The sequence below is a fragment of the Novosphingobium sp. genome (assembly GCF_040398825.1).
GTDB lineage: Bacteria > Pseudomonadota > Alphaproteobacteria > Sphingomonadales > Sphingomonadaceae > Novosphingobium.
On record NZ_JBBATI010000022.1, the window covers coordinates 1 to 57671 of the forward strand.

A 57671-nucleotide genomic window follows, 5' to 3' on the forward strand; every position below is an offset into this window, starting at 1 on the left:
AGGGGAATTCCATGACTGTCAACATCAAGAACTGGCAGGAACTGAAGAAGCCCAATACCCTCGAGGTCAAGCCCGGCAACGATCCGCAGCGCCGCGCGACCTTTACCGCCGAACCGCTGGAGCGCGGTTTTGGCCTGACACTGGGCAATGCGCTGCGCCGCGTGCTGCTGTCTTCGCTGCAAGGCGCGGCAGTGACATCGATCCGCATCGAAAACGTGCTGCACGAATTCTCGTCTTTGGCGGGCGTGCGTGAAGACGTCACCGACATCGTGCTGAACGTCAAACAGATCGCGCTGCGCATGCAGGGCGAAGGGCCAAAGCGCCTGCAGCTGTCGGCGACCGGCCCGGGCGAAGTGCGCGCCGGCGACATTGCCGTGACCGGCGATATCGAAGTGCTGAACAAGGACCTGGTGATCTGTCACCTGGACGAAGGCGCGACGTTCAACATGGAACTGACCGCCGACACCGGCAAGGGCTATGTCCCGGCCGTGTCGAACCGGCCGATTGATGCGCCGATCGGGCTGATCCCGATCGATTCGCTCTATTCGCCAGTGCGTCAGGTTTCGTACAAGATCGACGCTGCGCGCATCGGGCAGGAGCTTGACTATGACAAGCTGAACCTGGTGGTCGAAACCGACGGTACGGTCACACCCGAAGACGCCGTGGCCTATGCCGCGCGCATCCTGCAGGATCAGCTGTCGCTGTTCGTGCACTTTGACGACCAGTTGCCCACCGGCCATGTCACCACCGTGACCGGCATGACCAGCCATGCGCCAGAGGAAAGCGACGCCAACCAGCTCAACCGTTACCTGCTGAAAAAGGTCGACGAGCTGGAACTGTCGGTGCGTTCGGCCAATTGTCTGAAGAACGACAACATCATCTATATCGGCGATCTGGTTCAGAAGACCGAGGCGGAAATGTTGCGTACGCCGAACTTCGGCCGCAAGTCGCTCAACGAAATCAAGGAAGTGCTGTCGTCGATGGGGCTGCGGCTGGGGATGGACATCCCTGGCTGGCCGCCGGAAAACATCGAGGAAATGGCCAAGAAGCTTGAGCAGGAGCTTTTGGGCTGACGCCCGAAAGTTCCCGCTTTCCACCGGGGGCAACGGCGACCCCGCCCAAAAAACGGCCAGCTCTGGGTTACCTGATACGGACCCTTAACGAACGGAATGAACCATGCGTCACAGGTTAGGCCAGCGCAAGCTGGGTCGTACATCGGCACACCGTATCGCCATGCTGCGCAATATGGCGGCATCGCTGATCAAGCACGAACAGATCACCACCACGCTGCCCAAGGCCAAGGAACTGCGTCCTTACCTCGAAAAGCTGATCACGCTGGGCAAGCACGGTGGACTGTCGAACCGCCGCCTGGCGCATGCGCGCCTGTTGGACGACACGCAGGAAAAGAAACTGTTTGAAGTTCTGGCCGCGCGTTACGCGGGCCGGGATGGTGGCTATACCCGCATCATCAAGGCCGGCTATCGCGCGTCTGACGCCGCGCCGATGGCCGTTATCGAACTGGTTGACCGCGATGTCTCGGCCAAGGGCCTTGATTCCGGCCCGGTCCAGAACGCCGATGCGGACGAGTTCGAAGCCGCCTGATCGCCAGATCAGACGTGTTTCGTTAGGGGGCGGTGCCGACGGGCGCCGCCCTTTTGCGTTTGCCTGATCGGGCTGCACGCGGGCCCTTGCCTTTCGCGGCCACGCCCTCCTATCACTTGCCCAGTTCATGCAGGAGGCTGTCAAAATGGTGAAGCGGCGGGATTTTTTGCGCAGTGGTGTCGCGCTGACGGCCATCGTCCTTGCCCCGATAACCGCCGCTGCCACAGGATCACCCATGACCGACCCCGCGCATTTCCCGCCGCTGCTGCCCTATCCGCCATCACCGCAAGTGCCGCTGGTGGAACACGTGTTTGGCGAGACGGTGTCCGATCCGTGGCGGTGGCTGGAGGCCGATGTGCGCCACGATGACAAAGTGGCGCAATGGGTGGCGGGGCAAAGCGCCTTTGCCGAAAACTACTTATCCGCGCTGCCCGAACGCGCCACACTGGCCGCGCGCATGCAGCGGTTGAGCAATTACGAACGCTATGGCGTGCCGGTGCAGCGCGGGCACAGCCTGTTTTACCGCTGGAACGCCGGGTTGATGAACCAGGCGCAATTGCTGGTGGCCGATGCCGCCGCCCCGGTCGGCCCACAGGGGCGCGTGCTGCTCGATCCCCAAAGCTGGTCGGCCGATGGCGCGACCGCGCTCGACGCGTGGGCGCCGTCGGACGATGGCAGTCTGGTCGCCTACACCGTACAGGATGGCGGATCGGACTGGCGCAGCGTGCGCGTGGTGCGGGTGGCCGATGGCACGGTGCTGCCCGATACGCTGAAATGGGTGAAATTTTCCGATCTGGCGTGGATCGGCAATGATACGCTGGTCTATTCGCGGTTTGCCGATCCTGGCAAGGATGCGGCGTTTCAGGCGCTGAATTACAACCAGACGGTGTGGCTGCACCGCCTGGGCACGTCGCAAAGCGCTGATGTGCAGGTCTATGCGACCCCCGCCACGCCCAAGCGGGGCCATGGCGCGAGCACCAGCAGCGATGGGCGCTGGCTGGTGATTGCATCGACCGATGGTACCGATCCGGTCAATGCGGTGCATGTGGCCGCGATCGATCAGGCGCGCATCGGCACCGTGCAGCCGCTGGTGGCCGATCTGACTGCGCAATGGACATTCATCGACGCCGTGGGCGACAGCCTGTGGTTCATTTCCGGCGAAGCGGCGCCGCGCCGCAAGGTGGTGCGGGTCGATCTGGCGCGCGATGGTGGCACCCCGCCAAAGTTCACCACCGTGGTGCCCGAACACGCCGATACGCTGGCCTGGGCGGGCATGGTCGGTGGGCGGCTGGTGCTGGGCTATCTGCATGACGCGCATTCGCGCGTGGTGCACACCGCGCTGGATGGTTCGGGCGCGCAGGACATCGATCTGCCGGGGCTGGGTTCGGTTGAGGGGATCAGCGGCCGGGCGTCCGACGCACAGGGGCATATGGCGTTCGCCAGCTTTACCACCCCGGCGACGGTGCTGCGGTTTGACGCTGCCACTGGCCGTGCCACGCCGTGGCGCGCGCTAAAGCTGACCTTTGATCCCGCCGCTTATCGCGTGGAACTGGTGTTCGCCCCGTCGCGCGATGGCACGCGTGTGCCGCTGTTCGTGGTGCGCCGTGCCGATGCGACCGGGCCGGTGCCGACGCTGCTGTATGGCTATGGCGGTTTCAACGTGTCGATGTCCCCGTGGTTTTCGCCGACCACGATGGCCTGGCTGGAAAGCGGCGGCGCCTATGCGCTGGCGATCCTGCGCGGGGGCGGCGAGTATGGCGATGCCTGGCACGATGCCGGGCGGCTGACGCACAAGCAGAACGTGTTTGATGATTTCATCGCGGCCGGCGAATGGCTAATCGGCCATGGTGTGTGCCCAAAGAATGGCCTGGCGATCCAGGGCCATTCCAACGGCGGGTTGCTGGTCGGCGCGGTGGTCAACCAGCGGCCCGATCTGTTTGCCGCCGCCAACGCCGGCGTCGGCGTGATGGACATGCTGCGGTTTGATCGGTTTACCGCCGGGCGTTATTGGGTCGATGACTATGGCCATCCCGACATTGAGGCGGATTGGCGCGTGCTGCGCGCCTATTCACCCTATCACAACATCCGCGGCGGCGTGGCCTATCCGGCAGTGCTGGTGACCACCGCCGATACCGATGATCGCGTGGTGCCGGGGCACAGTTTCAAATATGCCGCCGCGTTGCAAACCGCCGATACCGGGCCAAAACCGCACCTCATCCGCATCGAAACCCGCGCCGGCCATGGCAGCGGCAAACCGCTGGACAAACAGATTGCAGAAGAGGCCGATGTGCAGGCGTTTCTGGCGCACTGGACCGGTTTGCAACCTCGCGCGTAGCAACCGCACACGCGCGATTTCCTGTCGTCGCATGTGGTCGGGCGTGCTATCCAACGTTAAGATAAAAATATGCAGCGGGAACGGATCGGCCTGAAACGGGTGGTGCACGGCATCATCCTTGGTCTTGCACTTTACGCCAGCCTGGTGCCAGTCCGAGCGGACGCCGGCACGGGCAAGGGCGACACAATCGACACCGGGGCGGGCGCTGCGTCGGCCGCATTGCCGGTGCGCACAATCGCGCCTGTAACCGCCGCGCCCGTATCGAACCCCGCACTGATGCTGCCGCAATCGCACTACCCCGCCTCTCCGCGCGGGCCAGTCAGCGATCGGATGTTTGGCGAAGCGGTGCCCGATCCGTGGCGCTGGCTGGAGGCTGATCCGCGCCGCGACCCCGCCGTGGCCGCGTGGGTCATGCGCCAGGACGGGCTGGCGCGTGCCTATCTGGCCGCGCTGCCCGGGCGCGACCGCTTTGCGCAAAGCCTGCGCCGGCTGTATGATTATCCGCGTTACAGCCTGCCGCGAAAAGCGGGGCGGCGCTATTTCATCATGCGCAACAGCGGTCTTATGAACCAGTCGGTGCTGACCGTGCGCGATGGCCTGGCCGGCACCGACCGCGTGCTGGTGGACCCCAACCAGGCCGACGATGCGAAAGGTGGGGCCTATGCCATCGACGGCTGGGTGCCATCGCGCAGCGGGCGTTATCTGGCCTTGTCCGAACAGCGCGCGGGCAGCGACTGGCGCACGATCCGCGTGGTGGATGCCAACAGTGGGCAACGTCTGGACGACCGGCTGGATTGGGCCAACGACACGCTGATCGCCTGGTGGGGCGACAAGGGCTTTTTCTATTCGCGCTATCCTGCGCCGCGCGCCGATGATGCATTTCGTGCGCCGCTGCATGACAAGGCGTTGTGGTTCCACCGTGTCGGCACGCCGCAGTCGGCCGATCAACCGGTCTACGCCACTCCTGATCAGCCGACCTGGGGGCACAAGGCGCAGGTCACCTCTGACGGGCGCTGGGTGGTGATCAGCACCGATGCCGGATCGGCGCCGGCCCGCGCGATCCACCTGATCGATCTGCGCGCAGCGCATGGTGAAGGCCCGTGGGTGGTGCGTCCGCTGGTGCCCGAACTGACGCATGACTGGAAACTGGTTGATGGCACGGGTGACCAATTGTGGTTCATCACCAATGCCGGCGCGCCCAATTATCAGCTGGTGCAGATCGAACCGGCGGCACGCGATGCCCGGGATGTGCGCGCGCAGGCAAAAGTGGTGATCGGCGAACAGCACGGCACGCTGGAGGCGGGGCGCATTGTCGGAGACCGGTTGATCCTGTCCTATCTCGACGGCGGGCAACGGCTGGCGATGGTGACCGATCTTGACGGCCGGCCGGCGCGTGCGATTACCGTGGGCGGCAATGGCGCGGCCACCGGGTTTGACGGCAAACCCGGTGACCCCGAAACATTTTATCAGTTTTCCAGCTATAATCAGCCGCCGACGATCTTTCGCATGGATCTGCGCAATGGCCGGGCGACACCGTTTGCCACGCCTGCGGTACCGTTCGACCCGGCCGACTATGTGGTAGAGGAACGGCAATATCCGTCACGCGATGGCACCATGGTGCCGCTGACGGTGGTGCGCAAACGGACACTGGCGCGCGGCGGCATCGCGGCACCGACGCTGCTGTATGGCTATGGCGGGTTCGCGATTGCGCTCAGCCCCAGCTATTCGCCGTGGCGCATGGCCTGGTTGCAGGCAGGTGGCGTGCTGGCGGTGGCGGCAGTGCGCGGCGGCGGGGAACTGGGCCCGGCATGGTACGAGGCGGGGCGGGGGGCCCACAAACAGACCAGCTTTGACGATTTCATCGCCGCGGGTGACTATCTGCTCCACAGCGGCATTGCCCGGCCGGGCAGCCTGGCCGCGCAGGGCGGATCGAACGGCGGGATGATGGTGGCGGCGGTGATCAACCAGCGGCCCGATCTGTTTGTCGCGGCCAATCCCGATGTCGGCGTGATGGACATGTTGCGGTTCGACCGGTTTACGCAAGGGCGATCATGGATCAGCGATTATGGTGATCCGGCGCGCGAAGCAGACTGGCGCACGCTGCGCGCCTATTCCCCCTATCACAACATTCGTGACGGGGCGGATTATCCGGCGATTCTGGTGACCACCGCCGATACCGATGACCGGGTGGTGCCGGCGCACAGCTTTAAATACGTGGCTGCGCTGCAGGCTGCCGCGATTGGTGACCGGCCGCGCGTGCTGCGCGTGGAAAGCGACGCCGGGCACGGCACCGGTCGCCCGCTGGACAAGCTGATCGCCAGCGGCGCCGATGCGCTGGCTTTTCTGGCCGCGTGGACCGGGCTGGACCCGCCGCCGTCGTGATCGTGCGCGACCGGGCGTGATCTGGGTGCTTGCGGCAAAGCGGCAGGTTGCCTATCGCAGCGGTATTCCACATCCGTAAAGGACAGGCGGCGATGACCACATTTGACGATCGCGAGCGTGCCGAAGAAGCCCGTTTTGCCCATGATGCAGAGGTGTTGTTCCGCATCCAGGCCCGCCGCAACAAACTGTTGGGGCAATGGGCGGCCGCGCGCATGGGGCTGGATGCGGCCGAAACCGAATCCTATGCCCGCGCGGTGGTGCAGGCCGAATTTGAAGAAAGCGGCGATGAAGACGTCATTCGCAAAGTGCTGGGCGATCTGCTGATGGCCGGGCTCGATGTTGCAGAGGCCGACGTGCGCGAAGCGCTGGCCGCCAAAGCGATTGAGGCACGCCGCCAGTTGCTGGGTGAATTGTGATGGGTGAACGCTGATGCCAATGACCGCCGATGATATTGCGAAAATGATCCGCGCCGCGCTGCCCGATGCCGAGGTGACGATTACCGACCTGGCCGGTGATGGTGACCACTATGCCGCGCACGTGGTGTCTGACACCTTTCGCGGGATGGGCCGCGTGGCCCAGCACAAGGCGGTCTATGCCGCGCTGGGCGGGCGTATGGGCGGGGTGCTGCACGCCTTGCAATTGACCACCGCCGTGCCCATTTCCGCGCCCTGATCCGACCGCTTTACCGACTTTGCAAAGGACCTGCACGACCATGTCTGACACCACTGACACCAATACCCGCATTGCCGGAATCGTTCATGCCAACGACGTGGTACTGTTCATGAAGGGCACGCCGCTGTTTCCGCAGTGCGGCTTTTCCAGCCGGGCGATTGCCATTCTGGAACGGCTGGGCGTGGCCTATGCCACTGTCGATGTGTTGCAGGACATGGAAATCCGTTCCGGGATCAAGGAATATTCCGAATGGCCGACCGTCCCGCAGCTGTATGTAAAGGGCGAATTTATCGGCGGGTCGGACATCATGATGGAAATGTACGAAGCCGGTGAACTTGCCCAGCTGGTCACCGACGCCGGCGTCGCCCGCGCCTGATCCCGGATATGCAGCGCGCGCCGCGCGCGCGTTGCACGGCATGTGACTGACCTGGCAAATGCCTGCCGCGTGCGGCCACTTGGTGCCAGCCTGCCAAAACCGAAAACGCGGCCCTCGCTATGGCGGGGGCCGCGTTTTGCATGGGGGGACATGCGGATTGGGGACATTTGTTTGCCGCGGGGACGGCGGGATCGGGGCAAGAGGCGGAGCCTGGGGATACTCGGGGACTGGCTCCGCCTCTTCACGTTGGGGCGTCTTGGGGACATACAGGGTAATGCATGACCCGTGCCAAACTGCCTTACTGGCCGAAATCCTTGATGTTCGGGGCTGGTCGGGGCGACTGTGCAGGGGCAGGTGTAAACTTCGCCGACAGCGCTGCCGGCGGGCCGGCCGCGCCTGTCAGCAATCCCCCCTTGGCAAGATCGCCCGCGCGCCCCATCGTGCGCAGGACGCGCATTGACATGGATGATACGATGGATCGGGATGAGGATATACCGCCGACACGGCCGGCCGCGACGGTCGTGGTGTTCCGCCACGATCCCGGTGGCGGCCCGGCGCAGCTGCTGTTGCTGGAACGGTCGGGGACAATGGTCTTTGCCGGCGGCGCCACGGTGTTTCCCGGTGGTACGGTCGATCCGGCCGATCACGTGCTGGCGGCGCAAGTGCCCGGCGCGGCACAGCTCGACCCCGACGATGCTGCCGCACGGGTGGCCGCGCTACGCGAAACGCTGGAAGAAGCCGGGCTGGTGGTCGGTGTAAAGGGAACCGTCACTGCCGCCAGCGCGATGGCGGCACGCCAACGCCTGCTGGATGGCGCTGATCTTGGTACGGTGCTGGCGGAACAGGGCTGGGAGATCGATTTCGACAGCCTGATCCCGTTTGCGCGGTGGTGGCCCCGGCATCGCACGATGCGGGTTTATGACACGCGGTTCTATCTGGCCGACCTTGGCACCGGCGCGCTGGACCTGGTGGCCGACGCGACCGAAACCCGGCACCTGTTCTGGGCCAGCGCACAAGAGGCGTTAAAGCTTGCCGATGACGGGAAAATCAAGGTGATCTTTCCCACCCGCCGCAATCTGGAACGGCTGGCGCAGTGGCCCGATTTTGCCGGGGTGCGCGACCATGCGCTGGCGACACCGATCGTGACGGTTACGCCGTGGGTTGAACAGCGCGATGGCGTGACCTGGCTGGCGATTCCCGCCAATGCGGGTTACCCGGTCGATGGTGAACCGCTGGAAGGTGCGACCCGGGGATAATTGGCTCGATAATGAAGCGATCCGGACGGCAGCCGTGTGGCGCGCCGTCGGGGGCAATCACGTAAGTTCCCTTATCGGTCGGGTGGCAGGGGCTTAAGCGGTCACCGCCTATTGCGGGGGGCGACTTTCAGGTGATGCCATGCCCTTGCGCCAATACCGCTTTTTTCCAGATACCGACCCTGCGGACGACGGCGACGCCGGCGGACCGCCGCGGGTTTTGCCGCGTCTGGCGGGTGATCATGACGACTTTGTCGCCTCACCCGTCCACGAACTGCAGGAAAACCTGTGGGCGTTTACCGATACCGTGCCCGAAGCGGACCTTCAGCTCTATCCCGGCTGGGTCCGGCTGGCGGTTCCGGTGGTCAGCTCGGCGGCGCTGTGGGCGCTGATCTTCTGGGTGGTCAGCCTGGTGCGTCACGGCTGATGCCGTGAACGGGGCGGGCGCAATGCGCTGCAACCAGCGGCTGGCCTGGGCTTTATCAAACCGTCCCGGGTCTATCCCCGACTGACCGAGCGGGCGTCGGTCTGCATCTTCCTCTGGCCGGACCGCGCTGCTGCGTCCGGCGGAACCAGAGGGAGATACCCGTTGCGCCCGCGACTGCCGATATCTGACGCAGCCAGTCCGCTTTCACCGGTCTCGCACCCTGCCACCGCCGTGGCTCATGCGGATGGCCTGCCGGCCGAGGCACGGCTGAACACACCCCGGCCACTGGCACCCCGCGCGATGGCCGCACCGATGGGCGCGCATATCGCGCTGCCGGTCGGGGCGATGCCCGCGCCGGCAGCGCCGGCACAGGGCACGGCGGTATTCGCGCCAGACCGCGCCCCGGATCGCGGCCACGCCGAACCGCACGGCGGTGCCGGTGACCGGATCGATGCCGACGACCGGATGGGCGATGTTGTGCTCCGCCTGCTGGACGTAGTTGGCGCGCTGTGTGCGCTGGTGCTGGCCAGTCCGGTCATGCTGCTGGTGGCACTGGCGGTATGGCTGACCAGCCCGGGCCCGGTGCTGTTCGCCCAGCGCCGAATCGGCCGGCATGGCCAGGCGTTTTTCTGCCTGAAATTCCGCACCATGACGGTTGATGCCGATGCGCAATTGCGCGCCTTGCTCGATTCCGATGCGGCCGCGCGCGCCGAATGGCAGCGCACGCAGAAACTGCGTCTTGATCCGCGGGTCAGCCCGATCGGGCGGTTTTTGCGCCGCACCAGCCTTGATGAATTGCCGCAACTTTTCAACGTTCTGGCCGGATCGATGAGCCTGGTTGGCCCGCGCCCGATCGTCGAAGCGGAAATTGCGCGCTATGGCCGCCACTTTGCGGTCTATTGCCAAGTGCGGCCAGGGTTGACCGGATTGTGGCAGGTGCAGCGCGATGGCAGCACGTCCTATCGCCGGCGGGTCGCGTTCGACGTGGCGTTTGCGCGCGCGCGCTCACCACGGCTGTATCTGCTGATCATTGCGCGCACGGTGCCCGCGGTGCTGACCGGACGGGGCGCATGGTAACGGCGTGATGCCGTGGCGTTTCCGCCCGGCCATGGCTGTTCCGGCCGCTGCATTGTGGCCCGCAGTATCTTTGCACGGCGCTGGCCAGTTGCTGGCGCGTGGTCAGATTACAACAGGAACAGCGCGAGCCCCATCCAGAATACCTGGCTGATGGCCATGCCGATGATCAGGCCGCGCGCGGCGTCCAGACCACTGCTGTCATGGGTATTGTAGAATTGCTCGGGCGCATTATCGCGCCAAATGACTCTTTCCATCCTGCGATCCCGCTTTGCCCCGCGCCTTGATCAACGCGGGATTTAGGCAAAACATGCGGCGTTTTTTGCGCTTTCCCGGCACTTGTCCGTTCCGTCGCTGCCGTCTTATGTTTTTGTGGTCTGACCATCGGCCAGCACACCTTTTCACACATCAACGGTTGAACCCTGTGCTACAGGTTAAACCGAAATAAAGGGTTAAGCAGGCTTTTGCTGTTTTGCAATCCGGTTGCAGAATTATGTCGGTATTATGACGAAAATGGTGGCGATCGTGGCTGGCGACTGCCCGGGGTGGCCATTTCGGCGGTTTTTCGCCAGGGTGACGCGTTTGCCAGTGACGCCACCGGCGCCGATTTCCGACACCGCTGCATCCTGACGCGGGCCTCCGATCGCAGTTCATGCCTCGTAAAGCTGATCTCTGGCTTCCATGGCAACCGATACACACAACAATCAATACCAACACGGTGAGGGGCCAGACGATGAACAACCGGTCACAGCATGCAGGCCTGACTGCGGCGACCACGGCCGCAGGCGTTGCCGCGATGATGATCATGGCCCCGGGCGCCGCGCTGGCCGATTCGCCGGCGTCAACGTCAGCGTCAACGTCGTCACAGGGCGAACTTGCCGTCACCATCTACAACAACGATCTTGCCCTGGTGCAGGATGTGCGGCGGCTTGATCCGGGGCATGGTCTGGTCGATCTGGCGTTTCCCGATGTGTCGGCGGCGATCCAGCCCGAAACGGTGACGCTGACAGTGCCTGGTGCCACCATCCTGGAACAGAATTTCGATTATGACCTGCTGTCCCCGGCACGGCTGCTGGACAAGACCGTGGGCCAGTCGGTCACGCTGATGCACACCAATCCCGTGACCGGCGCCGACAGCGGTGAACCGGCACGCGTGCTGGCCAACAACGGCGGCACATTGCTGCAAGTGGGCGATCATATCGAAGTGCTGTCGGATATCGGCCACGCGCGACTGGTGTTTCCCGGCCTGCCGCCGGGGCTGATGGCGCGCCCGACGCTGTCGGTGCGGCTGGATTCGGCGCAAGCAGGCGCGCGCCCGGTCACACTCAGCTATCTGACGCACGGTTTTTCGTGGAAGGCCGACTATGTCGCGCTGTTCGACCAAAGCGGCAGCAAGGACGGGGCGGGCAAGATTGACGTGCAGGGCTGGATCACGCTCAACAACACCACCGGCACCGCTTTCACCAATGCGCATGTGTTGTTGGTGGCGGGCGAAGTGGCCAATTCACTGGGCGGCGGCGATGGCGGATTTACCGGACCACGCCGGTTTGGCGGCCGCCCGGGATTTCAGGCGCCACAACCGATGGAGCAGCCCGGAACCGAATCAAGCGGCCGCGAACGGCTGGGTGATTTCTATGTCTATCCGATTACCGGCCGCACCACGCTGGCCAATGCCCAGCAGAAACAGGTGTCGTTCCTGGATGTTAAAAGCGCGCCGGCGCGAAAAATCTATGCGTATCGCAACGATTGGCTGGGCAATGCCGATGCGCCGCAAAGCGCGATGTCGGTGCTGCGGTTTTCCACCGGCGGCAAGGACGGGCTGGGCGATGCGCTGCCGGCTGGGATGGTGCGCGTCTATATGCGCGACGCGCGCGGGCAGCCGCAGTTCATTGGCGAACAGCCGATCAGCCACACGCCAAAGGGTTCGACACTGGCGCTGCCGACGGGCCAGGCGTTTGATGTGAAAGTGCAACCGACACTGGTCAAACGCGCAAAGATCGACCTGGGCGAATGGGACCGGTCCAGCCGTTACCGCGTTACCGTGGATGGCCAGCCGGCAAAAGTGGTGACCGTCGACAGCGCGGTCACCCACTGGCAGACCACCATGCAGTACCGCGTGACCAATGCCACGCCCGATCCGGTCACGGTGGAACTGACGCAGTCCGGGCTGGACAACGGGTGGAACGACACGCGCGTGCCGAACGAAACCGTGCCCGGGGTGCAGCGCAGCCTGAACGACCGGGTGTGGCAGGTGGCGGTGCCCGCGCAGGGTGAAACCGTGCTGACCGTCACCTTTGACACCCGCAACTGAGCCGGCGCGGCCCCATGGGCAGAACCGCCACCGCCATCGCGCGTTGTCTGATGCTGGCGCCGTTGCTGCTGCTGGCGGGGCCGGAACTGCACGCCGCGCCCCCGGCAGAGGCGGTCGTGGCCGCGTCTGCGCCGATCGAGACCAGTGTTACCATCTATCGCAGCGCGGGTGACGGCCTTGATACACGCACGCTGGCGTCGCGGCTTGATGGCTATGCCCTGATCAGCGAAACGCGGGAGGTTGATTTGCCCGCGGGGCCTGCCGTGGTGCGCTTTGCCGGGGTGGCGGCCGGCATGCTGGCGGAAAGCGTGGTGATTTCGGGTCTGCCCGGCGGGGTGCGCGAAAAGAACCTGGATGCGCAATTGCTGTCGCCGCGGCACCTGTATGCCGGTTGGTTCGGGCGGCCGGTCACGCTGCGCCGCACTGGCGCGGATGGCACAGTGCACAGCGAACCGGCGGTGGTGCGGTCGGCGCCCGATGGTGCGGCGATCGTCGAAACCGCGCACGGGTTTGAAGCGCTGACGTGCGGGCCGTTCAACGACCAGCTGGTCTATCCCGGGGTGCCCGACGGGCTGTTTGCCACGCCGACGCTGTCGATTGCGACCGATGCGCCCGCGCCGGTGCATGTGCGGCTGCGGCTGGCCTATCTGGCGTGGGATTATGACTGGCGCGCCGATTATGTGCTGAAACTGGCGCCCGATCTGCGCCACGGGGTGTTGAACGCATGGGTGACGCTGGCCAGCGCCGATGTCACCAGCTTTCCCGCTACCGCGGCGGCGGTGGTGGCCGGGCACCCGGAATTTTCCGAAGCCCGCGACGAGGCCGATGATGCCGATGCCGAAACGCTGACCTATCAGTGTTTTCCACGCGCCACCCAGGCGTTGCCAACACCGCCGATGGTCGCCCCGCCCGCGCCGGTGATGATGGAAATGGCGATGGCCGCACCGCCCCCGATGCTCATGAAAACGATGAACAGGGGGGCGGTGGCACAAGTCGAAAACTTGGGTGATCTGAAGCTTTATCGCCTGCCGTTGCCGACCACGGTGGCGGCGCGCGCGCAAAAGCAAGTGGCACTGTTTGCGCCGCGCAACGTGTCGCTGGCGCTGGTGCACACGATCGCGCTGGATGGTCTGGAGGGCGATCAGCCTGCGCAGTTGATGGTCCGCACGCGCAACCGCGCCGACCAGGGCCTGGGCCTCGCGCTGCCCGCAGGGCGTGTGCGCGTGCTGGTCGATCATGCTGGCAGCCGAGGCCCTGCCACGCTGGTGGTGGGCGCGGGCACGGTGGAGGACCGCGCGGTGAACGACCGGGTCGATATCGCGCTCAGCGCCACACCGCCGGTGCAGGTGCGCCAGCGCGCCACGCACCGCGACAAAACCGGTCGCACGGTGACCGTTACGGTCAGCAATGCCAACCCGTTTGCCGTACAGTTCGAAGGCACGTTCAAACAGACGCCGGCAGCGTCGATCCGCACGCCATCGGCACCGCTGGTGCTGCAGGACGGGCATCGTGTGTGGGCGGTGCGGGTGCCCGCGCAGGGGCGTGTGACATTGCGGTATCGCGTGGATGATAACGGCTGATCGGGTGATTGGTTGGCGCGGGGGTTTCCAACAGCATGCTTCGCGACTACCGCCGCGTCAGCGTTCTGTCCGCCACACGAGCTTTGCCCGCGCATGATCCCGCCATCTGCCTATCACTTTGTCCTGCTGTTTGCCGCTGCGGTCTGGGCCGGGGCGCAGAATCAGCTGGCGGGGGGTGGGTCGTTCATCACCCTGCCGGCCCTGATGCTGACCGGGATGGACGCGCGCGCGGCCAACATCACGTCTACCGTTGCGCTGTTTCCGGGGCAGGTGACTGGCGGCTGGCTGGGGCGCGCGCATGCCGCCGGTACCAGTGCGCTGTCGTTGCGCACGCTGATCGTGATCAGCCTGATCGGCGGGGTGATCGGTGCGATTGCGCTGTTGCTCACGCCATCGTCGCTGTTTGCCCAGATGGTGCCGTGGCTGGTGCTGTTTGCCACCGCCGCCTTTGCCTGGGGATCGTTCTTTCGCAAACCGGTCGTGCCGCACGCAACGGGGCAGGGCGAAACCGTGCCGGGGCGGACTGCGGCCGGGGTGATCCATCTGGGTATTGCCATTTACGGTGGCTATTTTGGCGGCGGCATCGGTTTTCTGATGATGGCGGCACTCGCGCTGGGCGGGGCATCGGCGCGCGCGGCGGCGGCCACCAAAAACCTGCTGGCCGGGGTGATGAACCTGACCGCGGTGCTGATCTTTCTGGCATCGGGCGAAGTGCGCTGGCTGGCAATGACGGTGGCGATGGCCGGCGCGCTGGCTGGCAGCTGGCTGGGCGCGCACATGCTGGCGCGGGTGAACGAACGCGCATTGCGCTTTGTGGTGGTGGGAATCGGCATTGCGCTGACGATCGCGTTGTTCAGTCAACGGTTGTAGCGGGGCCCCCACCCGCGCTACGCCGATGCCCGCGCCAGGCGACCGGGGTGATCGGGCCCATCCACGGCCCCCACGCGGCCATCCCACCCAGGCACATCACCGCCGGGATCAGGAACGCCATGCGGTATGATCCGGTCTGCGCGACCACCAGCCCGGTAATAATCGGCGCGGCAATCCCGGCCAGATTGCCGATCATGTTCTGCAACCCCATCCACCGCCCCGCCGCCAGCGGTCCGGCCAGCTTTTGCGCGGCGGTAAAGCTCATCGGGCTCATGATGCCGCATGAAAAAGCGGTGCTGGCCAGGCACACCACCACCACCGCCCCATCGGGCGCAAAGGTGGCGGCCAGCATCGACAATCCGGTTGCCGCCATGCCGCCCACCATAAACCGTTTGCGCATGGCGGTTTCGTCGCGCCCGGCGGCGATCCCGCGGTCCGACAGGGTGCCGCTGATCACACAGCCCGCCGCCGAACACAGCGGGATTGCCGCGCCGATCCACGCCAGTTGCGACAGCGAATAGTGCTGCGCGTTGACCAGAAAGCTGGGCAGCCAGGTCAGCAGCAGATAGGCCGGGTAACAATAACAGAAATGACCGATCGAAACCGCCCAGAACCGGCGGTTTGTCAGCATCTCGATCCATCCCGGCGGTGCATCGGTCGTGGCCGCGGCGTGCGCCCCGGCGCGCGGCGATGGCGCAGGCAGCGTGGTGGCAAACCAGGGCAGCAACCACAGCAACGACACCCCGCCCAGCACCACGAATACCGGCCGCCAGCCATATTGCGCCAGCACCAGCCCGCCCACCAGCGTGCCGGCGACCGGCCCGGCGAACATCGCCGCCGAAATCACGCCATTCGCCTGCCCGCTTTGATGCGCCGGCGCATGTTCGGCCAGGAACCGCGCATTGGCGGGATAGATCACGCTTTCGCCCAGGCCGACCAGCATGCGCAGCAACAGCAGGCTGTAAAATCCCCCCGCCAGCCCGCACAACATGGTGGCCAGCGACCATGCCAGCAACCCGCCGGCCATCACCCAGCGGATCGGCCAGCGTTGTGCCACCATGCCGGCCAGCGGTTGCGCCAGTGAATAGGTCCAGAAAAACGACGACAGCAATATGCCCATCGCCGCCGGACCGATCGCCAGTTGCCGCCCCAGCAGCGGCGCGGCAACCGCCAGGCTGCCCCGATCGGCAAAATTGATGAACATCGCCAGCGCCAGCATCGCCACCAGCCATGGGGAGAGCCCGCGCCGCGCCGCAGGCGCAGTGGTCGCCCCGGTAATCCCGCTATCCTCACCCACCGTCATGCTTTGCGCCATGATCGTTTCCCGATTGTTGTCGGGCGGGAACATTCACGCCGGGTTTGCGCAGGTCAAGCGCCTTGCAGACCATGGCATTTGGCGCGACCAGGCATCCTGTGTTGCAAAAACCGGCTACCCTTTTGGCGGCCACGTTCTATGGGGCTGGCAATCCAACCCACGCAAAGGCACCGACCCCGTGACCAAATCGATCAAACTGACCCTGACCGAAGACGAAGCCGAAATCGTGCTCGACGCGCTCGATGCCGATATGGAAGGCTATGTCGAATCCGCCAAGGAGGCGCGCGGCAACAACAACCGTGCCGACGTCAAAACATTCAGCGAGGCAGCCGAGCGGATCGATGCGCTGAGCAAACGCATCCGCGCCATGCTGGATTGATCACGGCGTGGGCGCGTGCCCGGCCGGGTCGGGCACGAACGCCGGAACCGTTGCGCTGTTGCCCAGCGCCCACAGCGTGGTGCCGCTCAGCCGCAGGATGCGCGCCATTTTGGCATAATTGATCTTGTCGGCGGTGTCGGATTCGTGGTGGTAATCGGGGTGGAACCCGGTGAAAAACCAGAACGCCGGAATATCGTGCAGTACGAACGGAAACTGGTCCGACCGGAAAAACACGTTCAGCACGTTGTCACGGTCAAACCGGCTGTCGAGATCGAGGCCAATGCCCCGATTGGCGGCGACGATCGCGGCGTTCAGATCGGGGCTATAGGGTGCGCCGATCAGGTTGAGCCGGTTGGTGGTGTCGGCCGGGATGGTAATCAGCCCGTCGGTTTGCGCGCTGGGGGTTTCGTTGCGGCCGATCATGTCGAAATTGATCATCGCGCGCGTGGTCGCCAGCGGCCGCAGCGGATGCGCGGCCATGGCATAGGCGCCCAGCAGCCCGCGTTCCTCTGCCGCAAACACCGTGAACAGGATCGACCGTTTGGGCCGCACCGGCATGTGAGCAAAGGCGTGCGCCAGCGCCACCACCCCGACTGTGCCCGATGCGTTGTCATCGGCGCCGTGCCAGATGTGATCGCCATCGCCCGACGAACCGTCATGGTCATGATGGCCCGACACGATCAGCGTTTCGCCCGCCAGCGCCGGGTCTGACCCCGGCAGCACGCCCGCAATGTTATAGGTCACGCCGCGGCTGCGCTCTGCGTTTTCCAGGTGGATATGCAGCGGCGCGGTGTGCAGGCGCGCGCCATGCGGCGCCAGATCGCGGTCGATCGCCGCCTGCAATGCGCCGGCATCGGCGCCGGCAGCGGCAAATATTGCCTTTGTCACCGGGTCGGTCAGCGTCAGCACCGGGATATGCAGTTCATCATCGGCGCGCGCCTGCACCGGCAGCGCGGGCACGCGCGTCACGCTGCCGCCGATGCGTTTTGACCGTTCGGCGTTGGAGGGATGTTTGCGGTTGGGTTCGGGCAGGATGATCACCGCCAGCGCGCCGTGCGCCTCGGCGTTCAGCGCCTTTACCCGCGCGGTGGCGTGGCGCGTGTTGCCCGCGCCGTTGAACCGCGATGCGGGATCATCCTCCTGCGGTTCATGGTCAAACACCAGCGCGATGGCCCCGCGCGCATCGATCCCGCGGTAATCGTCATAACCCAGGCCCGGTACAGTCACGCCGTACCCGGCAAACACCAGCGGCGCGGTCATGTCCACATCATCGCGATAGCCCCCGGTATAGGCAGGCTGGGCAAACCGCGCGTCGCCCAATGCGATATAGCTGGTTTGGGTGTCGGGCGCATATTCCACCAGCGGCACCGCCTGCAGATAGCCGGGGTGCCCGTCGGCGTCGGTGGCCGCCGGTTGCAGCCCGGCCTTTGCAAACTCCGATGCGACCCAGGCAATGGCCGCATCGTCGCCCGGTTCCAGCGACATCCGCCCGCGCAAGCCGTCGGCGGTCAGAAAGGTCAGATCGGCGCGCAGATCGGCCTCGGCGATCGCCGCCAGCGCCGATACCACCGGCTTTGGCGCGGGATCGACCCGCACCGGATCGGCGAAGGCCGGCGCTGCCAGCGCGGCGGCAATCAGCGAACAACCGGTCATCAGGGCATGTGGGCGCATGGGACTGTCCTTTGGGTCATGTCGCCACAGCATATCGGCGGCGGGCGCGATAGCAACCGCCGCGGCGCTGCGCGTTCAGTCCAGCCTGCGCGTTCAATCCAGCTTGCGCGTTCAGTCCAGCTTGCGCATGGCCCCCAGGTAATCGCGCTTGCCGATCTTGACGCCCTTCATGCGCAGGATGTCATAGGCGGTGGCCGCGTGAAAATGGAAATTGGGCTGCGAAAACGACAGCAGAAACGCCTCGGCCGTGAAATCCAGGCGATAGGCGGTGCCAATTTCAAAGCGCATCGCGCCGCCGATAAAGCCATTCACTTCGTCGGGGTCGATCGCCTGCAAGGCTGCGCTCGCCGCATCCAGGGCCGCGGCCAGGCCAGCAAAAGTGGCGGGTGGCGGGGTCATGTCGGGCGAAAACACGCCCCGGCGCACGCCTTCGATCGCGCCGATCGAATGCACCGCCACCGATTTCACCTGATAGGCAAACGGCAGCATGTCGTCCGTCAGCCGCGCCTGCAGCAGCGCATCGGGCTCCAGCGCATGTTCGGCACAAAACGCTTCCGCCTTGGCCACCAGACCGGACACTGCCCCCAGAATCTGCAAATAGGTCGGGATCGTTGCGTCGTACAATGTAAAGGTCATGCCCTGTTTCCCCGGTGATTGTCAGCGTCGTGACGGAATATAGGGCCGGCAGGCATGGCGGGCCACGAAAATCTGCCTGCACCATGCGGCGATGCCCGCGCGTGCAGGGGGTATGCGCCCGGTCCCGCTTGCGCTAGGTTTCAGCCATGAAAGACATCCCCTTTGACCAGCCCGCGACCCTGATCGACCTCGACGGCAAGACGCCGATTATCGGCACCGTGCGCGACTGCGTCAGTCATTTTGCGATTTTCAAGGCGTCGGCCAAAGAACAGGCGCGCATCCTGCTGACCCGGCCGGTGTTTCGTGAAGGGCGCAAGACCCGGACCTGGCTGCTCAACCCCGACGAGATCGCGGCGCTGGTGGTGCGCCTGGAGGCTGAGGACGCAAACCCTGCCTGATTGCGCGCGCCTGGCGTCAGGCCAGCATCACGCCAGTGTCAGGAACAGCTCACCCTCGATCACCCATTGCGACGCGATGCAGCGCCATTTTGCGCTGTAGGTGCCGCTGGCAAACAGTTGACCGCTGTTCGCCGCTGTCCCGTGCCAGGTGCCTTGTTCCAGCGCGATCGGTGCGACGGTGGACACGGCCACGGTGCCGGGTGTACGCACATAGATGGTGCGGTCGGGCGCGGCAAATTCACGCTTCCACGCCTGCAATTGCGCCTTGCGGCCACTGATCAGCGCGCTGTCGGTGCCGGCGATCAGGATTGCATCGGGCGCCAGGATCGCGGGGATCGCGGCCAGGTCACCCGCGGCCAGCGCCCGGTTGAACGCGGCGCGCGCCAGGCGGATGGCCAGTTCGGTCATGCTTACGGTTTCAGCCCGCCGCCCAGCACGGCATAGAGCGTGACCATGTTGGTCACCCGTTCCAGCCGGGTCGCCACCAGCGACTGGCGTGCGGCATAGACCGTGCGTTCGGCATCGAGCGCGGCCAGGCTGGTATCCACCCCGTTGTCATAGCGCGCGCGGGTCAGCGTGGCGGCACGCTGCGCGCTGGTGACCGATGCGTTCTGTGCGGCCAGCTGCGCATCGATGGTGCCGCGCCGCGCCAGCGCATTGGCAACATCGCTGAACGCACTTTGCACGGCCTTTTCATACTGTGCCACCGCCGCATCGTGGCGCGCGCGTGCGGCGGCCAGGTTGCCCGCCTTTGCCCCGCCATCGAACAGCGTCTGCGTTGCGCTGCCGCCTATGCCATAATTGAACGTGCCACCCTGATCGAACAGCCCGCTGAGCGATCCGCTGGCCAGCCCGACCAGACTGGTGAGTGAAATGGTTGGGAACAGCGCGGCGCGCGCCGCGCCAATGCTGGCATTGGCGGCCTGCAACTGGTGTTCCGCCGCCAGCACATCGGGCCGCCGCAACAACACCGCAGACGGCGTCCCGACCGGCAGGCTGTGCAGCACTGCATCGTCATCCAGCGTGGTCGGCACATCCGCCGCCGGCAGTTCTGCACCCGCCAGCAATTGCAGCGCGTTGCGCGCCTGCGCCAGTGCGGTGGTATAGGCGGCCAGATCCGATTGCGCGGTCTGCATCAGCAATTCGGCCTGCGCCACCGCCAGCCCGGTGCCCACGCCCTGGGTTTCGCGCGCCCGTGCCAGATCGAGCGATTGTTGCCGGCTGGCCAGGGTATCGCGCGCCACGGCCAGCGCATCGGCGCGCGCGCCGACGGTGGCCCAGGCGGTGGCGACCTCGGCCACCAGCGCGGTCTGTGCCGCCTTGTGGCCTTCGTCGCTGGCCAGCCAGGCTTCGATCGCGGCGCGGCTCTGGCTGCGGACGCGGCCCCACAGGTCGATTTCGAACGCGGCAAACCCGCTGGAAATGCCGAACGCCTCGGTCGTGTTGCCCGAATTGTTGTAGCCGCTGGTATAGCCATTGGCGCTGACCGACCCATGATAGCGGCTGGCCGATGGCACGGCGTTGATCGTGGGCAACTGGGCGGCGCGCGCCACATGGTATTGCGCGCGTGCGACCTCGACATTGGCGATACCCGCGCGCAGATCGCGGTTGCTGGCCAATGCGGTGGCGATCACGCGTTGCAACCGGGGGTCGGGGAAAAATGCGTGCCAGCCGATGGCATCGATCGCGCCATCGCCCTCGGTCAGCGCCGGATAGGACGGGCCCTGCGGCAAGGTCGCCGCCACCGGCGCGGCGGGGCGGTGATAGGTGGGGGCCATGCTGCACCCGCCGGCCGCGAGCGCCGTCATGGCCAGCGTGATCGCGCGCCGGGTCATGCGGTTGCCACCGGTGTCACGGTCATTTTGCGGGCAAAGCGGTTTTTGACGACAATGAAGAACAGCGGGACGAAGAACACCGCCAGCACTGTGGCCGAAATCATCCCGCCCAGCACGGTTGTGCCGATCGCCTGACGCCCGTTGGCGCCGGCTCCGCTGGCAAGAACCAGCGGAACAACCCCTGCAATGAACGCCACGCTGGTCATCACGATTGGGCGAAAACGCAGCCGCACCGCCCCCAGCGCGGCATCGAGCGGGGTCAGCCCGCGACCAAGCGCAGATTCGGCAAATTCGACGATCAGGATGGCGTTTTTTGCCGACAGCCCGATCGTGGTGAGCAAGGCGACCTGGAAAAAGATGTCGTTGGACAATCCGCGCACCGTGGCCGCGGTGACCGCGCCGATAATCCCCAGCGGGATCACCAGCATCACCGAAACCGGCACCGACCAGCTTTCATACAAGGCCGCAAGGCACAGGAAAATGAACAGGATCGATGCCGCAAACAGCGCCGGCGCCTGATCGGCGGCGACTTGCTGTTGATACGACATGCCGGCCCAGGCGACGGTATAACCGCCGCCGATCTGACCGGCCAGCCGGGTCACTTCGGCCATCGATGCGCCCGAACTGATGCCGGGGCCACCGGTGCCCACCACTTGTTGCGCGGGCAAGCCATTGAAACGGCGCAACTGGTTTGATCCGGAGGTCCAGCGGGTCTGTGCCAGCGTGGAAAACGGCACCATGTCGCCATTGGCGCCGCGCACAAACCACTGCCCGATCGCCTCTGGCGTCATGCGAAAGGCGGTATCACCCTGCACATAGACTCGCTTCACCCGCCCGCGATCGAGGAAATCGCCAACATAGCTGCCGCCCCACGCGGTCGACAGCGTGGCATTGACGTCATCGGGGCTGACCTGCATCGCGGTGATCGCGGCATCGTTCATGTCCACCTGCAACTGCGGTGTGTCTTCCAGCCCGCCAAAGCGGATCTGCGCCAGTTTCGGATCGGCCATGGCCTGTGCCATCAGATCCTTGCGCGCCTGGTTCAGCGCCGCCGTGCCTTGGCCGCCGCTGTCCTGCAGCCACATTTCAAACCCGGCCGATGTGCCCAGCCCGCGCACCGCCGGTGGTGTCAACGCCACCGCCTGCCCCTGATACAACGTGCGGAAATGCTTGTTGAGCCGGGCGACGATCGCGGCAGAGCTATGGTCATAGCCCTTGCGATCGGCCCACGGGCGCAATTTCATCCAGCCTTGCGCAACGTTTTGCGCGCTGCCGGCGGCCTGGTTGCGGCCCATGCCCAGAAAGATGTGTTCGACATTCGCGGATTCGGTCTGCTGAATCCAGTTGGTCACGCCTTCGGCAAAGATGCGTGTCTGGTTGATCGTTGCGCCGGCGGGCAGGGTCATCGCAAAGCTGATATTGCCCTGGTCTTCTTCGGGCAGAAACCCGGTCTGCAACTGTGTTTCCAGCACCAGGCTGATCGCCGCGATGCCCGCAAACACCGCCAGCCATGGCAGCGGCCGCTGGACAAAGCGTTCCAGCCGCGCCTGAAATCCGTTGCTCAGCCGGTCATAGCCATGGTTGAAACGCGCAAACAGGCTGCCGGGGCGGGCATCATGGCCGATGTCGCCATCGCCGTCATGCAAGAGCGTTGCCGCCAGCGCCGGGGTGAGGATCAGCGCGACCAGCACCGACAGCCCCATCGCCGAAACGATGGTGATCGAAAACTGGCGATAGATCGTGCCGGTCGATCCGCCAAAGAACGCCATCGGCACAAACACCGCCGCCAGCACCAGTGAAATCCCGACCAGCGCCGGGGTGATTTCGGTCATCGACCGGATCGTTGCGTCGCGCGCGTTCAGCCGGTCTTCGCGCATCACGCGTTCGACATTTTCGACCACGACGATGGCGTCATCCACCAGCAGCCCGATCGCCAGCACCAGCCCGAACATTGTCAATGTGTTGATTGAATAGCCGACCGCCGCCAGAATGCCCATCGTGCCCAGCAGCACCACCGGCACCGCGATCGCCGGGATCAGCGTTGCACGCCAGTTTTGCAGGAACACGTACATCACGATCACCACCAGCGCGATCGCCTCAAACAGCGTCCACACCACTTCCACGATCGAAACCCGCACGAACACGCTGTTGTCGCGCGGATAGGTGATGCTGTAGCCCGGCGGCATATCGCGGGTCAGATCGGCAATCTTCTGCTTCACCGCCAGCGCGGTGGTCATGGCATTGGCGCCTGACGCCAGGCTGATCCCCAGGCCTGTCGCCGGGTGGCCATCCAGCGTGTTGAGCGACGTGTAGTTTTCCTGCCCCAGTTCAACCCGCGCGACATCTTTCAGCAGCACGCGCGATCCATCGACCTGCGTTTTCAGAACCACGGCGTTGAACTGGTCAACCGTGGTGAGCCGTGACCGCGAGGTGATCGTGGCGTTCAGCCGCTGCGTGTCGGGGGAGGGCAGCATGCCGACTTCACCAGCGGAAATCTGCGCATTCTGGGCATTGAGCGCGCGGATCACATCCTGCGGCATCAACCTGACCGACGCCAGTCGCACCGGATCAAGCCAGATCCGCATGGCATATTGCGTGCCGAACGAATCCGCCGAACCCACGCCGTTGATGCGCGAAACCGCATCGGCAATGCGCGTTGACATATAGTCGGAGACATCGGCATTGCTGCTTTTGCCGCTGACATCATAGAGCGAAACCATCATCAGCAGATCGGACTGCGCCTTGTTGATCTGCAACCCTTGCGATTGTACTTGCGCAGGCAGCCGGCTGGTCGCTTTGGCCAGCACGTTTTGCACCTGCACTTGCGCGGTATCGGGATTCACGCCCTTGTTGAAGGTCGCGGTGATCTGTGCCTGGCCATTGCTGCTGGTCGAGGTGAAATAGATCAGCCCGTCCACGCCTTTCAACTGCTGTTCCAGGATCTGGGTGACGGTGTTTTCCACCGTGTGCGCATCCGCGCCGGGATAGGATGCGCTGACCGAGATCGTTGGCGGGGCAATGTCGGGGAACTGTTCGACCCCCATGGTGGTGATCGCAATACCACCGGCGATCATCACCAGGATCGCCAGCACCCAGGCAAATATCGGCCGATCGACAAAATAGCGGCTGAGCATCGCGGGGTTTACCCGCCGGTCTTGGTGTTGGGAGCGGTGGTGTTGGCGGTCGTCAGTGTCGCCGGGTTGACCCGGACATGGGTGCCGGCCCGCGCCGCCAGATGGCCTTCGACCACCACGCGTTCACCCGGGCGCAGACCCCCGGTCACCAGCCAGTTGGCGCCAAACGTGGTGGATGTGGTTACGCTGCGGGTTTCGATCACATCGCCCTTGCCGACCACCAGCACCATCGGATTGCCGCGCGCATCGCGGCTGACCGCGGCCTGCGGGATCAGCATGCCATTCTGCACCACGCCCTGCGCGGTTTGCGCCTTTACAAACAGGCCGGGCAGCAGATCGCCGTGCGGGTTGGGCACGATCACGCGCAGGGTGACCGTTCCGGTCTGTTCATTGACATCGATATCGGCAAAATCGAGCCGGCCCGGGCTGGCCCAGGCGCTGCCGTCGGCCAGCACGATGCGCACCGGTGTGCTGCCGGTGCTGCCCAACTGGCCCGATTCAAGCGCATGGCGCAGCGCGATGAAATCGGCGCTCGACTGCTGAATGTTCACCCAGATCGGATCGAGCCGCTGGATCTTGGCCAGTGCCATCGGCTGATCGGCGGTCACCAGTGCGCCGCGCGTTACGGCGGACTGGCCGATGCGCCCCGAAATCGGCGCCACGATCCGGGTAAAGCCCAGATTGACCCGCGTCAGATCGAGCGCCGCACGGGCAGAAGCGACGTTCGCGCGCGATTGTTGCCAGGCGGCATCGGCATCGGCGGCGTCCTGCCGGCTGATCCCGCCACTGGCGGCCAGCGTGCGATAGCGTTCGGCCTTTAACCGGTTTGCTTCTACCACCGCTTCGGCATTGGCCAGCGCAGCGCGCGCCTGCGCATGGGTGGCGGCATAGACGCGCGCGTCGATCTGGTACAGCGGCTGACCCTTGCGCACGGCGCTGCCTTCGGCAAACAGCCGGTCGGTCACGATCCCGGTGGCCTGCGGGCGCACTTCGGCGGTTTCAGAGGCCTGCGTGCGCCCGGTCAATTCGGTCATCACCGGCACCGCGCTGGCCTGCACGGTGATCACCCCGACCATGGGCGGCGGGGGTGGCGGTGGCGGCTGGCTGCTACAGCCGGCCAGCAGCACCGGGCCAAGCACGGCGCACCACGCCGGAATCGCCCGGCGTGCCGCTGGCAGCCCCGCATAAGAGAATGATCGGCGCAAAGTCAGGCCTTCATATGCAAACGGATATTGCCCCGCCCGTGCTGCGTTCGCAATCTGTAGCGGGGCATTAGGCGGCGAACCGGCGGCAATCCACATCTTTTTGGCGGGCACCAACGGCCTGCGACAAATTGACATATTTGTGGGGGGTGGATCACGCGACCCGTCAGGCAGGGATCACCGCAAAGCAGGCGTGCGGATCAGCGCGTGGCGAACAGTAGCCGCCCCGGGCCCAGCAGATCGAGCACGGTGTCGATTTCGCCCGAACCGACCGCAAAACACCCCTGGCTGCGCCCGATCCGGCCATATTGGCTGGCAAAGCCGGGGTCGACATAGCTGGCAGCGTGGATGACGATGCCGCGCACTTCGGCCTGGTCGTTTTCGCTGTCCAGCCCGATCACCCGGCGCGACCGGCCATGTTTGCCGAAATAGGTTTCGCCAATCATGAAGCTGCCATTGGATGACGCTTCGGAACCCAGCCGGTTGGAAAAGCGTTCGGCCCAGCCGCTGTTGGCCGGGTCTGATCCCTTGCCATGGGCCACCAGGTGGCTGGATACCACGCGCCCGGCTGCCACATCGACGATATGCAGCCGGGGAATGCGCGACGGGACCGAAAAATCGACCAGACCCAGCACGGTGCGATCAGTCAGCCGCGCGCCATGCGTATCGAGCGCGGCGATCGCGCGCGGCAACAGCGCCGCTACCTGGTCGGTCGGGGCGGGTTCGGTAATCAGCGATTCGGTCGGCACCACGCCCCAGGGCGACCATTCGGTCACCCCGGGCAAGACCGCTGCGGATGCGCCGCGCGGCAACAGGACGGAGGCTACGGTTCCGGCAATCGTGCCCAGGAACCGGCGCCGGCCGGACATCATCGTGAAAAAACCCCGCAGCTATCGACCCGTTGGTGCCCCATCGCTTCGCCATGCCCGCACCGGGATCGCGAAGTCGGACGCTGCCCAACCTTACCGCTTGTGGCTAACACCAAGGATCGCGGTGCAGGGCATCCTTGCGATGAAGCGTTGCCTGTGCGCTGTAAAACGTTGGATACCCCGGCAATTGCGCATGGGCAGGGTGGCGCCGATACTGCAATGCAGCAAGAATCGGCAGGGGCCGCAACGGTTACGCGGCGCGGGCACTGGGGGCGATCAGCGCCTCATAAGTGCCGAACAGTTCGCGGAAATGGTCATCCATCGTGCGTGGGCTTGGGATGTGGGCGCTGGGCCCGGCCACGCCTGCTTCACGCCCGGTGCAATATTCGCCGATCGCCTCGGCCGCGGCGGCGGCATCGGCGGATTTGTAGATCCAGCCATCGCAGGCGCGCGCCTGGTCGGCCGCGCCGCCTTCATCCGGCACGATCAGCGGCAGCCCGCTGGCGCGTGCCTCGGCCGCGACCATGCAGAACGTTTCGGCTTCGCACCCGTGCAGCAGCGCATCGGCGCTGGCGATCACCCGTGCCAGTTCGGCCCGGTCGGTAATCGGCGCCAGAATGCGCACATGCGGGTTGCCGCCAATCCGCCGCTCGATGGTTTTCAGGTCACGGCCCTGGCCGACCAGCACCAGCCCGACCGGATTGCGGTTGCCCGCCGCGGTGACCGCATCGATCAGCATCGGCCAGCGTTTTTCCGGTGCGAACCGCCCGACGCCGATCAGCAGCGTCGCGCTTTCCGGCAATTCGCACAGATCGAGCAGCCCCTTGCGCAGCGCAGGATCGCGCAAGGTGGGCGAAAACACCCCGGGATCGACCCCCATCGGGTTGGTCACCACATGTTTCAGCCCGCCGCCGGCCAACCGCGCCGACAGCCCGGGGCTGGCCGAAACGATCAGGTCAAAGGCCGCATCCAGCCGCCGCAGATGGCGCCAATAGCGGTTGAACAGGCCATTGATGGTGTCGCGCGTGGCGACCGGATCGAACCAGCGATAGGCATAGGCGGACAGCGGATCGGCATGCATGATCAACGCGCGCGGGGCCTTGCCCGGCCAGTCGGCAATGATGCTGGCGCTGCGCCAGGGCGATGACGCTTCGACAAAATCGGGCTTTTCCGCATCGAGCGTGGCGTACAACGCGGCCACATCGCTGAAATAGCGGTAATTAAAATCAAGCGGAAACACCGTCGATTTCAGCCAGATGATCCGCGCATTGTCCCCACGCGGCTCAATCTCGTCGCGCACACCGGGGGCGATCACCACCACTTCGTGGCCCAGCGCGGCGCCGGCCTTCAGCTTGCGATCGACATACGTGCGCACACCGCCGCCCTTGGGCGCATAGAAGGCACAGACGTCGACCAGTTTCATCGGTGAATTGGCAACCTTTGCGTGGTGTCGTGCGTTCGGCCGACACCCTGATCAGACGGGTGCGACGCGCTGGCCGCACCTTATCCAATCGGCCCGATCGAGAACACGCCGTTACGGTAATTCATGACAATCCGCAACGGGGTGATCCCGGCGCCGGCGGTAACGCCGACGCTGGCGGCCTTTGGTTTTGACCAGCCCAGTTTGGGATTGGCGGAGAAACCCACGCCGTCATGTTGCCAGTTGAAGCGGTGGTTGGAATCGCGGTCGTGCAGCACCATCACCGCATAACGGCCGGGGCCGGGCACGCGCACGCACAGATGCGGCGGGCGATCGGCCGGCACCGCGACCTCGCTGCGGCGAAAGGTCTTGCCGGCCATGATCAGCACGTTGTCATCGGCCAGAAAATCACCCTCGGCCGCGGGATAGACCTCGACCTTCAGGCTGCCGGTATGGTCCTTCATCCCGGCGACTTCGACCATCAGCGCGGGGCCACTTTCGCCCGGCCGGCATTGCGCCTCGGCCTTGCCCAGGTCGGGGCTGGACGGGATGAAGGCCGCGGTCATCAGCGGCAGTGCGGCTGCCACCAGCACCTGACGGATCATGCGTTGCGTTCCCTTTGCACGAGATCGAGCAGCAACATTGCTACGAACACGACAATATGGATAGCGGTGATGAACAGGGCAATAACCGTGATCATCTGATAGGTCTGGTTGACCGGGCCACCCAGCAGCGCCAGCGCCCCGGCAAAGGCGATTTCCTGGTTGGGGATCAGCGGCAGGCGCGTGACCAGCAGCCGCCCGGTCGACAGCATCAGCCACGATGACAGTGGCACCGCCGGCAGCATCAGCGCCCACAGCACCGCGGTCAGCACAGTGTTGATGGTCAGCCGCACCATATGCACCGCCAGCACAAACAGCAGATCGGCGCGCGGCAGGCTGAGCAGGCGGTTGCGGAAAAACGTGATGGCGAGCCCGATCAACAGCATGACCGCGATCGAACCATACAGCTCGCGCTTGTTGAAGCCAAAGGCATAGTGATTGAAATAGGGCCACGCGACCACCAGCATGATCAGCGTCATGACATAGCCGGCCATCGCCGACAGGATCGCCACATCCTTTACCGCGCCAAACGGTGAACCATCGATTTTGACATGGCGACGGGCCCAGTCATAGAAATAGACTTCACCCACGTAGCTCAGCAAAAGCTGGTTGCCGATCATCTTTTTGACCAGCGGAAAGATGCCCTCGACCGGGATTTTCCACAGCCGGCGAAAAATCACCCAGTCGCCCAGCGGCCCGCTGAGGTAATTGACGATCAGCACCAGCCAGATCAGCGGCGAAGTCGGGATCACGATCCGCCGGTTCCAGTCGAGCGCATGCACCTGCCACAGTGCGGCGCCCAGAATGGCCAGCGAAATCGCCGGACCGACAAACCCGCCCAGCCGCCGCCAGCCGCTGGTCGCATTGGTCTGGGGCAGCGCGGCGGGCACGGTTTCGGCCAGTGCAGGCTCTGTAAGCCCAGGCTCGGTCATGCCTGGCATCCGCGCGCTGCGGCCCGGGTCGCCCGCGGATCATCTGCGATCCCCGTTGCGGTGCTGACACCAATGGTCATCGGCTTGTGTTGCTCCGTCTGCCTTGCCCGCGAGCCCCCCCGCGCCGGCGATGAAGGGTGTGATGACCCTGCGCACGCGTTTAGGCAGGTAAACGCCGCGGGTCCAGCAATTGTGCGCGGTCCACCCCATCGGTGCGCGCCCGGCCCCGCTGGCCGCCGGCGGCCAGCGGTCAAGCGATCAATCCGTCATAGCGGCCTGCGCGGTGGGTGGTGGCAAACCGCGCCAGCGTGGCATCGATCGATGCCAGCAGCCCGGGCACGGTCACATCGCCGGGGTGCACCGCCAGCCGCAGTGTGGGCAGCACGGGCAGGGCCACGCGCGCCAGTGCGGCAAACGCGGTGGAGGACCGAATCCGTCCCGGGCTGCGGCTGGCCCAGGTCACCACCGGGCCACGCGCGACCACTTTGCGCGATCCCGGCGTCCACACTTTCAGGTGGTCTTCGGCCATGGCAAAGCCGATGTCGTCCAGTGCCGCCAGCGCTCCCGGACCATACAGCCAGGCCGGGGCGATAAAACCGGCGACTGGCGCGCCCAGGATATCCTCCAGCAGCGCTTTGCCATCGCGCATGCGGCGCGTCGCCTCTGCCTGCGACAGGTTGAGGAATTCGCCTTCGCCCGCGGTCATGTGCTTGCCCTTGAACCCGGCGAGTGCCCCGCGCGCCGGGGTTTCATCGCGGTGGCACCAGCCGTGCAGAAACATTTCGATGCCCTGGTCCGCCCATTGCCGCAGCCGGGCGTGGAACGCGGCATTCCCCGCGATCGGTGCCGTGTGCCAATGGTCGGGGATGACCAGCATGGCAAACCGAGGGCCGCCGATGAGCGCGGTGATCCGTTCGGCCAGCGCATCGACCGCGCTTTCCGAACGCGGCGATACGTCATGGATCGATACCAGCAGGCGCTTTGCCGGCAGGGGCGCAGGCGACGGAAAAGGGGCGGAGTTGGTCATGGCATGGGTTCCATGCCTGCGACTGTCGCATGGCATGGCACATTGCAACGGAAATCCACCTGCGCGTGCGTCAGCAGGGTGTTAACGATTGGGCGTCTGGCAACGGCGTTCTGGCGCATGGGCATTGTCTATGCTTGCGCTTGAGATACCGTCATGGGGTGCCCGGCCGGCGCACGATTCGCCGGCCACGCTTTATCCAACGAGGACGGGTGACATGGTGAACCTGAACAGCGACGATACTGCAAGCGTCAGCACGGTGGTGCAGCCCGATGTGCTGATCATACCCGGCCTCAACAACAGCGGGCCGGGGCACTGGCAGACTTTGTGGGAGGCACGGCTGCCGCGCGCGCGGCGGGTCGATCTGGGCTGCTGGGACGATCCGCATCGCAACACCTGGGTCAGCAAGCTGGCGCTGGCGATCGGCCGGTCGGACCGGCCGGTGGTGCTGGTGGCGCATTCGCTGGGCTGCCACGTGGTGGCGTGGTGGGCCGAATACGAAGCGGCGTTCAACGCCCATGTGCGCAAGCCCGAACCCTGCCCGGTGATCGGCGCGTTGCTGGTGGCGCCGCCCGATGTGGAGGAAAATCCGGCCGACCGCCGCCTGACCCGGTTTGCGCCATTGCCGCCATCGCCACTGCCGTTTCCGGCCACGGTGGTGACCAGCCGTGATGACAGCTGGCTGTCGATCGCGCAGGGCCGCCGCCTGGCGCAGCGGTGGGGCGCACGGCTGGTCGATGCCGGCGCGGTCGGCCATATCAACACCCGGTCGGCGGTGGGCGAATGGGCATTCGGGCTGGACCAGTTGCGCCAGCTGTCACCCGCATCGGTGCCGCCCGGCGTGATGCCCGACACCGGTGACACCCCGGCGGCGATCAGCGTGGGTGCGCCGCTGTTCCAGTGGGGTGCGCCGCGCTGAAGTGAAAACAAACGGGGTTCACTGAGCCCCTCCCCTCAGGGGAGGGGTTGGGGAGGGGTGTCCGACATCCGCCATGACGCTCAAAACACGGGCGCCGGACACCCCCACCCAACCCTCCCCCTGAGGGGGAGGGCTTTTTATTAAGTGCGTTGCGCTTCCCATCCCGATTTTTTCACGGCGCCGAACAGCGTGACCGCGATTTGTGCGCGGTTGATGGCATAACCGGCGCCATCGCGCGCGCGCCAGGCCACGCCGGTGGTCGCCGGATCGTCCCAGGTGGCGGCGGTCATTGGCACACTATCGATCGTCAACCAGGTGCCATCATCGGGAAAATGCGTGCGTGCGGGGTGATCTGCGCCGCGCCAGGCCGCCAGCGCCGCCACATGGTCCTCCAGCGCCACATCGCGCCCGGCCCAGTCAAACCAGGTGACCGTGTTGTCCTGCGCATAGGCGTTGTTGTTGCCATATTGCGTGCGCCCGCATTCATCGCCAGCGGTCAGCATGATCGTGCCGGTCGATGCAAACAGCGTGCCCAGCATCGCGCGGGCAAAGGCGGCGCGGCGCGCGGTGACCGCGGGATCGTCGCTTGGCCCTTCGCAACCGTTGTTCCAGCTGAAATTTTCGCCGTGGCCATCGCGGTTGTCTTCGCCATTGGCGTGGTTGTGGCGATGGTCATAGGCCAGCAGATCGGCCAGCGTAAAACCATCGTGCGCGGCCAGAAAGTTTACCGACCGGCACGCCGTATCGGCATGGGACCTGAAAATATCGGATGAACCGGCCATGCGCGTGGCCAGCAGGCCGACCCAGCTGTCCCCGCGCCAGAACCGGCGCACATCATCGCGCCAGCGGTCGTTCCATTCCAGCCAATCGGGTGGAAACCGGCCCAGCTGGTATCCGCCCGGGCCGATATCCCACGGCTCGGCAATCATCACGCGGTCGGCCAGCCACGGATCGGCCGCGATATCGGCAAAGATCGGCGCATCGGCGGCAAACCCCGGCCCGCGCGCCATCACCGGCGCCAGATCGAACCGGAAACCATCCACCCCGGCATGGCGCACGAAATGGCGCAAGGTATCCAGCACCAGCGCGCGCAGCGCCGGTTGTGCAAAATCGAGCGTGTTGCCGCAACCGGTGTCGTTGATCAGCGTGCCGTCAGCCGCGTGCGCATAGGCTGCGTTGTCCAGCCCGCGCAGGGCCAAAACACCACCGTGCACATCGCTTTCGCCGGTATGGTTGAACACCAGATCCAGGATCACGCCGATCCCGGCGGCGCGCAGCGTGGCGACTGTCGCGGCCAGTTCGGCCACCCCGCCGGGGCACAACCGCGGTTCCAGCGCCATCGGCACCACCGGGTTATAGCCCCAGGCATTGCTAAGCCCCAGCGCGGGCAAGTGGCGTTCATCGATCCACGCGACGATCGGCATCAGTTCGACCGCCACCACGCGCAGCTTTTGCAAATGCGCGATCACCGCCGGATGCGCGAGCGCCGCCACGGTGCCGCGCTGCGCCACGGGCACAGCGGGATGCGCCATGGTAAAGCCGCGCACATTGACTTCATAGATCAGCCCGCCGGGCGCAAACACGGGCGGGGCAGGGGGGATATCCGGCAACCCGGCCTGCACGATCGCGCGCGGCACCAGCGTGGCCGTGTCTGCGCCATAGGTCGCCAGCGTCGGGTCTTGGTGGAACGGCCGATCGAGTTCCACCGCATGTGGATCGACCAGCAATTTGGCCGGATCGAACCACAGCCCCGCTTCGGGTGCCCAGGTGCCATCCGCACGAAAACCATAAGCGTGGCCCGACAGGTCGCCCGGCACATCCAGCACCCAGTCATCACCGTCACGTGCCATCGGCAGGCGGGCTTCCTGGCCGAAGGGAAACAGGCACAGCCACACCGCCGTGGCGCGCGGGGCACGCACCCTGAACCGGGTCGAATCCGGTCCGGGAACGGCGGTCACGTGATGACGCTGGGCTGCAGGCGGCCGGTGTGGCGAACAATCCCGGCAATCGCGTCAGCAGCCGCGATCAGGTCGGCCAGCATCGCGCCGGTATCCTGATCGAGCGCGCCATGGTTCGGCTCATAGCGTTCGAGATAGACGCGCAAGGTTGCCCCTTCGGTCCCGGTGCCCGACAGCCGGAACACGATGCGTGATCCGCCCTCAAACAACACGCGCAGGCCCTGGTTGGCGCTGGTGCTGCCATCGACCGGGTCGAGGTAGGAAAAACTGTCGGCCAGTGCGATGGTCAGCGCGCCAACGGTTTTGCCAGGCAGACCGGGGAGGCTGGCGGTCAATTCGGCCATCAGCGCGTCGGCGACATCGGTCGGCAAAGCTTCGTAATCATGCCGCGCATAATAGTTGCGGCCATAGGTCGCCCAATGTTCGCGCGCCAGCGCATCGACGCTCATGCCGCGCACCGCCAAAATGTTCAGCCACAGCAGCACCGCCCACAGCCCGTCCTTTTCGCGCACATGGTCCGACCCGGTGCCGGCGCTTTCCTCTCCGCAGATGGTCGCCATCCCGGCATCGAGCAGGTTGCCGAAAAATTTCCACCCGGTCGGGGTTTCGAACGCGGGCACGCCCAGCGCGGCGGCGACACGATCGGCAGCGGCGCTGGTCGGCATCGACCGGGCAATGCCTTTCAACCCCTTGGCATAGCCCGGCGCCACATGCGCATTGGCGGCCAGCATCGCCAGGCTGTCCGACGGGGTGATGAACCGCCCGCGCCCGACAATCAGGTTGCGGTCGCCGTCGCCATCCGATGCCGCGCCGAAATCGGGCGCGTCGGCGCCGAACATGGTTTCAAACAATTCGTGGGCATGCACCATGTTGGGATCGGGATGGTGCCCGCCAAAATCTTCGAGCGGAATGCCATTGCGCACTGTGCCGGCCGGAAAACCCAGCCGGCGTTCAAGGATTTCGGTCGCATAGGGCCCGGTGACCGCGTGCATGGCGTCAAACGCCATGGTCAGGCCCCCGGCGACGCTCTTGCGGATCGCCGCAAAATCGAACAGCGTTTCCATCAGATCGGCATAATCCGCGACCGGATCGATCACGCTGACAGTCATTCCGCCAACCGTGCTGTCACCCGGGCTGTCCAGATCGACATCAGCCGCCTCCACCGTCAGCCAGCGATCGATGGTGGTGGTGCGCGCATAGATCGCATCGGTCACGCCTTCGGGGGCGGGTCCGCCATTGGCGATGTTGTATTTGATGCCGAAATCTTCGTCCGGGCCGCCGGGGTTGTGGCTGGCCGACAGGATCAGGCCGCCGCTCGCGCCATATTTGCGGATGACATGGCTAGCCGCCGGGGTGGACAGGATGCCGCCCTGGCCCACCAGCACGCGACCATAGCCATTGGCGGCGGCGATGCGGATGGCCACCTGGATCACCGTGCGGTTGTGATAACGGCCATCGCCGCCAATCACGAGCGCGGTGCCCGGCGCGTCCTTGCCGGGCGCCGGGGCGACAACATCGAACACCGCCTGGACAAAGTTTTCGGCATAATTGGGCTGGGCAAACACCCGCACTTTTTTGCGCAGGCCCGATGTGCCCGGCTTTTGCCCGGCAAACGGTGCGGACGGAACAGTCGTGATCATCGGACCTCCAACAAATGGTTGTACAGGTCGGCATAGGCCTTGCCGCTGCGTCCCCACGAAAAATCGGCCTTCATTCCGGCGCGCTGGATCGTGCGCCACGCCGCGGCATCACCATGCAGCGCCACCGTGCGCGCGATCGCATCGATCAGCGCATCGGGGGTGACTGCGTTGAACTGCACCCCGGTGGCCGCGCCCGCCGCCAGCGCCGCCGGATTGGCATCGATCACCGTATCGGCCAGCCCACCGGTGCGCGCCACCACCGGCACACAACCATAGGCCAGGCCATACAACTGCGTCAGCCCGCACGGTTCGAACCGGCTGGGCACCAGAATTGCATCGCCGCCGCCCTGCAACTGGTGCGACAGCGCCTCGTCATAACCGATGCGCACGCCGATGCGGCCGGGGTGGCGGGCGGCGGCGGCGACAAACCCTGCCTCCAGCGCTTTGTCCCCCGATCCCAGCAGCGCCAGCCGCGCGCCCAGCCCGACCAGCTGGTCGATCACCTGCAACAGCACGTCCATGCCCTTTTGCCAGGTCAGCCGGCTGATCACCACGAACAGCGCATCGGGGCCGGGTTGCAGCCCGAACTGCGCGGCAAGCGCGGCCTTGTTGGCGGTGCGGCGGTCGAGCGTCCGCGCGGTATACTGGCTGGCCAGCGCCGCATCGGTGGCCGGGTTCCATTCGCGCGTGTCGATGCCGTTGACGATGCCGTGCACCTGGTGGCCGCGTGCGCGGATCAGCCCGTCCAGCCCCATGCCAAATTCGGCAGAGCGGATTTCGCGCGCATAAGTCGGGCTGACCGTGGTGATCGCCCAGGCTGAATCCAGCCCCGCCTTTAAAAATCCGACCCCGCCATGGTATTCAACGCCATTGATCGACCACGCCGCATCCGGCAGGCCCAGTTGCGCAAACAGCGAGGCCGGGAAAAAGCCCTGAAACGCCATGTTGTGAATGGTCATCACGCTCGGTGGGGGCGGAGCAGCGCCAGGCGGGGCAAACCGCAGAAAGGCCGGCACCAACGCCGCCTGCCAGTCATGCGCATGCGCGATGTCGAAATGTAACCCGCGCACCGCGCCGCCGGCAATATCGGCAGCGGCGCGCGCAAATGCGGCAAAGCGCAGGCCATTGTCGGCCCAATCGCGCCCGGTCGCATCACCATAAGGCCCGCCGTCGCGCGCAAACAGCGTCGGCGCATCCAGCACCAGCAGCGGATGGCCACCAATCGTGCCCGACACCAGCCGCGCCGGTTGTCCCAGCAGCGATGGCCAGCTGTGGATCGGCTTCACTTTGCCTTTTCCACCGCTGACCGCCGCCAGCACCGCCGGATAGCCTGGCAGCAGCGTGGTCATTGCCACGTCGTGCGCAGCGACGGCGGCGGGCAATGCGCCTGCCACATCGGCCAGCCCGCCGGTCTTGACCAGCGGCGCGGCCTCTGACGCGATCGACAGCACATGGATGGTCATGATCGTGTCTGCCTGTTCATGCGCTGCGATCCCGGTCCGACCCGGTCAGTCAGCCAGTTTCTGAATCATCGATTTGGTGATCAGGCACAGCCCGCTTTCGGTGCGGCGGAACCGCTGCGCGTCCAGTTCGGGATCTTCGCCGACGATCAGCCCTTCGGGGATGCGCACGCCCGAATCCAGGATCACCCGTTTCAGCCGCGCGCCGCGCCCGATGTTGCAATAGGGCAGGATTACGCCTTCTTCGACCTGGCTGAACGATCCCATCTTGACCCCGGTGAACAGCAGGCTGCGCCGCGCCAGCGCGCCTGACACGATGCAATCCTGGCTGATCAGTGATGATATCGCCATGCCGCGCCGGCCATCCTGATCGTGCACAAATTTTGCCGGGGCGGCGACGATCTGGTCAGTCCAGATCGGCCATTCGCGGTCATACATGTTAAGCTTTGGCACGGTGTCGGTCAGATCGAGATTGGCCTCGAAATAGGCATCCAGCGTGCCGACATCGCGCCAGTATTCCCCCAGCTGTTCGGCCGCGCGGATGCAGCTGTCGGTAAACCGGTGCGCGACTGCCTTGCCGTGTTTCACGATATAGGGGATCAGGTCGCTGCCGAAATCGCGCGTCGATCCGGGCGTGGCGGCATCGCGGCGCAACTGTTCAAACAGGAACCGGGTTTCGAACACATAAATGCCCATCGATGCCAGGCTGTGCGCGGGATCACCGGGAATAGTCGGCGGATCGGCCGGTTTTTCAACAAACGCGGTGATCTGGTTGTTGGTGTCCACCGCCATCACGCCAAACCCGGTGGCTTCGGCCTTTTCCACCACCAGACAGCCGATGGTAACGTCCGCACCCGAATTGACGTGCTGTTGCAACATCAATTCGTAATCCATTTTGTAGATATGGTCGCCGGCCAGAATGACCATGTATTTGGGGGCATGGCTCTCGATGATGTCGATGTTCTGGTACACCGCGTCGGCGGTGCCTTCGTACCACATCAATTCCGACACGCGCTGCGATGCGGGCAGAATGTCAAAGCTTTCGTTGCGTTCGGGGCGCATGAAATTCCACGCCCGGTTCATGTGGCGGATCAGCGAATGCGCCTTGTACTGGGTGGCGACGCCGATGCGGCGGATGCCCGAATTGAGGGCGTTCGACAGCGCAAAATCGATGATCCGGCTGACCCCGCCGAAATAGACCGCCGGTTTGGCCCGGTTGTCGGTCAATTCGCGCAAGCGGCTGCCGCGCCCCCCGGCCAGCACATAGGCCATGGCGTCACGCGCCAGCGGTTGTCCTTTGGTCCTGTCCCTCATCGTGCCCTCTCCCATTGTTCCCCGCGGTTATTTTTGCGCGCCGGTGGCCCCGGCATATTCAAACATCACTGTCGCCAGTGGTGGCAACACCACCAGCGCCGCGCCATCGCTGACAGTGACCGCGCCCAGGTTGCCCTGGCCCGATCCACCATAATGCGCGGCATCGCTGTTCAGCACTTCGCGCCACACCCCGTCGATCGGCAGCGGCAGGCGATACTGGCCGTGCAGCGTGGGGGTGAAATTGCTGACCACCGCCACCGAATTGGCACCTGGCGCCAGCCGTACCCACGCAAACACGCTGGCCAGCGCATCATCGACCACCAGCCATTGAAATCCGTCGCCTTCGCAATCGCGCGCATGCAGCGCGGGGCAACGGCGATAGGCGTGGTTCAGATCGCGCACCCACGCCTGCATGCCGGCATGGCGATGATCGCCCAACAGCTGCCAATCGAGCTCGCGCGCCTCGCTCCATTCGCGCGCCTGTGCAAATTCCTGCCCCATGAACAGCAGTTTTTTGCCCGGATAGCCCCACATCAGCCCGTAATACGCGCGCAGGGTGGCAAATTTCTGCCAGTCATCGCCGCTCATCTTGTTCAGCAGCGATCCCTTGCCGTGCACCACCTCATCATGGCTGAGCGGCAGCACAAAGTTTTCGGCAAAGGCATAGACCAGCCCGAAGGTGATCTCGTCATGGTGGTGGCGGCGATGGACGGGGTCGCGCGCCATATACTTCAGCGTGTCGTGCATGAAGCCCATGTTCCATTTGAACCCGAAACCCAGCCCGCCTTCGTGTGCCGGCTGGCACACCCCGGGCCATGACGTGCTTTCCTCGGCCACGGTCATGACACCGGCATGACGGCCATAGACCGCGCGGTTCATGTCCTGCAGAAAATGCACCGCTTCCCAGTTTTCGCGGCCGCCATCGGCGTTGGGGATCCATTCGCCCGCCTCACGCGAATAATCGCGGTACAGCATCGATGCCACCGCATCGACGCGCAACCCGTCAACATGATAGACCTCTGCCCAGAACAGCGCGTTGTTGACCAGAAACGCCTCAACCTCACGCCGCCCGAAATTGTAGATCGCGGTGTTCCAGTCCGGATGAAACCCCTGGCGCGGGTCGGCATGTTCGTACAGCGCGGTGCCGTCAAAATGCGCCAGGCCATGCGCATCGGTGGGGAAATGTGCCGGCACCCAGTCGATCAGCACGCCGATCCCGGCGCGGTGCGCGCCTTCGACAAACCGTGCAAAGCCATCGGGGCCGCCAAACCGCGCGGTCGGCGCAAACAGCCCGGTGGTCTGATAGCCCCAGCTGGGGTCATAGGGATGTTCGCTGACCGGCATGAATTCGATATGGGTAAAGCCCATGTCGACGACGTAGGGAATCAGCTGGTCGGCCAGTTCATCCCAGGTCGGGAACAGCCGGCCCGGCGGGGTGCGCCATGATCCGGGATGGACCTCGTAAATCGCAATCGCTTCACGCCGGGCATCGGTGCCGGCCCAATATTTGCGGTGCGCGGCATCGTCCCAATCGGGCTTGCCAGGGCTGGCCACGATCGACGCGGTCGCCGGTCGCAGCTCTGATGCAAACGCAAACGGATCGGCCTTCAGCGGCAGCACCGTGCCATCGGGGCCGGTAATGCGGAATTTGTACGCGCGACCCAGGCCGATGTCGGGCAGGAAAATTTCCCAGATGCCGGTATCGGTGCGCCGCCGCATCGGGTGGCGGCGGCCATCCCAATCGTTGAAATCGCCCACCACCGCCAGGCCCCGCGCATTGGGTGCCCAGACCGCAAAATGCACGCCGGTGGCGCCTTCGTGTTCGATGACATGCGCGCCCAGTTTGTCAAACAGGCGGAAATGCGTGCCTTCGCCAATCAGGAAATCATCGGTCGGGCCCAGCACCGGGCCAAATGAATAGGCATCGGTCACCCACCATTCGTGCCCGTCCCTGCGGCAGCGATAGCGCACAGGTTGGCGCGGGCCCATCACCACGCCTTCAAACAGCCCGCGCGGATCGACCAGCGTCAGCGCGCCCAGATCAGTGCCGCCCAGGCTGAACGCCTGCGCCTGCGCCGCGCCGGGCAGCACCGCGCGCGCAAAACAGCCGCCCGGACCCAGATGGAGGCCAAGCATGGCGAACGGATCGGCATGCGTTCCATTCAGCAAGGCTTCGATGGCGGTCGCCGGCGGCTGCATTGTCGTTTGTCCTCTCCTGTAACTGCACCAGTCGTCTCGCTGGCTGTCTGTTTGGCAATCGTGCTGTAGTTATACGCCCCAGATATCGCGGGCATATTCGCGGATGGTGCGATCGGATGAAAACCACCCGACATTGGCAATGTTGCGGATCGTCGCGGCGCGCCAGCCGGGCTTGTCGTTCCAGCGCGTGTCGATGCCGCGCTGCGCCGCGTGATAGCTGTCGAAATCGGCGGCGACCATGAACCAGTCGCTGTCGTACAACCCGCCCATCAGCCCGGCATAGCGATCGGGATCATCGGGGCTGAACACGCCGCTCGCTATCGCCGAAATCGCCTGCCGCAATTCACGCGAATTTTCGATGATTTCGCGCGGGTTATAGCCATTGGCGCGGGCATGCATCACCTCGTCGGCGGTCAGCCCGAAAATGGCGATATTGGCATCGCCCACGCGGTCCTTGATTTCAATATTGGCGCCATCCAGCGTGCCGATGGTCAGCGCGCCGTTCAGCGCGAATTTCATGTTGCCGGTGCCCGATGCCTCCATCCCGGCGGTGGAAATCTGTTCGGAAAGATCGGCCGCGGGGATCAGCCGTTCGGCCAGGCTGACATTGTAATTGGGCACGAACACCACTTTCAGCAGTCCGCCGACCGACGGGTCGGAATTGACGCGCCGGGCGATGTCGTTGGCCAGTTTGATGATCAGTTTGGCATTGTGATAGCTGGATGCCGCCTTGCCGCCGAAAATCTTGACACGGGGCACCCAGTCACGTTCGGGATGGCTGCGGATCTGGTCATACAGCGCGACCGTTTCAATCAGGTTGAGCAACTGGCGCTTGTATTCGTGGATGCGCTTGATCTGCACATCGAACAGCGCGTCGGGGTCCAGCCGCACCCCGGTCAATTGTTTCAGATGCGTGGCCAGCGCAACCTTGTTCGACCGCTTGACCTCGGCAATGCGTTCGCCCAGCGCGGCATCGTCGGCCAGCGCGTTAAGATCGGACAGTTTTTCGGTGTCATCCAGAAACGCATCGCCGATCGCATCCTTGATCACCGCGGTCAGGCCCGGGTTGCATTCCAGCAGCCAGCGGCGCGGGGTGACGCCATTGGTCTTGTTGTTGATGCGGGTGGGGTACAGCGCGTTGAGATCGGCGAACACCGTCGATTTCATCAGGTCAGTGTGCAGCGCGGCCACGCCATTCACGCTGTGCGCGCCGACAAACGCGAGATTGGCCATGCGCACGCGGCGTTCGCCATGTTCGTCGATCAGGCTGATCGCGGAAATCTGCTGATCGCTTAGGCCCGCCCGCCGCGCTTCGCGCAGCACGCGGCTGTTGATGGCATAGATGATCTGCATGTGCCGGGGCAGCAGCCGTTCAAACAGCGGCAGCGGCCACGATTCCAGCGCTTCGGGTAGCAGGGTGTGGTTGGTATAGCCGATCGTGCGCCGCGTCAGATCCCACGCTTCGTTGAATTCGATGCCGTGAACATCGACCATCAGCCGCATCACTTCGGCCACCGCCACCGACGGATGCGTGTCGTTGAGCTGGATCGCCGCCTTGTCGGGCAGCGTGCGGATATCGCGATGGAACTGCATGTGCCGCCGCACGATGTCCTGGATCGACGCGGCGGTGAAAAAGAATTCCTGCCGCAGCCGCAGTTCCTGCCCCGACGGGGTGTTGTCGGCCGGGTACAGCACGCGCACCAGCGCATCGGCGCGCGCCTCTTCGACCAGCGCGCCGACGTGATCGCCGGCGTTGAAACGGTCCAGCCGGATCGGATCGAGCGCGCGCGCGGTCCACAGCCGCAGCGTGTTGACCCGCTTGCCGCGCCAGCCGACGACGGGCGTGTCATAGGCGCTGGCCTCTACCTGTTCGGCGGGCAGCCATTCGACGGCATCGCCGCGGTCGACCACTTCGCCGCCAAACCCGATCAGATAGGCGCTTTCGCGGCGGGGAAATTCCCACGGGTTGCCATGGCTCAGCCAGGTTTCGGGCAGTTCAACCTGCCAGCCATCATCGATGCGCTGGCGGAACATGCCGTTTTTATACCGGATGCCATAGCCATAGGCCGGGATGCCCAGGCTGGCGAGGCTTTCCATGAAACAGGCCGCCAGCCGCCCCAGCCCGCCGTTGCCCAGCGCGGCATCGGGCTCCAGCTCCTCCAGCGCGGCCAGGTCCAGGCCGTGCTGGCGCAGCGATTTTTCCATTTCGCGGGTCAGGCCCAGGTTCGACAGCGCATCGCGCAACAACCGCCCGATCAGGAATTCCAGGCTGAGGTAATAGACCCGCTTCGCCCCGCTGGCATAGGTTTCGCGCGTCGTTTCCATCCACACGTCGATGATCGCGTCGCGCAGGGTATAGACCGTGGCGGTGTACCAGTCGTGCGGTTTGGCGGCGCGTTCGTCCTTGCCCACGCGGTGGCGCAACACATCGATGATGTGCGCATCGATCACCGCGGCTTTCGATCCGGGGTCCAGCGGGATATCAAGGCTCATGCAATGCGGCTCCTGGGCAAGCTTGGTCGTGCGCATTGGCTGCGCCCGGCCAGATCACTGGTGTTCGTGCCCGTTACCGGCATCCGCATCCCTCCTGCGCAGACCTAGGCCAGCACGTGGCGGTCGATCAAGCAGTCAAGTGGCGGCGGGGTAAAAAGACGGATGCAGACGACGCGGTTTTTGCGCGCATGCCTCCGGTTCTCCCCCCGGCCAGAGGTATCACCCCGGCGGGCCGTTGCAACAGCGCATTCGTATGGCCTGACGGTTTATGTGAACGATCACCCGGCCGGACAAGGTTTGACGTCAGGGCAACCGCGCGCGGATGCCGGCCCAGACTGTGCGCGGGGTGCCGATATCGATGGTGCCGCCCGAATTGCGGGTGACCACGCGGGCGTCGGTCAGGTTCTCCCCGCGCAGCACCAGGCTGAACGGTCCGATCAATGGCAGCGTGGCAAACGCACCCAGCGTGGTGGCCGGCGGCAGCGCGGCGGTGTTCAGGCTGTCTTCGTATGCGACACCGACATGGCGCAGCGTCAGCGCCAGGGTCCAGCCGGCGCGGGGCGTCCAGCCGGCAGTGGCGCTGGCGTTGATCCGCGCGGTCTGCGGCGGGCGCAACCCGTCATAGGCCTGGCCCGGCGCATCCATTCGCGCCACGGTATAGGCCAGCGTGGCATTCAGCGTCAGCCTGCCGGCATGCGCCTCGGTCGCGGCCTCCAGCCCGTGGGCGTGCACCGCCGGCACATTCTGGCGCAGTTGGGTGGTGGGGCTGACCGTGATGTTGGCAATGGCATTGCGGATCTCGTTGTCAAACGCAGTCAGGTGCAGCGCCACGGCGCTGGCCGGGCGCCAGTCAAACCCGCCCTCGATCCCGCGCAACCGTTCGTTGACCAGTGCCGGGTTGGCCAGGGTGGTCACCGGAAACACGCTGAACGACCGGTACAGTTCGTTCAGCGTGGGCTGACGCAGCCCGGTATAGGCCGACCCGCGCAGATCGATTGCTCCCGTCACATGCACCAGCGCGCCGCCGCGGAACGATCCGGTCCATTGGCCGCGCGCGGCATAGGCGGTATCGGTCAGTGTGGTGCCATCCAGTTTGAAGGTCTGCATACGGCCATCGCGCACCACGGTATGATCGGCGCGCGCACCGCCGGTCAGCTGCACGCTGCCCAATGTCCAGGCATGTTCGGCATAGATACCCAGGTCATCGTTGGTGCCGCCCTCACGCCGGCGGCTGGTTACCACGCCCCGGGTATAGATATCCTCGTCCTCGTGCCCGGCCAGTTCGCGCCAGTCGGCACCCAGCCGCAGCACATGGTTGCGGCCCAGCGGCGGGCGCAGCTCGATCCGGCCGCCAATCCCGCTTGACGGGGTGGCACGCTGGTTGTTGACCGGTTTGAACGTCGCTGCGCTCAGCGTCAGATTGGTGAAATCGCGCAATTGGCCATAGACCAGCGCATCGAATTGCCAGCGCCCGCGGCCGATCAGCCGTGCGCTGGCATCCTGGCCGCTCATGCCGCTGTCGGCCCCGGCAAAGCGCAGCGTCTGGCGGTCGCTGAATGCGGCGATGCGCGTCTGCAGTTCGATATCCGGCGCGACCTGCACCACGTTGCGCAATCCGATCGACCAGCTTTCATATCGCGCCCGCGCGCTGGCAGCGCTGCGCTGGCCATCGGGCGTGGTCCAGAAACCGGGTCCGCGATCCCATCGGCCCGACAATACCGCAAAACCGTTGCCCAGCCGGGGTGCGACCCCGGCGGCCACGCTGGTATCGCCGCGATCATCGACCAGCGCTTCGCCATCAAACACCCCTCGCGCATCGGGACCGGCGCTGGTCATGTCGATCGTGCCGGCCACTGCGCCTGCGCCAAACGCCCCGCTGCCGCCGCCATGAATCACACGGATCGCGGCCAGATCGGCCGGATTGATCCCGGTCAGCGGCACCGATCCGAAAAACGGATCGGCCTGCGGCACACCGTCCAGCAGCACCAGCGTGCGGCTGGCGGCATTGCCGCCCAGCCCGCGCAAGGTGAACCCGGCAGCAGACGGATTGGCCGCGCGGCTGTCGGACCGGCGAAACAGCTGCAATCCGGCGACATCGCCCAGCGCATCTTCCAACCGGCCCGATGCTGTGGTGGCGATGCGGGTGCGGTCGATCGTCGACACGTCATAGGCGCCGCTGGCGGGCAGATCGCCCAGCGGGCGCCCGGTCACCACGATTGGCGCAGGCGTGCCATCGGTCGCGGTATCGGGTTGGCCATCGGCGGCGGGCAGCGCGGCGGCGGCGGCAAGGATCAGCAGGGCAGACATCGGGTAGTACCAATCCCATCAACAACAGCGGCAGCCAGCGGCTTGCCCCGGATCATCGCTGGCCTTTGCCATGCCCCGCGGCCCGGCGCCAGATCGATTAACCGTTGCAGACAGCGTGAGCCAAACCATCCCCGTCGGTCAGGGGAGTGGCGCGGCTATCGTGAACTGTGATCAAAGTCACCCTGTCCATCTGGCCAAGCGGCGGTACGCAGGGTCTGGCCAATCGAGTCCCGCTGTCGCGTCATGGCGCGATCAGTTGGGGGTTATCCCCGGTGTAACCGCTGCGCCTGCCAAGCGGCATGGGTCAAATTGCGTATTCGCGTCGCGGCAATGCAGCATAATCTGGCATCGCAACTTATCGGAATGAGGGACGATGCGCATCCAGAAACTGATCCATGTCGAACCGGTGGTCGTGGCCAAAATGCGCTCGATTATCCACTGTCAAAAGCCAGAGGTGATTCAGAGCCATTTCGGGATCGGACTGAACACCTGGGTCAAACTGCGCGAAGGAAAGGCGATCCGCAATTCGGTTGCCCAGCGGCTGCTGCAGCGTTTGCAGCGCGACCGGGTGATCTGATCCGCGCCGCAAAAACGCGACAGGCACGGCCCGAAAGCGCGCAAAACCTGCGTTACGGGCTTGATGCAGTATCGTTTGCAGTGCACACACCCGCATACAGATAACGGCTGCGGTTAACGGGTATCCAGCCCGGATCGGAAATGCAGGCCGGATTGCGTGTGGGGTCAAACAAAACACCGATGAATGTGGCCGTACCGGCGCCTTTGCCATGTGGCCAGGCCGTGTCGTTGCTTCGTATAGCGATGGCTGCTGCCGTGCGGGACGCGCGGGCGTGACACGGGCGCGCCGCGATGTGCCTGCCGGCTTGATTCTGGCCGGCGGGTTGGGGCTGATCAGCGCGATGGTGGTCGGCGCGCGGGCACTGGCCGGCGCACGCAGCAGTCCACGCGTGTCGCCGGGACCCGCGCCGGCGGCCGCCGCCGTCGCCGGCCCAGCCGCAATCCCGCTACCCGCCGACCATGCCGTGTTACAGCGCGAACGCGATGCTGCCGATGCCGCCAACGCCGCCAAAAGCCGCTATCTGGCCAATGTCAGCCACGAAATCCGTTCTCCGCTCAACGCGATTTATGGCTACGCGCAATTGCTGGAACGCGGGTCCGCGATCGATACGGTCGATGCCGCGCGGGTGATCCGCCGCAGTGCCGAACATCTGGCCGATCTGGTGGAAGGGCTGCTGGATATCTCGCTGGTCGAAAACGGGGTAATGCGCGTGTCGTCCGACACCGTGCGGCTGCCCGCGTTCATCGATCAGGTCGATCGCATGTTCCGGCCGGCCGCCGCCGCCAAGGGGCTGGCGTTCCGCCTGGAAATCGCCGGGCGCCTGCCCGAATATGTGCGCACCGATCAAAAACGCCTGCGCCAGGCGCTGATCAATCTGGTCGCCAACGCAATCAAATACACCCATACGGGCGAAGTCGTGCTGGCGGTCCGCTATTCCGCCCAGGTCGCCACGTTCGAAGTGCGCGACACCGGTCCCGGCATCCCGCCAGAGGCGCAGGAGCGCATCTTTGCGCCATTCGACCGCGGGGTCGAAGGCGCACGCGGCGGCGGCATCGGGCTGGGCCTGCCAATCACCCGCGCGATCGTGCAGATCCTGGGCGGAGAGCTGGAACTGGACAGCGTGCCGGGCCAGGGGTCGTGTTTCCGCGTGCGGGTCATGCTGGGCGAGGTGGTCGGGCACCGTGACGGCCCGGGTGAACGGCTGGGTGTCGCGCGGCGCGTCGCGACCGGGTATCTGGGCGACCGCCGATCGATTCTGGCGGCTGATGATGATCCGCGCCAGCTGGCATTCGTGCGCCACGTGCTGTCCGAACTCGGGTTCGACGTGGTGGCGGCGGCCGATGGTGAAACCGCACTGGCGATGGCGCGGGCACAGCATTTTGATCTGGCGCTGCTGGACATTGCCATGCCCGGCTGGTCGGGCTGGGAAACCGCGGCGCGCTTGCGCAAACTGGGCGGGGCGGGCATGCGCATTGTCATGCTGTCGGCCAACGCGCACGAACGCCACGGCCCGGCTGACCCGACCGACGATGCCGCGCACGACCGCTTTCTGGTCAAACCGGTCGAAATCGATACGCTGACCGACACCATTGGCGAACTGCTGGGGCTGACCTGGACATTTGCCGCGGCCGGTCCCGACACCGGCGTGGCAGTGCCCGAACCGGCCGCGGCGGGGGATGTGATCGACCTGCCCGATGCGGCGCAGGTGCACCTGACAGCGCTGCGTGAACGCGTGCAGATTGGCCATGTGCGGGGGATCGAGACCGAAATTCGGGCGATCGAGGCGATTGTCGGCAAAGATTCACCGGCTGTGCGCCGATTTTATGACCTGCTTGACCGCTTTGACCTTGCCGGGCTGGCACGCATGCTGGAAAAGGCCCGTCCATGACCGAAGCCTTGCTCCACCGCGATACGGTGCTGGTGGTCGATGACCAGCCGGAATCGCTGCGCCTGTTGACCGACACGCTGGAAACCAGCGGGATCACCGTGCTGGTGGCCACATCGGGGCAGGGTGCGCTCGATCTGATGGCGCATGTGGTGCCCGATCTGGTGCTGATGGATGCGGTGATGCCGGGGATGGACGGGTTTGACGCCACCGTGGCGATCAAGGCCAACCCGCAATGGCGCCATGTGCCGGTGATTTTCATGACCGGGCTGACCGACCCCGAACATGTCGTCCAGGGGTTTGAATCCGGCGGCGTCGATTATGTGCGCAAACCGGTCAACGTGCATGAATTGCTGGCGCGGGTGCGCGTGCATATGGATCATGCGCGCGCGGCGCAGGCCAGCGCGGTCGGGCTGGATGCGACCGGGCGGATGATGCTGGCGACCGACCTGGCCGGGCAATTCCTGTGGTGCACGCCCCTGGCCGAACGCGCGATCGCGCGGGTTGAGGCCGGCTGGGACCGCGAACGCCGCCAGTTGCCCGATGTGGTGCGCCAGACCATCGAACGGCTGTTGCAACGCAGCGACACCCCCGGCGCCGCGCTGCGCATCGATTTTCGTAACGATGGCGATGATTTCGCGCTGGAACTGGTGCTGATCGCGCAATACCGCGAAAACGAGGTGCTGATCCGGTTGAACCAGTACGATCCGGTCGGGGATGCCGCGCGGCTGCAAGTGCGCCACGGGCTGACCGTGCGTGAGGCCGAAGTGCTGCTGTGGATCAGCTATGGCAAACCCAACGCCGACATCAGCGACGTGCTGGAAATATCGCCGCGCACGGTGCAAAAACACCTGGAACGCATTTACGAAAAGCTGGGCGTGGAAACCCGCGCCGCCGCCGCCGCGATCGCCATCCGTTCGGCGGAATAGCGATTCCTGATCCTCCCCGGAACGGGGAGGATCATGCATCCACCTACTTCTTCTTCGCGGCGATGCCCTCGATTTCGATCAGATAGTATGGCCCGGCCAGTGCCGCCACCTGAAACGCCGAACGTGCGACCGTGGTCGGGTTGTCGGCGGTGTTGAAAAACTGTTTGAATCCGGCGTTGGCGCCCGCGAAATCCAGCTTGCCCAGTTTCGGGTCGGCGGCGATGAACAGCGTCATCTTGACCAGGTCAGCCATCGTATAGCCCTTGCTTTCCAGCAGCGCCTTGATCTTGGTCAGCGTGCTGATGGTCTGCGTTTTGGTGTCGCCCAGATCGTCGAACGATTTCACTTCGGTCTTGGTGGGGTCGATCGGCGATGCCAGTTGCCCTGACAGAAAGAACAGGTCGGTGCCGGCCTTGACCTCGGCACCCTGCAGGATCAGCGGAAAGCTGGTGTTGGGGATCTTGACGACTTGCGCCAGGGCAGGGGCCGCTGGCAGCAGCGCCAGGCCGATGGCGGCGCAAAGCGCGGTTTTGATCATGGCTGGTCCGGACATGGCTGATCCTCGTGCTGGTGATGGTGCTTCGACGCCCAGTGTATCGCCGGTTTGAAAATTTGCCATTCGGGAAATCCGGGGTTTGGCTGCGCTGCAAAAAAGACGGGGTTGCCCGGGTGGGCCGTGGCTTGACAGACCCACGGCCAGGGCATTGACTGTGCCCGGGTGAAATCGTCCGTCACACGGGCAATGGGTTCAGAGAAAACGCGGCATGAACAGACGAAATCGCATGGCGCTGGCCGGCTTTGCCGCGATCACCCTGCTGGCCACAGCCACACTGGCCGATCCGGGGTTTGCCCAGGACCATTCCGGCCCGGCGACTGCCGACGCGGCAGCGGGCGACAGCGGCAAGGAGATCTTTGAACAGATCTGCCAGGCCTGCCACATGGCCGATGCCAAGGGCGGCGGAGAGGCCGGGATGCAGGTGCCCGCGCTGGCCGGCAACCCGCATCTGGCGAACAAGGATTATCCGGTTGCGGTGCTGCTGAAAGGGCGCGGTGCGATGCCGTGGTTTACCGACATCCTGACCAAACTGCAGATGGCCGCGGTGATCACGTATGTTCGCGGCCATTTCAACGCCTACAAAGACCCGGTGACCGTCGCCGATATCGATCGCGTCGGATCATCGAAGGCGCCGGTCCCCGATTGCAACTGCGGGCACTGACGCCCGATTTTCAGACCCGTTTTCCATTCCATAAGGACGCTTCATGACCGATCCCCAGTCGCCCGATCTGCACGGCCCCCCGACCCGGCGCCAATTGCTGACGATGATCGGCAAGGCGGGTGGCGCGGCGGCGCTGTATCAGGCGATGACGGTGCTGGGGCACGCCGCCGACAGCCAGTTCACCGGCCCGCCAACGCTGTCGGGGGCAAAACCGGGGGCGAGCGTGCTGGTGCTGGGCGCGGGCCTGGCCGGGATGGTGGCGGCCTATGAATTGACCAAGGCCGGCTACAAAGTGCAGATCCTGGAATTTCAGGGCCGCAGCGGCGGGCGCAATTATACCGTGCGCGGCGGCGATGTGATCACCGAACTGGGATCGACGCAGACGGTGCAATATGCGCCGGGCAACTACCTTAATCCCGGACCCTGGCGCATCCCCTATCACCACCGCACCGTGCTGCATTATTGCCAGGAGCTGGGGGTGGAGCTCGAACATTTTGCGCAGCTCAACCACAATGCGCTGATCCACCGCAAGAATGTCAATGGCGGCAAGCCGCAACCCTATCGTGACCTCACTACCGATTTCAAAGGGCACGTGGCCGAATTGCTGGCCAAATCGCTCAACGCCGGGGCGCTCGACAGCGCGGTGACGGGTGAGGACAAGGCCAAACTGCTCGAAGCGATGCGCGAATGGGGCGTGCTCGACAACTCGATGGCCTATACCAAGAGCGTGAAGGTCGGCGAACAGCGCGGCTGGGACCGGCCGCCCGGCGGCGGCGTGAACGGCGCGCCGATACCGGGTGAGGTCGGCGGCCTGCACGACACGCTGCAATCCAAAGTGTGGGAACAGATCGGTTTTTACGCCGAACACGTCATGCAGACGACGATGTTTCAGCCCAAGGGCGGGATGGACAATATCGGCAAGGCGTTTGCGGCGAAGCTGGGCAATCTGATCCGGCTGAACACCCGCGTGACCAAAGTGGCGCAGGATGACCGTGGCGTCACCGCGCAGTGGACCGATACGAAGACCGGCACCACCGGCGAAACCCGTGCCGACTGGCTGGTGTGCACGATCCCGGCGACGGTGCTGGGGCAGATGGATTTCCAGGTGTCCACCGCCAAAAAGGCCGCGATCCGGGCGCTGCCCTACAGCAATTCGGTGAAGATCGGGCTGGAGATGAAGCGGCGGTTCTGGGAAACCGACTATGCCATCTATGGCGGCCATTCGTTCACCGATCAGCCGATCGGGCTGATTTCCTATCCCAGCGGCAACTGGTTCGACAAAGGCCCGGCGGTCATCCTGGGCGCCTATCCCTATGGCGGGGTGGGTGCCTATATGCTGGCCGGGATGACGCCCGAAAAGCGTATCGCCGCCGCGCTCGATCAGGGCGCGGTGTTCCATCCGGCCGAATACAAGGCGGAATTTCGTTCGGGCGCGAGCGTGGCGTGGAACCGCATGCCGTGGATTTTGGGCTGCTGCGCCACCTGGACCGAGGACAGCCGGGCAGAACATTATCAGGACCTGGTGTCGCTGGACGGGCGGATCGTGCTCGCCGGCGAACATTGTTCCTATTACGGCTGCTGGCAGGAAGGCGCGCTGCTGTCCTCGCTCGATGCCGTGACCCGGCTGCACCAGCGTGCCAGCGCGGCCTGATCACCACCAATGACGACGATGCGCGCGCTGGAGGTGCAGGCGCTGTCGGACGATCTGTCGGGGCTGGCGCTGGTCGATCGGCCCATGCCCCGGCCCGGGGTGGACCAGGTGGTGGTGCGGATTGCGGCGGTGGCGCTCGGTTTTCCCGACTTGCTGATGACGCAAGGGTTGTATCAGGCCAAACCGCCGCTGCCATTCGTGCCCGGCATGGAATGTGCCGGCACGATTGTCGAGGTTGGCGCGGGCGCGGCTGCGGCGGGGTGGCAACCCGGTGCGCGGGTGATCGCCGCCGGGCTGACCGGCGGAGTCGCGCAATTCGGCGTGTTTGGCCACGGCGCGCTGCAAGTGCTGCCCGATACGCTGTCGTTTGCGCAAGGGGCGGCGTTGCGCGTGGGGTATCTGACCGCGTGGGTCGCGCTGTCGCGGCTGGGGCGGGCGCAGCCCGGCGAATGGCTGGTGGTGCAGGGGGCGGCGGGCGGCGTGGGGCTGGCGGCGGTCGATCTGGCGCGCGCACTGGGCCTGCGCACGATCGCGGTGGCATCGACCGCGCAAAAGCTGGCCGCGGTGCAGGCGCACGGCGCGGTCACTGCCGGTCTGGTCGGCCCGACCGGGATTCGGCAGGCGGTGCTCGACCTGACCGATGGGCGCGGCGCCGATCTGGTGTTTGACCCGGTCGGCGGCGACGTGTTTGACGAAGCCTGCCGCTATACCGCGTTTGGCGGCCGGTTGCTGGTGGTCGGGTTTGCCAGCGGGCGGATTCCCGTGGTCGGGGCCAACATCCCGTTGATCAAGGGTTTTTCGGTGATCGGCGTGCGCGCCGGGGAATATGGCCGCCGCTTTCCCGCGCACGGGGCCGAACATGGGGCGGCGATCCAGGCGCTGGCCAGTGCAGGACAGATCCGACCGCACATCCATCAGGCGGTACCGCTGGCGCAATGGCGCGACGCATACACCGCGATGCGTGACCGTCAGGTGGTCGGACGCACGGTCATTCTTCCACACGGGTGATCCGGCGCGGACAAAAAAAGAGCCGCTCGTAAACGGGCGGCTCTGAAAAGTTTGGGAGAGGATGCCCGAAAGGCCTGTCCTGTGTGTGGTTGATGGCCGTTTTACGCAAGTGCGAAACGGGCAATTGTGGTTGCAAAAAACGCATTCGTTCAATTGCCCGGTCGTTGCATGACGATCCGCCATCAGTTCGTTGAGAAAAAATTCCTTTAAAACAGTATATGCACACGTATGCGTAAATCCGGTGACGATGCCGGATTGTGCATGCGGGCGACCTATGCGCGTTTGCTTTGCCTGCCCAATGGTGCAGGCCGGGGTTTGCCGCGGCGCACATGACACGGGCCACCGCCGCTTTTTGCTGACGGCCGACGCCGGGGACGGCCCCGAATCAGCTCAGCGATCGTGCGCAATTGGCAAAGGCCTTGCCATTGCTGCGGGCAATCGGCAGCAAGCGTTACGATCAAACCCCCGGAGAGTATGTCATGACTGTACCCACCTTGTCCCGTCGCAGCGGTGTCGCGCTGCTGGCGCTGGCTGCTGCAACCGTCGCGCCCGTTGCCCACGCGCGCGCCGCCGCGGCGGCAATCCCGACCGAGGCGGAGGCATCGACCGCGCTCGACCTGGCGATGAAGGCGATTGCGATCCGGTCGGTGCGCGGCGAGGGCAACCGCACGGCAGAGGTCGCGGCGCTGATCCGCGACCGGCTGGTCGCCGGTGGCTGGGCACCTGCCGACGTGGTGATCACCCCGCGTGGCGACACCGCCACGCTGGTCGCCACCTGGGCCGGGACGGATCACACGCTGAAACCGCTGGTGCTGTCGGGGCATATGGATGTGGTTGAGGCTAAACGCGCCGATTGGCAGCGTGATCCGTTCGGCCCGGTGGTCGAGGACGGCGTGCTGTACGGGCGCGGCGCGACCGACATGAAATTTGATGGCGCGATGCTGGTGTCGGCACTGATCGATCTGCGCGCGCACGGCTTTCACCCGCGCCGCACGATTGTGGTTGCCTATTCAGGTGACGAAGAAACCGTGATGGCCACCAGCGCCGCGCTGGCCAACGAGCTCAAGGGCGCGGAAATGGTCGTCAACGTCGATGGCGGCGGCGGCGTGTTTGCCGATGGCACCGACAAGCCGATCTATTGGACGTGGGATGGCGCAGAAAAGGCCTATGGTGATTACAAGCTGGAAGTGACCAATCCCGGCGGGCACAGTTCTGCGCCGCGCACCGAAAACGCCATCGTGCAATTGGCCCAGGCGCTGGTCAAAGTGGGCTCATACCACTTCGCTGCCGAGCTGAACCCGATTACCAAGGCGTGGTTTGAGCGTGCTGCCGCGTTTGAGGCCAATCCTGCCACCGCCACCGCGATGCGCGCCTTTGCGGCAAATCCGGCTGACATGGCGGCGCTCGCGGTGCTGCGCACCAGGCCCGAACTGGTGGGCAAAGCTGGCACGACCTGTGTGCCCACGCTGGTATCGGGCGGGCATGCCGAAAACGCGTTGCCGCAACGCGCCACGGCCAACATCAATTGCCGCATCTTTCCCGGCCACAGCCGCGAAGCGATCCTGGCCGAGTTGCAATCGGTGATCGGCGCTGACGTGGTGAAGGTCACCGATGTGACCGATGGTTCGATCAGCTCGCCCGCGTCACCGATGCGCGCCGACTTTGTCACCGCAGCTGAAAAGGCGATCCGCGCCGCATGGGGCAAGGATATCACCGCGATCCCGATGCAGGAATCAGGCGCATCGGATTCGATGTTCTATCGTGCGCTGGGGGTGCCTGCCTATAACGCCAGCCCGACCTTTACCCGCCGCAATGAACAATTCAGCCACGGGCTGAATGAACGCGTGCGGCTGGTCAACATCAAGCCGGCGCTGACCTATTACTTCAACCTGATCCCCGATCTGACGAAGTAAACCACCCAGCCCCTCTCCCCAAAAAAGCCCCTCCCCTAAGGGGAGGGGTTGGGGAGGGGTTTACGACGCCCGAGCCGTAGCGAACCCCCGCTACCTGGCACCACCCCCTCCCGACCTCCCCCTTAAAAGGGGGAGGGGCGGTAAGTGCGGGGCGACCGGCTTATTCAAACCCCAGGAACGTCACCTGCTCGCTCAACGGCACGCGTTCACGCGCGAAACTGTTGACCGGTGCGTCTTCATCGCGCCAACCGATGGCCATCCCGCAAAACAGCATGGTGTCATCCGACAGGCCCAGGTGCGTTTTGATGGTGCGGCCGTAATTGCCCATGTATTCCTGCGGGCAGCTGTCCAGCCCTTCGCCGCGCAGCAGCAGCATGATCGTCTGCAGCCACATGCCGACATCCGACCACTGCGGTTCCTTCATGAATTTGGGGAAATGGCACAGCAGCAGCACCGGTGCGCCGAACGACACCAGATTGGCGCGGGTGAAATCGGTGCGCGCCTCTTTGTCGGCGCGCGGGATGGCCAGCGCGCCATACATTGCCGCGCCAACCGCCTGCAGCCGGGGCAGGTATTTCGGGCTTTGACCGGGCGCGGCCCAGTCATATTCCAGCGGGTCATCGGGCTGGGCGGCCAGCAGCACCTCCTGCAATGCCTTCAGCGGCGCGCCGGTCAGCACCACGGCCTCCCACGGTTGATAGTTGCACCCCGACGGTGTCATCCGCGCCTGGTCCAGCACGCGCTCGATCGTTGCGTACGGCACCGGGGTATCGTGAAATTCGCGCACGGAACGGCGCGTGGCAACGGCTTCGGCAATATTCATGGTCTCTCCCGACGATAACGCGTGCAAAGGGTTGCTGTGCGCGTGCGGCACAGTGCAGCGCGCACTGATATTCACCCGCGCGCGAATGGCAATGGCTGATTTAACCGCTTAACTGATCAGGCTGTCGATCTGGTCACGCGCGATACGGCTGGCCTCTTCGCCGCTAAAGCAGCCGGGCGACAGGCACAGTTCCAGCCACAATCCATCGACGAGCGCCGCCAGCGCGATCGCTGCCAGCCGCAGCCGCGCCGGTGCCACCCCGCAGTCCGCCAGCAGATCGGTCAGCCGCGCGCGGAAAGCGGCATATTGGTCGTCGTGCTGGCGCGCGATGTCGGTGTGCGCGGTCACCAGGCTCCAGAACGCGATCCAGGTTGCGAGCAGCGCGCGATCGGCAATTGGCGGGGCAAAGCTGGCAGTAACGAACGCATCCAGGCGCGCGCGCGGATCGGTCCCGGCTGCGGCCAGTGCCCCATCCATGGCGGCGGTGACCGTGGCATCGATATCGGCATAGGCCGCCGCGATCAGCGCATCGATCCCGGTGAAATAGTGGGTGATCAACCCGGGCGACACCTGCGCCTCCCGCGCGATCATGCGCACGCTGGTGCCGGCGGCGCCTTCGCGCGCCAGCACGCGGGTGGTGGCGTGGATCAGGCTTTGCCGGCGGACATCCGGTTCGGAACGGCGTGGGCCGGGCGCGGAGGCTGATGCAGCGGAATTGGTCACTTGAACATTTCACCAGTTATTGTACGTTCGTGCAACAGGCCTGTTGCGGGCGCGGTGTAAGGGTTCCGTCATGGCCGACTTTTCCCATGCTTTCCACGAAATCGAATCGGGTGCACCCGATCCCGATGCCGACTGGAGCCTGCCTGGCTGGATCTACACCGATCCCGAATTTCTCCAGTTGGAAATCGACCGCATCATCCGTCCGTCGTGGCAGATCGTGTGCCACACCAGCGATCTGCCCAATCCAGGCGACTGGCGCGCGATCGACTATATCGGCGAAAGCGTGATCGCGGTGCGCGGGCACGATGGCGTGATTCGCGCCTTTGCCAATGTCTGCCGCCACCGCGCGATGCGGCTGGTCGAAGGGCCGGCCGGCTGTGCCAGGAAATTCATTTGCCCCTATCACGCCTGGGCGTTTGAAACCGACGGCCGGCTGACCGGGGTGCCGATGAAGGCCGATTATCCGGCGCTGCGGCTGGAGGATAACGGGCTGTCGCCGGTCGCGCTGGAAGTGTGGCGCGGGTTCGTGTTCGTGCGGCTGGCCGATGCCGGGTTTCCCAGCGTGGCGGCAATGATGGCGCCGTTCGAGGATGAAATCGAACCCTACCGGTTTGAAGACATGCGCTGCATTTCCGATATCCGGCTGCGGCCGCGCGCACTCAACTGGAAAAACCTGGGCGACAATTATTCCGACAATCTGCACATTCCGGTCGCGCACGACGGCCTGGTGCGGATTTTCGGCAAAAGCTATCAGATCGGCGCGCAGGACTGGGCCGACCGGTTGAAGGGCGATCTGGTCGATCAGCCATCGGACCGGTTCTGGGAACGGTTTTACCAGACCCACCTGCCGCACCAGCCGCACCTGCCCGAGGTAGCGCAGCGCCGCTGGCTCTATTACAAGCTGTGGCCCAACATGGCGTTCGACATCTATGCGGACCAGATTGATTTCATGCAGTGGATTCCGACCGGGCCAACCACCTGCGAATTGCGCGAAATGGCCTATGCGCTGCCTGATTCCAGCCGCATCATGAAACTGGTGCGCTATGCCAACGGGCGCATCAACCGGGTCGTCAACGCCGAAGATACGTGGCTGATCGAACGCGTGCAGCAGGGCATGGCCAGCCACAGCTATGGCGCCGGCCCGATCGGCCGCAGTGAAGTGTGCCTGCGCAGTTTTGCCCGCAAGATCCGCACGCTGATCCCCGAAGCCCGCCTGCACCAAGCCCCGCCCAAAGGGTGGAGCACCCCCTGATCCTGCCCGGATCGGGAACGACACACGACAATGGAGAAATCGATGACCAACCGCTACGACGCGATCATCATTGGCGGCGGGCACAATGGCCTGACTTGCGCGTTTTATCTCGCCAAAGCGGGGATGCGCGTGCGCGTGCTGGAACGCCGGCACATCGTCGGCGGCGCCGCGGTGACCGAGGAATTCCACCCCGGTTTCCGCAATTCCACCGCCAGCTACACCGTCAGCCTGTTGCGGCCGCAAGTGATCGCCGACATGAAGCTGCACGATCGCGGCTATCGCGTGCTGGAACGCACGATTTCCAATTTCTTCCCGTTTGCCGATACGTATCTGAAACTGGGCGGCGGCGCCGATCGCACGCGCGCCGAATTTGCGCGGTTTTCGCAAAAGGATGCCGATGCCTATCCGCGCTATGACGCGGCGCTGGAAAAGGTCGCGCAAGTCCTTCGTGACATCGCGTTGCAGACCCCACCCAACGTCGGCGGCGGATTTTCCGCGCTGGCGGCCGCGGCCAAACAGGGCTGGCCCCTGGCGAAAATGGATCTGACCACACAGCGCGACCTGCTGGATATTTTTACCAAATCGGCGCGCGATTACCTCGATGGCTGGTACGAGGATGACCATGTCAAATCGGCGTTCGCGTTCGATGCGGTGGTCGGCAATTTCGCCGGGGTATCGACCGCGGGTTCGGCCTATGTCCTGCTGCACCACGTGTTTGGCGAAGTGAACGGCAAGATGGGCGCGTGGGGCCATGCGGTGGGCGGCATGGGCGCCATCACCCAGGCGATGGCGGCGGCCTGCCTGGAATATGGTGTGGAAATCAGCCTGGAATCGCCAGTCGACAAAGTGCTCGTCAACAATGGCAAGGCGCAAGGGGTCAAGCTGGTCGGCGGCGAGGAGCTTTATGCGCCGATCATCGCCGCCAACGTCGGCCCGGCCATGCTGTACCGCCAGATGGTTGACGCGAGCGACCTTGATGATGATTTCCGCCGCCGTATCAAGGGTTTCAAGACCGGATCGGGCACGTTCCGGATGAATGTCGCGCTGTCGGAACTGCCCAGCTTCACCGTGCTGCCGGGCAAGGACAAGGCAGAACACCACACC

Annotated in this window: 48 protein-coding genes (1 of these 48 running past the window's edge); 25 read left to right on the top strand and 23 right to left on the bottom strand. The window is 65.0% G+C overall.

From position 1 onward, the window contains the following. Window positions 1-11 precede the first annotated feature (11 nt). From ABWP89_RS11740 to ABWP89_RS11785, 10 genes are all read left to right on the top strand, one after another. Window positions 12-1073, top strand: coding sequence for a DNA-directed RNA polymerase subunit alpha (locus tag ABWP89_RS11740; RefSeq protein ID WP_353229435.1), 1062 nt, complete (start codon window positions 12-14; stop codon window positions 1071-1073). 103 nt (window positions 1074-1176) lie between these two features. After that, the gene (gene rplQ, locus ABWP89_RS11745) at window positions 1177-1602 is read left to right on the top strand and encodes a 50S ribosomal protein L17 (protein WP_353229436.1); all 426 of its coding nucleotides are present in this window, start codon (window positions 1177-1179) and stop codon (window positions 1600-1602) included. Between the two features lie 235 nt (window positions 1603-1837). After that, a complete protein-coding gene (locus ABWP89_RS11750; protein WP_353229438.1) occupies window positions 1838-3937 on the top strand; it encodes a prolyl oligopeptidase family serine peptidase in 2100 nt (699 codons plus the stop codon). A gap of 69 nt (window positions 3938-4006) precedes the next feature. Continuing rightward, the gene (locus ABWP89_RS11755) at window positions 4007-6319 is read left to right on the top strand and encodes a prolyl oligopeptidase family serine peptidase (RefSeq protein WP_353229440.1); all 2313 of its coding nucleotides are present in this window, start codon (window positions 4007-4009) and stop codon (window positions 6317-6319) included. A 92-nt stretch (window positions 6320-6411) separates the two neighbouring features. After that, window positions 6412-6735, top strand: a complete 324-nt coding sequence (locus ABWP89_RS11760) for a DUF1476 domain-containing protein (protein ID WP_353229441.1) — start codon at window positions 6412-6414, stop codon at window positions 6733-6735. A gap of 13 nt (window positions 6736-6748) precedes the next feature. Beyond that, window positions 6749-6991, top strand: a complete 243-nt coding sequence (locus ABWP89_RS11765) for a BolA family protein (protein WP_353229442.1) — start codon at window positions 6749-6751, stop codon at window positions 6989-6991. Window positions 6992-7031: 40 nt separating this feature from the next. After that, window positions 7032-7367: a Grx4 family monothiol glutaredoxin gene (gene grxD / locus ABWP89_RS11770; RefSeq protein ID WP_353229444.1), complete on the top strand. Its 336-nt coding sequence runs from the start codon at window positions 7032-7034 to the stop codon at window positions 7365-7367. Window positions 7368-7828: 461 nt separating this feature from the next. Beyond that, on the top strand, window positions 7829-8623 hold the full coding sequence (locus ABWP89_RS11775; protein ID WP_353229446.1) for an NUDIX hydrolase: 795 nt from the start codon (window positions 7829-7831) through the stop codon (window positions 8621-8623). A 139-nt stretch (window positions 8624-8762) separates the two neighbouring features. Beyond that, complete coding sequence (locus tag ABWP89_RS11780; protein WP_353229447.1) at window positions 8763-9047, top strand: hypothetical protein; 285 nt, start codon at window positions 8763-8765, stop codon at window positions 9045-9047. 231 nt (window positions 9048-9278) lie between these two features. Then, window positions 9279-10124 carry a sugar transferase gene (locus tag ABWP89_RS11785; RefSeq protein WP_353229448.1) on the top strand — a complete coding sequence of 282 codons (846 nt, stop codon included), beginning with the start codon at window positions 9279-9281 and terminating at the stop codon, window positions 10122-10124. A gap of 107 nt (window positions 10125-10231) precedes the next feature. Here ABWP89_RS11785 and ABWP89_RS11790 read toward each other — a convergent pair whose 3' ends face one another. Further along, window positions 10232-10378, bottom strand: coding sequence for a hypothetical protein (locus ABWP89_RS11790; protein WP_353229450.1), 147 nt, complete (start codon window positions 10376-10378; stop codon window positions 10232-10234). A 476-nt stretch (window positions 10379-10854) separates the two neighbouring features. Between ABWP89_RS11790 and ABWP89_RS11795 the strand changes: the two genes are divergently transcribed. The 3 genes from ABWP89_RS11795 to ABWP89_RS11805 all read left to right on the top strand — a co-directional run bounded on the left by ABWP89_RS11795 (window position 10855) and on the right by ABWP89_RS11805 (window position 14882). Beyond that, window positions 10855-12432 carry a DUF4139 domain-containing protein gene (locus ABWP89_RS11795; RefSeq protein ID WP_502915278.1) on the top strand — a complete coding sequence of 526 codons (1578 nt, stop codon included), beginning with the start codon at window positions 10855-10857 and terminating at the stop codon, window positions 12430-12432. Between the two features lie 14 nt (window positions 12433-12446). Beyond that, entirely contained in the window at window positions 12447-14012 is a 1566-nt protein-coding gene (locus ABWP89_RS11800; protein ID WP_353229452.1) for a DUF4139 domain-containing protein, read from the top strand. A gap of 93 nt (window positions 14013-14105) precedes the next feature. Next, complete coding sequence (locus ABWP89_RS11805; RefSeq protein WP_353229453.1) at window positions 14106-14882, top strand: sulfite exporter TauE/SafE family protein; 777 nt, start codon at window positions 14106-14108, stop codon at window positions 14880-14882. Here the strand turns inward: ABWP89_RS11805 and ABWP89_RS11810 are convergent. Then, window positions 14866-16197, bottom strand: coding sequence for an MFS transporter (locus tag ABWP89_RS11810; RefSeq protein ID WP_353229455.1), 1332 nt, complete (start codon window positions 16195-16197; stop codon window positions 14866-14868). The two genes, ABWP89_RS11805 and ABWP89_RS11810, sit on opposite strands and share 17 nt — an antisense overlap. Before the next feature lie 178 nt (window positions 16198-16375). Between ABWP89_RS11810 and ABWP89_RS11815 the strand changes: the two genes are divergently transcribed. Further along, window positions 16376-16576, top strand: a complete 201-nt coding sequence (locus ABWP89_RS11815; protein WP_353229457.1) for a hypothetical protein — start codon at window positions 16376-16378, stop codon at window positions 16574-16576. On the opposite strand, the gene ABWP89_RS11820 is transcribed toward ABWP89_RS11815, so the two are convergent. Beyond that, window positions 16577-18247 (bottom strand): M20/M25/M40 family metallo-hydrolase, encoded by a 1671-nt coding sequence (locus ABWP89_RS11820; RefSeq protein WP_353229459.1) that lies wholly within the window; start codon window positions 18245-18247, stop codon window positions 16577-16579. A gap of 111 nt (window positions 18248-18358) precedes the next feature. Then, complete coding sequence (locus ABWP89_RS11825) at window positions 18359-18883, bottom strand: DUF1993 domain-containing protein (protein WP_353229460.1); 525 nt, start codon at window positions 18881-18883, stop codon at window positions 18359-18361. 146 nt (window positions 18884-19029) lie between these two features. Here ABWP89_RS11825 and ABWP89_RS11830 point away from each other — a divergent pair, with 146 nt between their 5' ends. Next, window positions 19030-19281, top strand: coding sequence for a hypothetical protein (locus ABWP89_RS11830; RefSeq protein ID WP_353229461.1), 252 nt, complete (start codon window positions 19030-19032; stop codon window positions 19279-19281). A gap of 27 nt (window positions 19282-19308) precedes the next feature. On the opposite strand, the gene ABWP89_RS11835 is transcribed toward ABWP89_RS11830, so the two are convergent. The 9 genes from ABWP89_RS11835 to ABWP89_RS11875 form a co-directional block, all read right to left on the bottom strand. Next, window positions 19309-19689 carry a nuclear transport factor 2 family protein gene (locus ABWP89_RS11835; protein WP_353229463.1) on the bottom strand — a complete coding sequence of 127 codons (381 nt, stop codon included), beginning with the start codon at window positions 19687-19689 and terminating at the stop codon, window positions 19309-19311. 2 nt (window positions 19690-19691) lie between these two features. Next, window positions 19692-21116 carry an efflux transporter outer membrane subunit gene (locus tag ABWP89_RS11840; protein ID WP_353229465.1) on the bottom strand — a complete coding sequence of 475 codons (1425 nt, stop codon included), beginning with the start codon at window positions 21114-21116 and terminating at the stop codon, window positions 19692-19694. After that, the gene (locus ABWP89_RS11845; protein WP_353229466.1) at window positions 21113-24250 is read right to left on the bottom strand and encodes an efflux RND transporter permease subunit; all 3138 of its coding nucleotides are present in this window, start codon (window positions 24248-24250) and stop codon (window positions 21113-21115) included. Before ABWP89_RS11845 ends, ABWP89_RS11840 begins: the two co-directional genes overlap by 4 nt. Before the next feature lie 8 nt (window positions 24251-24258). After that, complete coding sequence (locus tag ABWP89_RS11850; RefSeq protein ID WP_353229468.1) at window positions 24259-25455, bottom strand: efflux RND transporter periplasmic adaptor subunit; 1197 nt, start codon at window positions 25453-25455, stop codon at window positions 24259-24261. 197 nt (window positions 25456-25652) lie between these two features. After that, window positions 25653-26324, bottom strand: coding sequence for a murein L,D-transpeptidase catalytic domain family protein (locus tag ABWP89_RS11855; protein WP_353229469.1), 672 nt, complete (start codon window positions 26322-26324; stop codon window positions 25653-25655). A gap of 247 nt (window positions 26325-26571) precedes the next feature. After that, window positions 26572-27744, bottom strand: coding sequence for a glycosyltransferase (locus ABWP89_RS11860; RefSeq protein ID WP_353229470.1), 1173 nt, complete (start codon window positions 27742-27744; stop codon window positions 26572-26574). Window positions 27745-27824: 80 nt separating this feature from the next. After that, a complete protein-coding gene (locus ABWP89_RS11865) occupies window positions 27825-28346 on the bottom strand; it encodes a DUF2141 domain-containing protein (RefSeq protein WP_353229472.1) in 522 nt (173 codons plus the stop codon). Beyond that, complete coding sequence (locus tag ABWP89_RS11870; RefSeq protein ID WP_353229473.1) at window positions 28343-29275, bottom strand: hypothetical protein; 933 nt, start codon at window positions 29273-29275, stop codon at window positions 28343-28345. Before ABWP89_RS11870 ends, ABWP89_RS11865 begins: the two co-directional genes overlap by 4 nt. Window positions 29276-29525: 250 nt before the next feature. After that, window positions 29526-30302 carry a DUF2334 domain-containing protein gene (locus ABWP89_RS11875; RefSeq protein WP_353229474.1) on the bottom strand — a complete coding sequence of 259 codons (777 nt, stop codon included), beginning with the start codon at window positions 30300-30302 and terminating at the stop codon, window positions 29526-29528. 214 nt (window positions 30303-30516) lie between these two features. Between ABWP89_RS11875 and ABWP89_RS11880 the strand changes: the two genes are divergently transcribed. Continuing rightward, a complete protein-coding gene (locus tag ABWP89_RS11880) occupies window positions 30517-31218 on the top strand; it encodes an RBBP9/YdeN family alpha/beta hydrolase (RefSeq protein ID WP_353229476.1) in 702 nt (233 codons plus the stop codon). 140 nt (window positions 31219-31358) lie between these two features. On the opposite strand, the gene glgX is transcribed toward ABWP89_RS11880, so the two are convergent. From glgX to ABWP89_RS11915, 7 genes are all read right to left on the bottom strand, one after another. Further along, window positions 31359-33176, bottom strand: coding sequence for a glycogen debranching protein GlgX (gene glgX, locus ABWP89_RS11885; protein WP_353229478.1), 1818 nt, complete (start codon window positions 33174-33176; stop codon window positions 31359-31361). After that, complete coding sequence (locus ABWP89_RS11890; protein WP_353229479.1) at window positions 33173-34816, bottom strand: alpha-D-glucose phosphate-specific phosphoglucomutase; 1644 nt, start codon at window positions 34814-34816, stop codon at window positions 33173-33175. Before ABWP89_RS11890 ends, glgX begins: the two co-directional genes overlap by 4 nt. Continuing rightward, window positions 34813-36279 (bottom strand): glycogen synthase GlgA, encoded by a 1467-nt coding sequence (gene glgA, locus ABWP89_RS11895; RefSeq protein ID WP_353229481.1) that lies wholly within the window; start codon window positions 36277-36279, stop codon window positions 34813-34815. Before glgA ends, ABWP89_RS11890 begins: the two co-directional genes overlap by 4 nt. Before the next feature lie 45 nt (window positions 36280-36324). Beyond that, window positions 36325-37590, bottom strand: a complete 1266-nt coding sequence (gene glgC, locus ABWP89_RS11900) for a glucose-1-phosphate adenylyltransferase (RefSeq protein ID WP_353229482.1) — start codon at window positions 37588-37590, stop codon at window positions 36325-36327. Between the two features lie 27 nt (window positions 37591-37617). Then, a complete protein-coding gene (gene glgB, locus ABWP89_RS11905) occupies window positions 37618-39789 on the bottom strand; it encodes a 1,4-alpha-glucan branching protein GlgB (RefSeq protein WP_353229483.1) in 2172 nt (723 codons plus the stop codon). A gap of 69 nt (window positions 39790-39858) precedes the next feature. Next, window positions 39859-42282, bottom strand: a complete 2424-nt coding sequence (locus ABWP89_RS11910) for a glycogen/starch/alpha-glucan phosphorylase (protein WP_353229484.1) — start codon at window positions 42280-42282, stop codon at window positions 39859-39861. 303 nt (window positions 42283-42585) lie between these two features. Next, window positions 42586-44589 (bottom strand): TonB-dependent receptor, encoded by a 2004-nt coding sequence (locus ABWP89_RS11915; protein WP_353229486.1) that lies wholly within the window; start codon window positions 44587-44589, stop codon window positions 42586-42588. A 373-nt stretch (window positions 44590-44962) separates the two neighbouring features. Between ABWP89_RS11915 and ABWP89_RS11920 the strand changes: the two genes are divergently transcribed. From ABWP89_RS11920 to ABWP89_RS11930, 3 genes are all read left to right on the top strand, one after another. Beyond that, window positions 44963-45166: a hypothetical protein gene (locus ABWP89_RS11920; RefSeq protein ID WP_353229487.1), complete on the top strand. Its 204-nt coding sequence runs from the start codon at window positions 44963-44965 to the stop codon at window positions 45164-45166. A 271-nt stretch (window positions 45167-45437) separates the two neighbouring features. Then, window positions 45438-47054: an ATP-binding response regulator gene (locus ABWP89_RS11925; protein WP_353229489.1), complete on the top strand. Its 1617-nt coding sequence runs from the start codon at window positions 45438-45440 to the stop codon at window positions 47052-47054. Further along, a complete protein-coding gene (locus tag ABWP89_RS11930; protein ID WP_353229490.1) occupies window positions 47051-47980 on the top strand; it encodes a response regulator in 930 nt (309 codons plus the stop codon). Before ABWP89_RS11925 ends, ABWP89_RS11930 begins: the two co-directional genes overlap by 4 nt. A gap of 43 nt (window positions 47981-48023) precedes the next feature. On the opposite strand, the gene ABWP89_RS11935 is transcribed toward ABWP89_RS11930, so the two are convergent. Continuing rightward, window positions 48024-48533, bottom strand: coding sequence for a Rid family hydrolase (locus tag ABWP89_RS11935; RefSeq protein WP_353229491.1), 510 nt, complete (start codon window positions 48531-48533; stop codon window positions 48024-48026). A gap of 211 nt (window positions 48534-48744) precedes the next feature. Between ABWP89_RS11935 and ABWP89_RS11940 the strand changes: the two genes are divergently transcribed. The 4 genes from ABWP89_RS11940 to ABWP89_RS11955 all read left to right on the top strand — a co-directional run bounded on the left by ABWP89_RS11940 (window position 48745) and on the right by ABWP89_RS11955 (window position 53769). Further along, window positions 48745-49197: a c-type cytochrome gene (locus ABWP89_RS11940; RefSeq protein WP_353229492.1), complete on the top strand. Its 453-nt coding sequence runs from the start codon at window positions 48745-48747 to the stop codon at window positions 49195-49197. Window positions 49198-49240: 43 nt separating this feature from the next. Next, the gene (locus ABWP89_RS11945) at window positions 49241-50848 is read left to right on the top strand and encodes a flavin monoamine oxidase family protein (protein ID WP_353229494.1); all 1608 of its coding nucleotides are present in this window, start codon (window positions 49241-49243) and stop codon (window positions 50846-50848) included. Window positions 50849-50857: 9 nt separating this feature from the next. Further along, complete coding sequence (locus ABWP89_RS11950; RefSeq protein ID WP_353229495.1) at window positions 50858-51856, top strand: NADPH:quinone oxidoreductase family protein; 999 nt, start codon at window positions 50858-50860, stop codon at window positions 51854-51856. Between the two features lie 479 nt (window positions 51857-52335). Next, entirely contained in the window at window positions 52336-53769 is a 1434-nt protein-coding gene (locus tag ABWP89_RS11955) for a M20/M25/M40 family metallo-hydrolase (protein ID WP_353229496.1), read from the top strand. Between the two features lie 160 nt (window positions 53770-53929). Here ABWP89_RS11955 and ABWP89_RS11960 read toward each other — a convergent pair whose 3' ends face one another. Further along, a complete protein-coding gene (locus ABWP89_RS11960; RefSeq protein ID WP_353229497.1) occupies window positions 53930-54592 on the bottom strand; it encodes a nitroreductase in 663 nt (220 codons plus the stop codon). 108 nt (window positions 54593-54700) lie between these two features. After that, entirely contained in the window at window positions 54701-55315 is a 615-nt protein-coding gene (gene betI / locus ABWP89_RS11965) for a transcriptional regulator BetI (protein WP_353229498.1), read from the bottom strand. A 70-nt stretch (window positions 55316-55385) separates the two neighbouring features. On the opposite strand from betI, the gene ABWP89_RS11970 reads away from it, so the two are divergent. Further along, window positions 55386-56567, top strand: a complete 1182-nt coding sequence (locus tag ABWP89_RS11970; protein ID WP_353229499.1) for an aromatic ring-hydroxylating oxygenase subunit alpha — start codon at window positions 55386-55388, stop codon at window positions 56565-56567. Window positions 56568-56609: 42 nt separating this feature from the next. After that, window positions 56610-57671: the 5' portion of a phytoene desaturase family protein gene (locus ABWP89_RS11975; protein WP_353229500.1), read on the top strand. 555 nt of this gene lie beyond the right edge of the window; the window shows 1062 of its 1617 coding nt (coding positions 1-1062); its start codon is at window positions 56610-56612; its stop codon lies beyond the right edge, outside the window.

Excerpts from the sequence above, each read along its gene's own strand:
- ABWP89_RS11740 (WP_353229435.1), top strand. The coding sequence starts at position 12 with ATGACTGTCAACATCAAGAACTGGCAGGAACTGAAGAAGCCCAATACC.
- rplQ (WP_353229436.1), top strand. The coding sequence starts at position 1,177 with ATGCGTCACAGGTTAGGCCAGCGCAAGCTGGGTCGTACATCGGCACAC.
- ABWP89_RS11750 (WP_353229438.1), top strand. The coding sequence starts at position 1,838 with ATGACCGACCCCGCGCATTTCCCGCCGCTGCTGCCCTATCCGCCATCA.
- ABWP89_RS11755 (WP_353229440.1), top strand. The coding sequence starts at position 4,007 with ATGCAGCGGGAACGGATCGGCCTGAAACGGGTGGTGCACGGCATCATC.
- ABWP89_RS11760 (WP_353229441.1), top strand. The coding sequence starts at position 6,412 with ATGACCACATTTGACGATCGCGAGCGTGCCGAAGAAGCCCGTTTTGCC.
- ABWP89_RS11765 (WP_353229442.1), top strand. The coding sequence starts at position 6,749 with ATGCCAATGACCGCCGATGATATTGCGAAAATGATCCGCGCCGCGCTG.
- grxD (WP_353229444.1), top strand. The coding sequence starts at position 7,032 with ATGTCTGACACCACTGACACCAATACCCGCATTGCCGGAATCGTTCAT.
- ABWP89_RS11775 (WP_353229446.1), top strand. The coding sequence starts at position 7,829 with ATGGATGATACGATGGATCGGGATGAGGATATACCGCCGACACGGCCG.
- ABWP89_RS11780 (WP_353229447.1), top strand. The coding sequence starts at position 8,763 with ATGCCCTTGCGCCAATACCGCTTTTTTCCAGATACCGACCCTGCGGAC.
- ABWP89_RS11790 (WP_353229450.1), bottom strand. The coding sequence starts at position 10,378 with ATGGAAAGAGTCATTTGGCGCGATAATGCGCCCGAGCAATTCTACAAT.
- ABWP89_RS11795 (WP_502915278.1), top strand. The coding sequence starts at position 10,855 with ATGAACAACCGGTCACAGCATGCAGGCCTGACTGCGGCGACCACGGCC.
- ABWP89_RS11800 (WP_353229452.1), top strand. The coding sequence starts at position 12,447 with ATGGGCAGAACCGCCACCGCCATCGCGCGTTGTCTGATGCTGGCGCCG.
- ABWP89_RS11805 (WP_353229453.1), top strand. The coding sequence starts at position 14,106 with ATGATCCCGCCATCTGCCTATCACTTTGTCCTGCTGTTTGCCGCTGCG.
- ABWP89_RS11810 (WP_353229455.1), bottom strand. The coding sequence starts at position 16,197 with ATGGCGCAAAGCATGACGGTGGGTGAGGATAGCGGGATTACCGGGGCG.
- ABWP89_RS11820 (WP_353229459.1), bottom strand. The coding sequence starts at position 18,247 with ATGCGCCCACATGCCCTGATGACCGGTTGTTCGCTGATTGCCGCCGCG.
- ABWP89_RS11825 (WP_353229460.1), bottom strand. The coding sequence starts at position 18,883 with ATGACCTTTACATTGTACGACGCAACGATCCCGACCTATTTGCAGATT.
- ABWP89_RS11830 (WP_353229461.1), top strand. The coding sequence starts at position 19,030 with ATGAAAGACATCCCCTTTGACCAGCCCGCGACCCTGATCGACCTCGAC.
- ABWP89_RS11835 (WP_353229463.1), bottom strand. The coding sequence starts at position 19,689 with ATGACCGAACTGGCCATCCGCCTGGCGCGCGCCGCGTTCAACCGGGCG.
- ABWP89_RS11840 (WP_353229465.1), bottom strand. The coding sequence starts at position 21,116 with ATGACCCGGCGCGCGATCACGCTGGCCATGACGGCGCTCGCGGCCGGC.
- ABWP89_RS11845 (WP_353229466.1), bottom strand. The coding sequence starts at position 24,250 with ATGCTCAGCCGCTATTTTGTCGATCGGCCGATATTTGCCTGGGTGCTG.
- ABWP89_RS11855 (WP_353229469.1), bottom strand. The coding sequence starts at position 26,324 with ATGATGTCCGGCCGGCGCCGGTTCCTGGGCACGATTGCCGGAACCGTA.
- ABWP89_RS11860 (WP_353229470.1), bottom strand. The coding sequence starts at position 27,744 with ATGAAACTGGTCGACGTCTGTGCCTTCTATGCGCCCAAGGGCGGCGGT.
- ABWP89_RS11865 (WP_353229472.1), bottom strand. The coding sequence starts at position 28,346 with ATGATCCGTCAGGTGCTGGTGGCAGCCGCACTGCCGCTGATGACCGCG.
- ABWP89_RS11870 (WP_353229473.1), bottom strand. The coding sequence starts at position 29,275 with ATGACCGAGCCTGGGCTTACAGAGCCTGCACTGGCCGAAACCGTGCCC.
- ABWP89_RS11875 (WP_353229474.1), bottom strand. The coding sequence starts at position 30,302 with ATGACCAACTCCGCCCCTTTTCCGTCGCCTGCGCCCCTGCCGGCAAAG.
- ABWP89_RS11880 (WP_353229476.1), top strand. The coding sequence starts at position 30,517 with ATGGTGAACCTGAACAGCGACGATACTGCAAGCGTCAGCACGGTGGTG.
- ABWP89_RS11890 (WP_353229479.1), bottom strand. The coding sequence starts at position 34,816 with ATGATCACGACTGTTCCGTCCGCACCGTTTGCCGGGCAAAAGCCGGGC.
- glgA (WP_353229481.1), bottom strand. The coding sequence starts at position 36,279 with ATGACCATCCATGTGCTGTCGATCGCGTCAGAGGCCGCGCCGCTGGTC.
- glgC (WP_353229482.1), bottom strand. The coding sequence starts at position 37,590 with ATGAGGGACAGGACCAAAGGACAACCGCTGGCGCGTGACGCCATGGCC.
- glgB (WP_353229483.1), bottom strand. The coding sequence starts at position 39,789 with ATGCAGCCGCCGGCGACCGCCATCGAAGCCTTGCTGAATGGAACGCAT.
- ABWP89_RS11910 (WP_353229484.1), bottom strand. The coding sequence starts at position 42,282 with ATGAGCCTTGATATCCCGCTGGACCCCGGATCGAAAGCCGCGGTGATC.
- ABWP89_RS11915 (WP_353229486.1), bottom strand. The coding sequence starts at position 44,589 with ATGTCTGCCCTGCTGATCCTTGCCGCCGCCGCCGCGCTGCCCGCCGCC.
- ABWP89_RS11920 (WP_353229487.1), top strand. The coding sequence starts at position 44,963 with ATGCGCATCCAGAAACTGATCCATGTCGAACCGGTGGTCGTGGCCAAA.
- ABWP89_RS11930 (WP_353229490.1), top strand. The coding sequence starts at position 47,051 with ATGACCGAAGCCTTGCTCCACCGCGATACGGTGCTGGTGGTCGATGAC.
- ABWP89_RS11935 (WP_353229491.1), bottom strand. The coding sequence starts at position 48,533 with ATGTCCGGACCAGCCATGATCAAAACCGCGCTTTGCGCCGCCATCGGC.
- ABWP89_RS11940 (WP_353229492.1), top strand. The coding sequence starts at position 48,745 with ATGAACAGACGAAATCGCATGGCGCTGGCCGGCTTTGCCGCGATCACC.
- ABWP89_RS11945 (WP_353229494.1), top strand. The coding sequence starts at position 49,241 with ATGACCGATCCCCAGTCGCCCGATCTGCACGGCCCCCCGACCCGGCGC.
- ABWP89_RS11950 (WP_353229495.1), top strand. The coding sequence starts at position 50,858 with ATGACGACGATGCGCGCGCTGGAGGTGCAGGCGCTGTCGGACGATCTG.
- ABWP89_RS11955 (WP_353229496.1), top strand. The coding sequence starts at position 52,336 with ATGACTGTACCCACCTTGTCCCGTCGCAGCGGTGTCGCGCTGCTGGCG.
- ABWP89_RS11960 (WP_353229497.1), bottom strand. The coding sequence starts at position 54,592 with ATGAATATTGCCGAAGCCGTTGCCACGCGCCGTTCCGTGCGCGAATTT.
- ABWP89_RS11970 (WP_353229499.1), top strand. The coding sequence starts at position 55,386 with ATGGCCGACTTTTCCCATGCTTTCCACGAAATCGAATCGGGTGCACCC.